General features: G+C 63.2%; 61 protein-coding genes. 32 read left to right on the forward strand and 29 right to left on the reverse strand.

The features are described from left to right. Positions 1 to 102: 102 nt before the first annotated feature. Positions 103 to 552, reverse strand: coding sequence for a YdeI/OmpD-associated family protein (locus CH256_RS19075; protein ID WP_094670315.1), 450 nt, complete (start codon positions 550 to 552; stop codon positions 103 to 105). Between the two features lie 112 nt (positions 553 to 664). Further along, positions 665 to 1,132: an SRPBCC family protein gene (locus tag CH256_RS19080; RefSeq protein WP_094670355.1), complete on the reverse strand. Its 468-nt coding sequence runs from the start codon at positions 1,130 to 1,132 to the stop codon at positions 665 to 667. 99 nt (positions 1,133 to 1,231) lie between these two features. Here CH256_RS19080 and CH256_RS19085 point away from each other — a divergent pair, with 99 nt between their 5' ends. Continuing rightward, the gene (locus CH256_RS19085) at positions 1,232 to 1,840 is read left to right on the forward strand and encodes a ClpP family protease (protein WP_094640730.1); all 609 of its coding nucleotides are present in this window, start codon (positions 1,232 to 1,234) and stop codon (positions 1,838 to 1,840) included. Beyond that, positions 1,837 to 2,463 (forward strand): ClpP family protease, encoded by a 627-nt coding sequence (locus tag CH256_RS19090; protein ID WP_094640729.1) that lies wholly within the window; start codon positions 1,837 to 1,839, stop codon positions 2,461 to 2,463. Before CH256_RS19085 ends, CH256_RS19090 begins: the two co-directional genes overlap by 4 nt. Here the strand turns inward: CH256_RS19090 and CH256_RS19095 are convergent. Further along, positions 2,421 to 2,723, reverse strand: coding sequence for a helix-turn-helix domain-containing protein (locus CH256_RS19095; protein ID WP_255183123.1), 303 nt, complete (start codon positions 2,721 to 2,723; stop codon positions 2,421 to 2,423). The genes CH256_RS19090 and CH256_RS19095 overlap by 43 nt on opposite strands. 45 nt (positions 2,724 to 2,768) lie before the next feature. Continuing rightward, positions 2,769 to 3,206, reverse strand: coding sequence for a protein-tyrosine phosphatase family protein (locus tag CH256_RS19100; RefSeq protein WP_068055161.1), 438 nt, complete (start codon positions 3,204 to 3,206; stop codon positions 2,769 to 2,771). 66 nt (positions 3,207 to 3,272) lie between these two features. On the opposite strand from CH256_RS19100, the gene CH256_RS19105 reads away from it, so the two are divergent. Then, positions 3,273 to 3,545: a hypothetical protein gene (locus CH256_RS19105; protein WP_094640728.1), complete on the forward strand. Its 273-nt coding sequence runs from the start codon at positions 3,273 to 3,275 to the stop codon at positions 3,543 to 3,545. A 234-nt stretch (positions 3,546 to 3,779) separates the two neighbouring features. Here CH256_RS19105 and CH256_RS19110 read toward each other — a convergent pair whose 3' ends face one another. Continuing rightward, a complete protein-coding gene (locus tag CH256_RS19110; RefSeq protein ID WP_256989483.1) occupies positions 3,780 to 4,610 on the reverse strand; it encodes an alpha/beta fold hydrolase in 831 nt (276 codons plus the stop codon). A 115-nt stretch (positions 4,611 to 4,725) separates the two neighbouring features. Here CH256_RS19110 and CH256_RS19115 point away from each other — a divergent pair, with 115 nt between their 5' ends. Continuing rightward, positions 4,726 to 5,121: a MerR family transcriptional regulator gene (locus tag CH256_RS19115; RefSeq protein ID WP_094670317.1), complete on the forward strand. Its 396-nt coding sequence runs from the start codon at positions 4,726 to 4,728 to the stop codon at positions 5,119 to 5,121. Positions 5,122 to 5,148: 27 nt separating this feature from the next. Here CH256_RS19115 and CH256_RS19120 read toward each other — a convergent pair whose 3' ends face one another. Further along, positions 5,149 to 5,997 carry a helix-turn-helix domain-containing protein gene (locus CH256_RS19120; RefSeq protein ID WP_094670318.1) on the reverse strand — a complete coding sequence of 283 codons (849 nt, stop codon included), beginning with the start codon at positions 5,995 to 5,997 and terminating at the stop codon, positions 5,149 to 5,151. Between the two features lie 111 nt (positions 5,998 to 6,108). Here CH256_RS19120 and CH256_RS28170 point away from each other — a divergent pair, with 111 nt between their 5' ends. Then, entirely contained in the window at positions 6,109 to 6,501 is a 393-nt protein-coding gene (locus CH256_RS28170) for a DUF1761 domain-containing protein (protein WP_176460187.1), read from the forward strand. Positions 6,502 to 6,609: 108 nt separating this feature from the next. On the opposite strand, the gene CH256_RS19130 is transcribed toward CH256_RS28170, so the two are convergent. After that, positions 6,610 to 7,020 carry an SRPBCC family protein gene (locus CH256_RS19130; protein WP_255183122.1) on the reverse strand — a complete coding sequence of 137 codons (411 nt, stop codon included), beginning with the start codon at positions 7,018 to 7,020 and terminating at the stop codon, positions 6,610 to 6,612. Then, positions 7,017 to 7,772, reverse strand: a complete 756-nt coding sequence (locus CH256_RS19135) for a helix-turn-helix domain-containing protein (RefSeq protein WP_094670319.1) — start codon at positions 7,770 to 7,772, stop codon at positions 7,017 to 7,019. The genes CH256_RS19130 and CH256_RS19135 overlap by 4 nt, the downstream gene beginning before the upstream one ends. 172 nt (positions 7,773 to 7,944) lie before the next feature. Between CH256_RS19135 and CH256_RS19140 the strand changes: the two genes are divergently transcribed. Both CH256_RS19140 and CH256_RS19145 read left to right on the forward strand, forming a co-directional pair. Then, a complete protein-coding gene (locus CH256_RS19140; protein ID WP_094670320.1) occupies positions 7,945 to 8,616 on the forward strand; it encodes a TetR/AcrR family transcriptional regulator in 672 nt (223 codons plus the stop codon). Then, positions 8,613 to 9,545, forward strand: coding sequence for a TIGR01777 family oxidoreductase (locus CH256_RS19145; protein WP_094640720.1), 933 nt, complete (start codon positions 8,613 to 8,615; stop codon positions 9,543 to 9,545). Before CH256_RS19140 ends, CH256_RS19145 begins: the two co-directional genes overlap by 4 nt. A 16-nt stretch (positions 9,546 to 9,561) precedes the next feature. Here CH256_RS19145 and CH256_RS19150 read toward each other — a convergent pair whose 3' ends face one another. Next, positions 9,562 to 9,957 (reverse strand): SDR family NAD(P)-dependent oxidoreductase, encoded by a 396-nt coding sequence (locus CH256_RS19150; RefSeq protein WP_256989484.1) that lies wholly within the window; start codon positions 9,955 to 9,957, stop codon positions 9,562 to 9,564. 39 nt (positions 9,958 to 9,996) lie between these two features. On the opposite strand from CH256_RS19150, the gene CH256_RS19155 reads away from it, so the two are divergent. Beyond that, positions 9,997 to 10,635: a TetR/AcrR family transcriptional regulator gene (locus CH256_RS19155; protein ID WP_068055190.1), complete on the forward strand. Its 639-nt coding sequence runs from the start codon at positions 9,997 to 9,999 to the stop codon at positions 10,633 to 10,635. Here CH256_RS19155 and CH256_RS19160 read toward each other — a convergent pair. Next, complete coding sequence (locus CH256_RS19160; protein ID WP_094670321.1) at positions 10,629 to 11,837, reverse strand: citrate synthase; 1,209 nt, start codon at positions 11,835 to 11,837, stop codon at positions 10,629 to 10,631. The two genes, CH256_RS19155 and CH256_RS19160, sit on opposite strands and share 7 nt — an antisense overlap. An 89-nt stretch (positions 11,838 to 11,926) precedes the next feature. Between CH256_RS19160 and CH256_RS19165 the strand changes: the two genes are divergently transcribed. The 4 genes from CH256_RS19165 (at position 11,927) to CH256_RS19180 (ending at position 14,642) form a co-directional block, all read left to right on the forward strand. Further along, positions 11,927 to 13,072 carry a citrate/2-methylcitrate synthase gene (locus CH256_RS19165; protein WP_094670322.1) on the forward strand — a complete coding sequence of 382 codons (1,146 nt, stop codon included), beginning with the start codon at positions 11,927 to 11,929 and terminating at the stop codon, positions 13,070 to 13,072. A gap of 157 nt (positions 13,073 to 13,229) precedes the next feature. Continuing rightward, complete coding sequence (gene crcB / locus CH256_RS19170) at positions 13,230 to 13,730, forward strand: fluoride efflux transporter CrcB (RefSeq protein WP_094670323.1); 501 nt, start codon at positions 13,230 to 13,232, stop codon at positions 13,728 to 13,730. After that, positions 13,727 to 14,095, forward strand: coding sequence for a fluoride efflux transporter CrcB (gene crcB, locus CH256_RS19175; RefSeq protein WP_094670324.1), 369 nt, complete (start codon positions 13,727 to 13,729; stop codon positions 14,093 to 14,095). Before crcB (CH256_RS19170) ends, crcB (CH256_RS19175) begins: the two co-directional genes overlap by 4 nt. Before the next feature lie 46 nt (positions 14,096 to 14,141). Then, a complete protein-coding gene (locus CH256_RS19180) occupies positions 14,142 to 14,642 on the forward strand; it encodes a universal stress protein (protein ID WP_179272151.1) in 501 nt (166 codons plus the stop codon). A gap of 202 nt (positions 14,643 to 14,844) precedes the next feature. On the opposite strand, the gene CH256_RS19185 is transcribed toward CH256_RS19180, so the two are convergent. The 5 genes from CH256_RS19185 to CH256_RS19205 all read right to left on the reverse strand — a co-directional run bounded on the left by CH256_RS19185 (position 14,845) and on the right by CH256_RS19205 (position 17,594). Further along, positions 14,845 to 15,180, reverse strand: a complete 336-nt coding sequence (locus tag CH256_RS19185) for a hypothetical protein (RefSeq protein WP_094670326.1) — start codon at positions 15,178 to 15,180, stop codon at positions 14,845 to 14,847. 3 nt (positions 15,181 to 15,183) lie between these two features. Beyond that, positions 15,184 to 15,588 carry a hypothetical protein gene (locus CH256_RS19190; protein ID WP_143536623.1) on the reverse strand — a complete coding sequence of 135 codons (405 nt, stop codon included), beginning with the start codon at positions 15,586 to 15,588 and terminating at the stop codon, positions 15,184 to 15,186. 66 nt (positions 15,589 to 15,654) lie between these two features. Continuing rightward, positions 15,655 to 16,227, reverse strand: coding sequence for a cysteine hydrolase family protein (locus CH256_RS19195; protein WP_094670328.1), 573 nt, complete (start codon positions 16,225 to 16,227; stop codon positions 15,655 to 15,657). Positions 16,228 to 16,483: 256 nt separating this feature from the next. Continuing rightward, positions 16,484 to 16,957 carry a DIP1984 family protein gene (locus tag CH256_RS19200; RefSeq protein ID WP_094670329.1) on the reverse strand — a complete coding sequence of 158 codons (474 nt, stop codon included), beginning with the start codon at positions 16,955 to 16,957 and terminating at the stop codon, positions 16,484 to 16,486. A gap of 139 nt (positions 16,958 to 17,096) precedes the next feature. Further along, positions 17,097 to 17,594, reverse strand: coding sequence for a MarR family winged helix-turn-helix transcriptional regulator (locus CH256_RS19205; protein ID WP_094670330.1), 498 nt, complete (start codon positions 17,592 to 17,594; stop codon positions 17,097 to 17,099). Between the two features lie 143 nt (positions 17,595 to 17,737). Here CH256_RS19205 and CH256_RS19210 point away from each other — a divergent pair, with 143 nt between their 5' ends. Beyond that, positions 17,738 to 18,667, forward strand: a complete 930-nt coding sequence (locus CH256_RS19210; RefSeq protein WP_256989485.1) for a DMT family transporter — start codon at positions 17,738 to 17,740, stop codon at positions 18,665 to 18,667. Between the two features lie 60 nt (positions 18,668 to 18,727). Here CH256_RS19210 and CH256_RS19215 read toward each other — a convergent pair whose 3' ends face one another. Next, positions 18,728 to 19,906: an Nramp family divalent metal transporter gene (locus CH256_RS19215; protein WP_068055234.1), complete on the reverse strand. Its 1,179-nt coding sequence runs from the start codon at positions 19,904 to 19,906 to the stop codon at positions 18,728 to 18,730. 106 nt (positions 19,907 to 20,012) lie between these two features. Here CH256_RS19215 and CH256_RS28175 point away from each other — a divergent pair, with 106 nt between their 5' ends. Next, positions 20,013 to 20,171, forward strand: coding sequence for a hypothetical protein (locus CH256_RS28175; RefSeq protein WP_156517214.1), 159 nt, complete (start codon positions 20,013 to 20,015; stop codon positions 20,169 to 20,171). A 24-nt stretch (positions 20,172 to 20,195) separates the two neighbouring features. Here the strand turns inward: CH256_RS28175 and CH256_RS19220 are convergent, their stop codons facing one another. Continuing rightward, positions 20,196 to 21,137 carry a dihydrodipicolinate synthase family protein gene (locus CH256_RS19220; RefSeq protein WP_068055215.1) on the reverse strand — a complete coding sequence of 314 codons (942 nt, stop codon included), beginning with the start codon at positions 21,135 to 21,137 and terminating at the stop codon, positions 20,196 to 20,198. Between the two features lie 222 nt (positions 21,138 to 21,359). On the opposite strand from CH256_RS19220, the gene CH256_RS19225 reads away from it, so the two are divergent. Genes CH256_RS19225 through CH256_RS19240 form a run of 4 tightly spaced genes read left to right on the forward strand, consistent with a single transcriptional unit; the run spans position 21,360 to position 24,436 of the window. After that, positions 21,360 to 22,394, forward strand: a complete 1,035-nt coding sequence (locus CH256_RS19225; RefSeq protein ID WP_143536624.1) for a LacI family DNA-binding transcriptional regulator — start codon at positions 21,360 to 21,362, stop codon at positions 22,392 to 22,394. Further along, the gene (locus CH256_RS19230) at positions 22,391 to 22,858 is read left to right on the forward strand and encodes a hypothetical protein (protein ID WP_094670332.1); all 468 of its coding nucleotides are present in this window, start codon (positions 22,391 to 22,393) and stop codon (positions 22,856 to 22,858) included. Before CH256_RS19225 ends, CH256_RS19230 begins: the two co-directional genes overlap by 4 nt. A gap of 48 nt (positions 22,859 to 22,906) precedes the next feature. Then, the gene (locus CH256_RS19235) at positions 22,907 to 23,509 is read left to right on the forward strand and encodes a PLD nuclease N-terminal domain-containing protein (protein ID WP_373454849.1); all 603 of its coding nucleotides are present in this window, start codon (positions 22,907 to 22,909) and stop codon (positions 23,507 to 23,509) included. A 45-nt stretch (positions 23,510 to 23,554) separates the two neighbouring features. After that, a complete protein-coding gene (locus CH256_RS19240) occupies positions 23,555 to 24,436 on the forward strand; it encodes a type IV toxin-antitoxin system AbiEi family antitoxin domain-containing protein (RefSeq protein WP_306438724.1) in 882 nt (293 codons plus the stop codon). A gap of 22 nt (positions 24,437 to 24,458) precedes the next feature. Here the strand turns inward: CH256_RS19240 and CH256_RS27760 are convergent, their stop codons facing one another. Next, positions 24,459 to 24,671, reverse strand: a complete 213-nt coding sequence (locus CH256_RS27760; RefSeq protein ID WP_143536625.1) for a hypothetical protein — start codon at positions 24,669 to 24,671, stop codon at positions 24,459 to 24,461. A 92-nt stretch (positions 24,672 to 24,763) separates the two neighbouring features. Between CH256_RS27760 and CH256_RS19245 the strand changes: the two genes are divergently transcribed. After that, positions 24,764 to 25,057, forward strand: a complete 294-nt coding sequence (locus tag CH256_RS19245; RefSeq protein WP_068055229.1) for a hypothetical protein — start codon at positions 24,764 to 24,766, stop codon at positions 25,055 to 25,057. 82 nt (positions 25,058 to 25,139) lie between these two features. On the opposite strand, the gene CH256_RS19250 is transcribed toward CH256_RS19245, so the two are convergent. Beyond that, positions 25,140 to 26,366: a GGDEF domain-containing protein gene (locus CH256_RS19250; protein WP_176460185.1), complete on the reverse strand. Its 1,227-nt coding sequence runs from the start codon at positions 26,364 to 26,366 to the stop codon at positions 25,140 to 25,142. A 126-nt stretch (positions 26,367 to 26,492) separates the two neighbouring features. Here CH256_RS19250 and CH256_RS19255 point away from each other — a divergent pair, with 126 nt between their 5' ends. Genes CH256_RS19255 through CH256_RS19270 form a run of 4 tightly spaced genes read left to right on the forward strand, consistent with a single transcriptional unit; the run spans position 26,493 to position 29,384 of the window. Next, positions 26,493 to 27,698 (forward strand): MFS transporter, encoded by a 1,206-nt coding sequence (locus tag CH256_RS19255; RefSeq protein WP_094670333.1) that lies wholly within the window; start codon positions 26,493 to 26,495, stop codon positions 27,696 to 27,698. A 14-nt stretch (positions 27,699 to 27,712) separates the two neighbouring features. Then, a complete protein-coding gene (locus CH256_RS19260) occupies positions 27,713 to 28,069 on the forward strand; it encodes an ArsR/SmtB family transcription factor (protein WP_032396178.1) in 357 nt (118 codons plus the stop codon). A 20-nt stretch (positions 28,070 to 28,089) separates the two neighbouring features. Next, positions 28,090 to 28,617: a copper resistance CopC family protein gene (locus tag CH256_RS19265; protein WP_094670334.1), complete on the forward strand. Its 528-nt coding sequence runs from the start codon at positions 28,090 to 28,092 to the stop codon at positions 28,615 to 28,617. Between the two features lie 35 nt (positions 28,618 to 28,652). Next, positions 28,653 to 29,384, forward strand: a complete 732-nt coding sequence (locus CH256_RS19270) for a TetR/AcrR family transcriptional regulator (protein WP_143536626.1) — start codon at positions 28,653 to 28,655, stop codon at positions 29,382 to 29,384. Here CH256_RS19270 and CH256_RS19275 read toward each other — a convergent pair. The 3 genes from CH256_RS19275 to CH256_RS19285 all read right to left on the reverse strand — a co-directional run bounded on the left by CH256_RS19275 (position 29,357) and on the right by CH256_RS19285 (position 31,514). After that, positions 29,357 to 30,325: an AurF N-oxygenase family protein gene (locus tag CH256_RS19275; RefSeq protein ID WP_068055249.1), complete on the reverse strand. Its 969-nt coding sequence runs from the start codon at positions 30,323 to 30,325 to the stop codon at positions 29,357 to 29,359. The genes CH256_RS19270 and CH256_RS19275 overlap by 28 nt on opposite strands. 225 nt (positions 30,326 to 30,550) lie before the next feature. Next, entirely contained in the window at positions 30,551 to 30,877 is a 327-nt protein-coding gene (locus tag CH256_RS19280; RefSeq protein ID WP_068055253.1) for a hypothetical protein, read from the reverse strand. 202 nt (positions 30,878 to 31,079) lie between these two features. Beyond that, complete coding sequence (locus CH256_RS19285) at positions 31,080 to 31,514, reverse strand: hypothetical protein (RefSeq protein WP_094670336.1); 435 nt, start codon at positions 31,512 to 31,514, stop codon at positions 31,080 to 31,082. 170 nt (positions 31,515 to 31,684) lie between these two features. On the opposite strand from CH256_RS19285, the gene CH256_RS19290 reads away from it, so the two are divergent. Together CH256_RS19290 and CH256_RS19295 are read left to right on the forward strand one after the other, a co-directional pair. Further along, positions 31,685 to 32,566 (forward strand): GGDEF domain-containing protein, encoded by an 882-nt coding sequence (locus CH256_RS19290; RefSeq protein ID WP_094670337.1) that lies wholly within the window; start codon positions 31,685 to 31,687, stop codon positions 32,564 to 32,566. 106 nt (positions 32,567 to 32,672) lie between these two features. Then, positions 32,673 to 33,290 carry a class I SAM-dependent methyltransferase gene (locus CH256_RS19295; RefSeq protein WP_094670338.1) on the forward strand — a complete coding sequence of 206 codons (618 nt, stop codon included), beginning with the start codon at positions 32,673 to 32,675 and terminating at the stop codon, positions 33,288 to 33,290. A gap of 18 nt (positions 33,291 to 33,308) precedes the next feature. Here CH256_RS19295 and CH256_RS19300 read toward each other — a convergent pair whose 3' ends face one another. After that, positions 33,309 to 33,818 (reverse strand): GNAT family N-acetyltransferase, encoded by a 510-nt coding sequence (locus CH256_RS19300; RefSeq protein WP_218829149.1) that lies wholly within the window; start codon positions 33,816 to 33,818, stop codon positions 33,309 to 33,311. Between CH256_RS19300 and CH256_RS28180 the strand changes: the two genes are divergently transcribed. Beyond that, complete coding sequence (locus tag CH256_RS28180; RefSeq protein WP_179272153.1) at positions 33,811 to 33,951, forward strand: hypothetical protein; 141 nt, start codon at positions 33,811 to 33,813, stop codon at positions 33,949 to 33,951. The two genes, CH256_RS19300 and CH256_RS28180, sit on opposite strands and share 8 nt — an antisense overlap. Beyond that, positions 33,948 to 34,433 carry a DinB family protein gene (locus CH256_RS19305; protein WP_256989486.1) on the forward strand — a complete coding sequence of 162 codons (486 nt, stop codon included), beginning with the start codon at positions 33,948 to 33,950 and terminating at the stop codon, positions 34,431 to 34,433. Before CH256_RS28180 ends, CH256_RS19305 begins: the two co-directional genes overlap by 4 nt. A 6-nt stretch (positions 34,434 to 34,439) precedes the next feature. Here CH256_RS19305 and CH256_RS19310 read toward each other — a convergent pair whose 3' ends face one another. Both CH256_RS19310 and CH256_RS19315 read right to left on the reverse strand, forming a co-directional pair. Next, on the reverse strand, positions 34,440 to 34,730 hold the full coding sequence (locus CH256_RS19310; RefSeq protein ID WP_094670339.1) for a hypothetical protein: 291 nt from the start codon (positions 34,728 to 34,730) through the stop codon (positions 34,440 to 34,442). A gap of 101 nt (positions 34,731 to 34,831) precedes the next feature. Then, on the reverse strand, positions 34,832 to 35,860 hold the full coding sequence (locus CH256_RS19315; RefSeq protein WP_094670340.1) for an ABC transporter substrate-binding protein: 1,029 nt from the start codon (positions 35,858 to 35,860) through the stop codon (positions 34,832 to 34,834). A 180-nt stretch (positions 35,861 to 36,040) separates the two neighbouring features. Here CH256_RS19315 and CH256_RS19320 point away from each other — a divergent pair, with 180 nt between their 5' ends. The 5 genes from CH256_RS19320 to CH256_RS19340 all read left to right on the forward strand — a co-directional run bounded on the left by CH256_RS19320 (position 36,041) and on the right by CH256_RS19340 (position 39,660). Continuing rightward, on the forward strand, positions 36,041 to 37,042 hold the full coding sequence (locus CH256_RS19320) for an intradiol ring-cleavage dioxygenase (RefSeq protein ID WP_094670341.1): 1,002 nt from the start codon (positions 36,041 to 36,043) through the stop codon (positions 37,040 to 37,042). A gap of 33 nt (positions 37,043 to 37,075) precedes the next feature. Then, a complete protein-coding gene (locus tag CH256_RS19325) occupies positions 37,076 to 37,303 on the forward strand; it encodes a twin-arginine translocase TatA/TatE family subunit (RefSeq protein ID WP_094640695.1) in 228 nt (75 codons plus the stop codon). Then, complete coding sequence (gene tatC, locus CH256_RS19330; protein ID WP_255183115.1) at positions 37,300 to 38,076, forward strand: twin-arginine translocase subunit TatC; 777 nt, start codon at positions 37,300 to 37,302, stop codon at positions 38,074 to 38,076. Before CH256_RS19325 ends, tatC begins: the two co-directional genes overlap by 4 nt. Beyond that, on the forward strand, positions 38,064 to 38,546 hold the full coding sequence (locus tag CH256_RS19335; protein WP_256989487.1) for a preprotein translocase: 483 nt from the start codon (positions 38,064 to 38,066) through the stop codon (positions 38,544 to 38,546). Before tatC ends, CH256_RS19335 begins: the two co-directional genes overlap by 13 nt. Before the next feature lie 91 nt (positions 38,547 to 38,637). Next, a complete protein-coding gene (locus CH256_RS19340; protein ID WP_094670342.1) occupies positions 38,638 to 39,660 on the forward strand; it encodes a hypothetical protein in 1,023 nt (340 codons plus the stop codon). Between the two features lie 7 nt (positions 39,661 to 39,667). Here CH256_RS19340 and CH256_RS19345 read toward each other — a convergent pair whose 3' ends face one another. From CH256_RS19345 to CH256_RS19360, 4 genes are all read right to left on the reverse strand, one after another. Beyond that, positions 39,668 to 40,279: a YveK family protein gene (locus CH256_RS19345; protein WP_094670343.1), complete on the reverse strand. Its 612-nt coding sequence runs from the start codon at positions 40,277 to 40,279 to the stop codon at positions 39,668 to 39,670. A 19-nt stretch (positions 40,280 to 40,298) separates the two neighbouring features. Continuing rightward, positions 40,299 to 40,973 (reverse strand): hypothetical protein, encoded by a 675-nt coding sequence (locus CH256_RS19350; protein ID WP_094670361.1) that lies wholly within the window; start codon positions 40,971 to 40,973, stop codon positions 40,299 to 40,301. A gap of 14 nt (positions 40,974 to 40,987) precedes the next feature. Further along, complete coding sequence (locus CH256_RS19355; protein ID WP_094670344.1) at positions 40,988 to 41,866, reverse strand: cyclopropane mycolic acid synthase family methyltransferase; 879 nt, start codon at positions 41,864 to 41,866, stop codon at positions 40,988 to 40,990. Next, the coding region (locus tag CH256_RS19360; RefSeq protein ID WP_143536627.1) for a non-ribosomal peptide synthetase at positions 41,866 to 45,509 on the reverse strand (3,644 nt) is incomplete at its 5' end. The genes CH256_RS19360 and CH256_RS19355, both read right to left, overlap by 1 nt.

Below are 45,509 nucleotides of genomic sequence, written 5' to 3' on the forward strand. Positions count from 1 at the left end.
CGCATTCGTCAGGTGCGCGCGATTCCGCCATTGACCAGGTGACCAATTCGCGAGCGTCTCGCGAACGCGCGCGCGTTTGCAACGTCGCAGGGCCGGCAGCACTCAGGGCCGCAGGGACTGGACGATTGCCGTGACACGCCGCTCGCGAGTGTCGTCGCGTTTCGCGTCGGCGACGGACCTTGCGTGTTCCTTTCGCGTCGACGGTGCCAGCGCATCGAACGCTGCTCGGACAGCCGGATCCGCGTCCAAGGCTGTCGCCAGCGCCGCCGGAACCTCGATCACCTGCGGCTGGTCGTCCAACTCGATCGTCACGTCGACGGTGTCTCCGGCCTCGACTCCGAGTGTGGCGCGAACGCTCTTGTTGAGTCCGAGCAAATTCTCGCCACCCATTCGGCCGATACGACCGCGCACCGTCTGACCACCGATCGTGAACCGAACCGGCGGCGTTTTGGTGGAACCGAGGGACGCGACCTGCTCGTCAGTGAGCACAATGGCCGCTGCCGGGCCTCGTGATTCGAGAACCGTGGACATCCGCAGAACCGTCGCTGCCATGCGGACAGGCTATCGGTCACAGGTGCGCTCAGTGTCCACAATTTGCGTCGAGACGCGGGATTCCGTCATCGGCCTCGAACAGTGGACAGGCAGCGCACCTGGCCGACAGTAATCAGGCTTCGGCTTCCACGATTCGCTTGATTGCCGCCAGGGTGCGGGGGATGCCGTCGAGAGCCGCCTGGCTACGAGTGTCGATTTCCTTCTGCGCGTCGTCGCCGAACTTGCTGTGGAAGAAGGCGATGCCGTCGGGCAGGAAGTTCCAGTTCTCGGTCAGTCGTGTTCCGCCATCGACGGTTTCGAGGGTATAGCCCCAGCGAACGAAGTTGTCGCCCACCACCCACGCGAACTCGCGACCCGGGTCGGCTACGGCGACCGTCGACACGGTCTCCCACGTGCGACCGGGCACCACATTGCGGCCGGTGAAGGTCGATCCGACGCCACCGCCGTCGGCCTCGTTCCACCAGCACTCCTGGCAGATCGGGCTCCATTCGCCTGTTCGGGTGATGTCGGAGACAACGGCGTACACGTCGTCGACAGACGCAGCGACGACGACGGATTCGGAGAACTCGAGTGCAGTCATCTCTCCATTGTCCATCTGGCACCCGCGAAGCTGTGAGCAGACCCGCTGCCTACAGCAGAACTATTGGCATGCAATCGAATTGGGACTCACACTCGAACCATGAGCGAAACGCCACGAATGTTCCCACCCGAACTCCGCAACCAACTCCTGCGTCATCGAGTCCTGGTGCTCGACGGCCCCCTCGACGACGACAACGGCACGGTCCTCACCACCCATTTGTTGACATTGGCCGCCGACAACTCCTCGGCCGACATCGCTCTGTGGATTCACTCCCCCGGCGGATCGGTTCCCGCGATGCTCGCGATCCGCGATGTGATGCGGCTGGTGCCGTGCGACGTGTCGACGCTTGCACTCGGGTTGGCTTGCAGCGCAGGTCAATTCCTGTTGTCCTCCGGTACGCGCGGCAAGCGATATGCCCTGCCGCATTCGCGAATACTGATGCATCAGGGATCCGCCGGCATCGGTGGGTCGGCAGTCGAAGTGGAAGTACAGGCCAACGATCTGCGTCATACCCGAGATACCGTGCTCGGGCTCATTGCCGACGACACCGGACAAACACGCGAGCAGATCTTCGACGACTCTCTGCACGACCGTTGGTTCACCGCGGAAGCAGCCCTCCAGTACGGGTTCGTCGACGCGATCGTGGACTCGTTCGATCAGGTCATGCCTGCGCGACGGGCATCGTTCGGAATGGAGTTGGCCCGATGAGCACGTACACGATTCCCAATGTCATCACCCGAGATTCGCGCGGAGAACGCGTCGTCGACGTCTATTCGCATCTGCTCAGTGAGCGCATCGTCTATCTCGGTACCGGTATCGACGCAGGGGTCGCGAATGCGATGATCGCGCAGCTGCTGCATCTGGAGGCCGACTCCCCCGACCAGGAAATTTCGATGTACATCAACTGCGAGGGCGGCGACACCGCTGCCATGCTCGCAATCTACGACACGATGCAATTCATCGGATCACCCATTGCCACAACATGTGTGGGTCAAGCTGTGGCAGCAGGTGCAGTACTACTCGCTGCCGGCGCACCGGGACGACGCTCTGCGCTCACCCACAGCCGGGTGGTGTTGCACCAGCCTGCGGCGCAGGGACGCGGCACCATCCCGGACCTCATCTTGGCCGCTGACGAAGTCGTCCGAGTGCGAGCGGAGATGGAGGCAATTCTGGCGGCACACACCGGACGCGACGTGGACACGCTTCGACACGACACCGACCGAGATCTGGTGTTGACGGCACCGGCTGCTCTCGAATACGGGGTCGTCGATCAGGTTCTCGAGGGACGTCAGGCGGCCATCAACGTCGCATCGCCACGCGAGAGGTCGTGATGCGCAAGGCGTGAGATTTCGGCCATCGACGTGCCCAATGCGCCGACGACGGCCGCGAGGATTTCGCTCGACGGATCCTTGCGGCCGCGTTCGAGCTCCGACAAGTATTGCGGCGCAATACCTGCGCGTGCGGCGGTGTCGGCGAGGGTATCTCCGCGGGCGTGTCTGCGCTCGCGTAGTCGTCTGCCGACCACCTCGCGCCACAGGGGTTCCACCGCGCGCGCTGCTCGACGCTCATCGATTCGTATGACCTGGCCCATGATCGCAGCCTAGGCCTCCTGTCCGTGATGGGTCGCAGATTCTGCTCAGAGCAGAGAGCTCGGTTTCACGAATGTCCTCGCATAGCGTCTCTGCCAGGGCGTTTCGATAGCGCGGTGCGAGTAATTGCTCCGGACATAGTCGATTGCAGCACTTCCCGGCATACCGTCCAGCGCAACCAGGCAGGCCAGTGCGGTGCCCGTTCGCCCCTCACCGCCGGTACACGCGATCTCGACTCTCTGGGTTGCACAGCGGCGCAATACTTCTCGTAGTCCGACCTCGAGCTCTTTCGAGTCGGACGGCAGCCGGAAGTCGGGCCAACGAACCCATCGACTGTCCCACTCGAACTCGCCCGGATCCTTGCCCTGCAGGTAGATCCCGAAGTCCGGCAACGGACCGTCAGGTGTCGGAACACGCAAGGCACGTCCACGAACGAGACTGCCCGACGGCAACTGCAGCACGCCCGGACTGTGTAAGTCCCACATTCGAGGCGCGTCCTTTCCTTGTCGTTCGCGACACCTGTTTCTGCCCAGCACCGATATTGTGCCCCCATGCGCTCAGTTGTTCTTGCCTTCGCCGCACTGGGGCTCACGGTGGGTCTGCTCGCGTCCGTGTCGGGATGGGCCGGAACCCTGTACGTAGAACCCGGCCAAATGAGCCGGGCCTACGCGACTACCGCTGACATCACCTTGCAGGTCCGAGTCGGCCTCTTCCTCGAGTGGTGGACAAAAGTGCAACCCATAATCGGTGCCGTTGTCGGTGCTGCCGTTGGATTCACGCTCTACTGCAGAGGCTTTCGCCTTCTGCGCGTAGGAGAGACATGACGGCTCTACTCGACACCAGGCTTGGTCCACTCGATTGTGTGCCGAAACCCTATGCGGTGTCGCATCTTTGCACCCGGTAGCAATCGTTGCGACTCCATGGATGTCGCTCGTTCAGCTCACGAAGCCACTGGGCCCCTCGGCCTCCGATGTGGGACGTTCCCATTCGTCTCAGCACCACGGAACTCAGTATCCACGAGACGCACCTCGAACGGCTCGACGAACGATGTCAGCGAGTCAGCTGCACGATCGTGGGCTTCTCGGAAGTTCTCGGACAAGCATTCCTAGCCACGCATCCAACGCTTCAGCGGTGACCGACGGTGCTTCGAGCGGAGTCAGATGACCCACACCAGGAACAGTGATCACAGACGATTCCCCCGGCAGCAATTGCCGCAGTCGAAACGCCTGTTCGACGGGAATCCAGGGGTCCTGTTCGCCCCATCCGATCGAGGTGTTGCAGCGGACTCGGGGAAGGGCATCGACGATGGGCCGCGTGTGTTCGGGACTAAGTTCGGTGATCTGTCGGTAGAACGCGGGCTGACCCTCGTCGGATATCCAGGGTTCGGTCAACATTGCCACGATGTCTGCGTCCAGTCGTTGATGTGCCGCTCCCGCGATGTATTCGGTAACCAGCGCCGAGTGCAGGTGTGCAGGCAACGCGGCAAAGACCTCGGCGTTGTCCGCGACGAGTCTGAAGAACTCGGATCCCCAGGGGTCGAGGGTCACCACGTCCCACAGATAAAGCCCGCCGAAATCGCAGCCGTGAAGTAAATGGACTCCCAGGGCGACTGCACCGCCGATGTCGTGAGCGACGACGAAGGGGCTCTTCAACCTCCAGTGGTCGAGCAACAGCGCGAAGCGCAGCATCTGGGTGGGCAGGTCGGTCCGGACATCGGATCCCTGTGCAGACCGGCCGTATCCGGGCATGTCCCACAGGTAGACACGATGGCCAGCGCTGAGGTGGCGCGCGGCCTGCGCCCACACCTGAGCCGACCAGGGAGTTCCATGGCAGAACACAACGTCCACTGAGGGCACGTCCACCTCGGGAGCCAGCTCGTAAGTCGCCACCCTATCGCCGCCCACGGACACGAAGATTGGCTCTGGTAGATCGAATCTGTCGATCGTCATGGGAACGAACGTAATAGTTCAGGTCGACCTGAAGTCAATGTGAGACCATCGGCAAGTGAAGATCGGAGAGGCTGCGCGCGAACTCGACGTTCCGACCCACGTCCTCAGACATTGGGAGGACGTCGGTGTGGTTGTGCCCGAACGCCTCTCGTCGGGTCACCGCGATTACAGCGAGGAACACCTGCGTCGACTGCGGGTGCTGAGGGCCTGTCAGGACGTGGGAATCAGCTTGTCCGACATCCGCCTGATACTTCATCGAGACGAGCCCGAACGAACCGAAGTCATCGCAGACCATCTGGCCCGAGTCCGACGGCAGCAAGCTCGACTCGCCAGTGCCGAGCGCTTTCTCGCGCACGTCGTCGCGTGCACACACGATCTGCTCACCCGATGCGCGCAGTGCAGCGAGTACTCCGCTACGCAGGCTCGGTCGACTTCCGAAGAAGTGCGCTGAGTTGCAGAGGCTCTCGCCACCCCTCACTCAGGCGCGGCCGAGTGCAGCGAGTTCACGAAGGTAGGCTCCCGGCGTAATTCCGGCGACGCCGCGAAAGTCGTTGATCATGTGAGCTTGATCGACGTAGCCCAGGTCGGCAGCAATACGGGCAGCATCGGCTGCGGGGAGCGACAAACGTTGCACCACTTCTTGTAGTCGAACCCGTCGGGCGACTGCTTTGGGGCCCATCCCGAGTGACGATCGCAGCGCCCTCTGCACGGCACGTTCACTGACCCCGAGCATTCCTGCCACCGATTGCCCGGGTTTTCTGCCGATGCTCTGCGCCAAAGCATCGACAGCGGCGTTCGCGAGAAGATGTTCGGCAGCCGCCGGTCGTTTCCCCAGCATCTCAGTGATCACTGAATCTGCCCGTACAGCATGGTCGGCAGCCGAATCCTGCCCGGAAATGCTACCGAGCATGCCGAAGAGAAGTTGGTCGGTCTCTTCGGTGATCGGTTGCTCCGCAGTAAGTCTCTTGGGATCGAGGTTGGATACCACAGCCAGTCCAGCTGGACGCAGCCGGATGGCGAACACGAAGCCTTGACCTTCTATCGTCCGGGACCACGCCCTGCGTTGAACATTGGTGATCATGAACGGCGCAGGCACTGCACCGGTCTCGATACTGACCGTGACTGCAGGAAATTCGAGGACTCGCTGTTCGACGGTTTCGTCCGCAGACAATTCCCATCGCACGCTCCAGTACGCGTCGACAACATCTCGAACCTCTGCAGCCGGTTCGTGCCAGGTTGCGTCGAAGCGACGGAGAAGCGCAGGAGCCATCACGCCGGAGCGTTCGTGAACGTCGATGGGCTTGGACGCGACCTGCCTTTCTTCCATGTCGCAATTCTGCAATACACCGAGCCTCAGGTCTCGAGACGATCACGCTATGACCACCACTTCTTGGACCGATGTCGACCGAGTGACTCAACCGGGCCGAAGGGGAGTGTCGTGAACTGGTTGGGAGTAGCCGGGGCAGCGGTTGTGTACTACGCACTCGGCGCGCTGTGGTTCGGCCCCTTGTTCGGGCGCACATGGGATCGCTCGATCGGGCGTGATCGGGCGCAGACAGGAGGCCGATTCCCGTTGTCCTACTACGTGGTTCCGCTCTGCTGCTCGGCGGCGACAACCATCGTGATCGCTCTCGTTCTCGACGCCATCAACGCGGATGCCGTGGTATCGGGGGTGCTCGTTGGACTGGGTGTCGGGTTGGCCTCCGCTGCAGCATCATTGACCAACGCGCTGACGCCCCACACTCCACAACCATTCGTGTTCGGAGCTGTCACCGCGAGCTACCACCTCACGGGAGCGACAGTAGCGGGTGCGGTCCTCGGAGTCGTCTAGGACGACGCGCGCGGCCGTCCGTGGCGCGAAGCCGGGCGGATCGACCTGACGTCGGACTTCGTCGAGGCCCGATTGGACGCGTACATCCCTGTTGATGGACGCACGAGGTCACTGACCTTCCAGTAGCTCTGCGAGTCTTTTCAAGTCGTCGGCGACCATGCCGAGATCGCGCTCGAATTCGTCGTCGCTCAGTTCGATTTGTCGGACCGTGAACAGAATTTCCGCGCCATTTGGATGACTCAGCACTCTTACGGGGTTGTTCACGACGGTCCCCGACGGCAGTGTCACGTCATGATCGAGGACGCCGAGGTCGTTGTGCGGCACGAAGCGTACTGTCACCTGTCCCATCGGCGAATCTACGAGAAGCCGATCACCGTCGATGGTCACCGGGCTGTGCGCCAGTCCTGCCGCCCATTTGGGCAAGTTCGCAGGATTCGCGGCGAACTCGTACACCTCGTCGGGTGTACGCCTGATAACTCGAGCCACATGTCTACTTGCCACAAAGGGTTCTCGGTTCATAGCAGCGACCCTACGTAAGACGGGCCGCGACGTTCTTCCAGAAATCGGACCGGTGTCAACGTGGTGAGTGCACGTACCTCGTCACACATGTGCGCCTGACTCGCAAAGCCTGCGGCATACGAGAGCGACGCCAGGTCGGGAACGGTGGCAGCAACGTCGACGAGCCGCCCGACGCGAATGACCCGGGCGAGGGTTTTCGGGCCGTAGCCGACCTCGTCGGCAAACCTCCGATGCAGCTGCCGAACACCGACTCCCAAGCCGACGGCGAGATCACCGACTTTGATACCCGGCGACGCCTCGAGCACCTGCACAGCGGCCAGGACCAGCCCGTCCTCCGCAGGCCTCATGGCCCGAACGGTGAGGTCGGCGAGCATCTTTCGCCGCGCTGGCATCGCACCGTTCGGATCGTGACCCGTAAGGACATGGGCAGCCTCCAACCAGGACGCTCCCAGCGCTGCGACATGCGGTTGCTGATCACACAATTCACCGACTGGAATCGCACTGACCCTTCGAGCTGCGGACGGAGCGAGACGCACACCGACCATCTCCAGCGGACCGAGGGTGACGGCTTGTCGGGCTGCGGTATCCGGGCCCGCCGCCTCGAGTCGTCCATCGGAGAACCAGATCAGATCCACACATCCGTCGGGAACGATCAACGGCCGGTCCCCCGCCTGCGACCGCCGCTCCCAGGTGCACCGAATCCCGTCGACGGGCGAGGGAAATTCGGCGTAGGTCCTTTCCGGCGGCAGCATGGAAGGAATTCTCCTCGATCGGGGCCAGATCCTCCGTCGAACCGGGATCGAACACCGTGGTCACCGCTGAAAATCGGGCAGAGCCCTCCCTGGCATCCACCATCCGATCTTGAACGTGTTCAAAAACAGGTCTATGTTCGAATTTGAACACGTTCAGAATTGAGGTGAATGGATGGCTCGCACGTCCGAGACTCGCGACAAGGTGGTCGAGGTAGCTCTACGCCTCTTTCGTGAGGAAGGGTTCCAGGCGACCACCATGCGTCGCATCGCCGACGAAGCGGGCGTCTCGCTCGGGAATGCCTACTACTACTTCGCCGGCAAGGACGAACTCGTCAACGAGTTGTACATGGTGATTCAGCGCGATCATCGCGAGCGTGCACTCCGCGTCCTAGTCGACGGCGGATCACTGTCCGAAAACCTCGCTGCCGTCTTGCATTCCGGGCTGGACGTGATGGAGCCGTATCACGCCTTCGGTGGATCGTTCCTACAGTTGGCGTTGCCCACCCGGTCCAGTTCCAGTCCGTTCTCGGAAGAATCGTCCGACGCCAGGTCCATGGCCATCGACCTCATGCGAACCACCTTGGACACGTCGAAACAGAAGGTTCCCGGTTCTCTGAAAGACGTTCTTCCGCAGCTGCTCTGGATGATCTACATGGGTGTCACCCTCCATTGGGTCACCGACTCCTCGGACAACCAGGCACGCACCCGCATCCTGGTCGACGGGCTCGTACCGGTGGTGGCCAAAGCCGTACGCCTCGCTCGTCTCCCGGTGGCGCGGGGGTTGGTCACCGACGTGGCCGGCCTGTTGAAACGAATGACCTCTCCAGAAGGGTTGGACCAGTGACTGATTCACCATCGACTGTCGTCGTGTGCGGTGCCTCCGGCTACATCGGCCGGTACCTGCATCGCTCCTACGAAGATCGCGGCATTCGCGTCAGAACCGTCGGGCGCGGAACATCCAGTGATGCCACATGGTCCGACCATCGCGGCCTCGTCGACGTGCTCGACGGTTCCGATCTGGTCGTCAACCTCGCAGGCCGCTCGGTGAGCTGTCGCTACAACAAGGCGAACGCGGACGAGATCATGTCATCGCGCATCCAGACGACGGCCCAGCTCGGGCGTGCCTTGGCTCAGGTCCAGAACCCACCCGAGTTGTGGGTCAACGCCAGTACGGGCACCATTTATCGCGATTCGCGCGACAGGCCGATGGACGAACAATCCGGCGACATCGGGTCGGGATTCTCCGTCGAGGTCGCCCGCGCCTGGGAGCGTGAGCTGTTCGACGCCGATGTGGCCATTCGCAAAGTGGCGCTGCGTATGTCGATAGTGCTGGGTGCAGGCGGCGGTGCGATCAACCCGATCATCGACCTGGCCCGAGTCGGACTCGGCGGCACGATGGGCGACGGCGGCCAGATGTTCAGTTGGGTGCACGTCGCCGATGTCGGACGCATCCTCGATCACCTCTACGACAACACAGGCATCTCCGGCCCGGTGAACTTAGCCACGCCGTTCCCGGTGACCAACGAGGAGCTGATGCAGAAGGTGAGGAGCACTCTGGGCCGAAGCCGCGGGTTGCCGACACCGGCATGGCTGCTTCAGTTCGGGGCACGGGTGATTCGCACGGAGGCAGAATTGGTCTTGAAAAGCCGTTGGGTGGATCCACAGGTGTTGACAGGCAGCGGTTTCGAGTTCCGATACCCCGACCTGCAGGAAGCGCTGACCGACATCGCATCCGAGACGCCCCGAGGGTTGCTCCCCGTCGCCCTCGGGTGACGGGGAGCTCCCGAACCTAGACGAGCGACGCCGACAGTCCTCCGTCCAGGATGTAGTGGCTTCCGGTGATCCACGACGCCCGGTCGGAGGCGAGGAACAACGTCACTTCCGCGATGTCCTCTGGCGTTCCCAGTCGTCCCTGCTTCGCGGCGACCAGGTCACCGAACGGAATCTGGGTCGCGGCTTCGAAGTCCGGGACCAGTCGGTCGACCATCGCAGTGTCGGCAAATCCGGGGCACACCGCATTCACCCGCACTCCCGATGCTCGCATTTCGAATGTGGCGACGCGGGTGACCTGGATGACTGCAGCCTTTGTAGCGCAATAGGATCCGAGCAGCGCGGTGCCGCCCACACCTTTTTCAGCGACCAATATCTGGCCGCCGCCGATATCCCCCGATCGGCCGTCGGGCATACACTGAGGTGACGACCACGCGCGGAAAGGACCCGGCACATGACCCAGACCGTTGATCCTCGCGCGCGTATCGAAGAGCGAGCCCGCAACAAGTTCGAGGCCAAGCGCACCGAACTGGCCGAGGCGACGCTGCACACGCTGGCCGAATTGGGTTACGCGCGCACGTCACTGCGGGAGATCGCGCAGAATTCCGAGTACTCACACGGCGTGCTGCACTACTACTTCACCGACAAACTCGACCTCATCACGCACGCCGTTCGCCAGTACGAGGCCATGTGTGTCACTCGCTACGACGAGGTGGTGGCCAACGCCGTCGACGCCACCGGCTTGTACGCGGACTTCGAGGAGAAGTACTTCGCCACTCTGGCCGAGGACGCCGGCATCCATCGACTCTGGTACGACCTGCGCAATCAAGCCCTGTTCGACGGCTCGTTCCGCAACGACGTGCTCGAGATCGAGGCGCGTCGCGAGGACATGATCTGGCGCGTGGTCGCTCGTTACTGCGAACTTCGCGGCTCCACTCCCGCACTCGACAACGCCTCGGCCTACATCCTTCTCGACGGCATCTTTCAGCGCGCTCTGCTGCATCACCTGGCCGACAACACAGCCGAGATCGCTGCCGCGCGTCGCCAACTGCTTGCTGCGTTCGCATTACTGGACTGCCCGACGCCTCAGTAGGTTCCCGGTCGAGTCCCCGTGTAGATGCCTGGAACCCGAAAGCGAAGGGGCGCTTCGTCGTATTCCTCGAGTGCGTGTGCCGTCCACCCGACAATGCGGGCGAGTGCGAACAGCATCTCCGGTGTGTCGGACTCGAGCCCGTAGGCGAAGGTGAACGTGGCGAGAGCGAAATCCGAGTTCGGAAAGGTATCGAATCTGCTACTCACCTCCTCGATAATCGTGTCCGCTGCAGCGATCACTACGGGGTCCGCACCGTGAGCCGGGTCCCGAAGCAGTCGCAGTAGTTCCTCGGCACGCGGGTCTCGGTCGGTGTAGATGACGTGCCCGAAGCCGGGCACCCGCTCCCCGGACCTCAATTGTGTTGCGAGAGCGCCTATCGGATCGTCGATCGCCATCGTCAGGAACCGATACACGGGATCGGCAGCGGAGCCGTGCAGCGGGCCGTCGATGCATCCCAGACCCGCCGAGACTGCCGAATACAGATTGGCTCGGGTGCTCGCTGCCACCCGAACTCCGAGCGTCGACGCAGCAAGACCGTGGTCTGCCATCAGGACGAGCGCGGCCTGCAGCACCGCCAGACCGTTCGGATTCGAGGAGTCGGACTTGATTGCCGCCCAGACCGATTCGACAACCGAAAGCTCCGAGGAACCACCACCGAGTGCTGCTGCGACCGTCGCCAGCAGCTGCCCTGCCTCGCGGACGACGGATGTGGACCCGGTGTCGAATCGCATCGGTCGGTAGGTGGACGCGATGTCGACGGCGATGCGGATCCGATCGATGGACCGGCAATCCGGCGACACCAGCCTTGTCGCTTCTCTGCATCGTTGCACCACAACGGAGTCCGCGTGGAAGTGGACTTCGTCCAGCAATTCACCCGTCCAGACGAAGTGTGCAACCGACTCGAACGCACGCGAGCTGAGCGCCACCGCATCACGCCCCCGGTAGTACAGATGCCCGTCGTCGATCAGCGTGATCCGAGTTCGAATTCGTTCCACGGCACCGATATCGGTACGCCGAGCGGTGTCGCGTCCGGCGAGAGATTCCACCTCGTCTACGTCGAACACACTCCCCCGCACGCCGGTCAGTCGAGTGCTGGTCAGCAGACCGCGGCTGACGTACGCGTACACCGTTTCCGGCTTGACCCCCAGCCTTGCGGCAGCCTGCGCGGTGGTGAGCATGTTCCGACCGTCGGCGTGCGTCATGTCCGCCTTTCACATTGATTCGATCAACATTGACAATAATCAACGTTAGCGCGGATCGTAGGGGTTGACCAGCGCAAAGGAGTGCAGCCATGACCGTTCTCGATGCCCCACGGGGGCTCCACAACGTCGTTGTCACCACCACATCCATCGGAGATGTTCGCGGCGACGAAGGTTTCTATCACTACCGCCAGTACTCGGCGATCGACATCGCGCTACACCTGACCTTCGAGGACGCGTGGTTCCTCATGGTCGAAGGTCGGCTGCCGGACGATTTCGAGCGCGCCGAATTCCTGAGTACAGTGGCACCGCTGCGAATATTGCCGGAGGCCGTGGCAGCTGCGGTGAGAACGGTGGCGCAATCGGGTCCCGAGCAACCCCTCTTTGCGCTACGGACGGTGTTGTCGGGGCTGGCAGGCGCACTACCCCTCTACGAGTCGTCGGAATCGGACAAGCGTGTGACCGCGCTACGTCTGTGCGCGATGACGCCGACCATTCTGGCTGCCGTACACAGGATTCGGACCGGCAAAGAACCCGTGGAACCGCGCGAGGATCTGACCACCGCGCAGAACTGGTTGTTCATGATCACCGGACAGGTGCCCGACGCCGATCGTGCCCGAGCGATCGATCGATATCTCACCGCCACGATCGATCACGGGTTCAACGCGTCGACGTTCACTGCGCGAGTTGTGGCGTCGACAGGTTCGGACATCGCATCCGCAGTGTGTGCTGCCATCGGTGCCTTCGCTGGTCCGTTGCACGGAGGTGCCCCGGATCGCGCTCTCGACGGGCTGGACGAGATCGCCGACGTCGATTCCGCGGACGCCTGGGCGCGAGCGAAAATCTCTGCAGGCGAACGCATCATGGGCTTCGGGCACCCGGTGTACCGAACCGACGATCCCCGATCGGTGATGCTGCGCGAAACTGCGCAGGAGTTGGGCGGGGAGCTCATCGACAAGGCTGTTCAGGTCGAGAAGGTCATCACCGCTGCGCTCGCCGATCTGAAACCGGATCGAAAGCTGTACGCCAACGTGGAGTACTACGCCGGTGTCGTGATGGAGCTCTGCGGAATTCCTCGGTCGATGTTCACGCCCACCTTCGCCTGCAGTCGGATGGTCGGGTGGTGTGCCAACATCGTCGAGCAGTCACATGACAGCAAGATCATTCGCCCGATCGCTCGCTACGACGGCCCAGTGCCTTCGGCAGTGGTGCGGTCGAGTGCCACCCAGGGCACCTGATCACGCCACTGCGGCGGAGCCGCACCACGGTGTGCCATCATGATCATGCGCCGGTGCGCGCAGCGGCGGTGGGGCTCGCCGTAACCGAACCTCGGTCTTCGGACCGACAACAGTCCCTGTCTCGGCACTCGCATGTCCGCAGATAGGGAGCAGGTTGATGAACAATTTCCACGAGACGCACGGCGCTACCGCCGATGGGTCCCTGCCGGTCGACCCCGACAGCCCGGCCCCTTCCCGCCCAGTGCATGCCCAACCAGCCGCTATTGCGGCCGTAGCCCTCGGCGGCCTGGTAGGTACCGGTGTTCGATACGCGGCCGAGACCGCGTATCCGCCCAATTCGGGTCCGTTCCCTTTTACCACTCTCGTCATCAACCTCACCGGAGCTTTCGTCCTCGGGATGCTGTTGGAGCGTCTTGCGCTCTCCGGCCCTGACGAGGGCTGGCGACGCCGAATCCGATTGTGTATCGGCACCGGGGTACTCGGCTCGTACACCACCTACAGCTCCTTTGCTCTCGAGACCGTGGAACTGCTGCAAGATCATCGGGTGTTGGCGGCCGCGTTGTACATGACCATCAGTGTGGTCGTCGGTACGTTCGCAGCCGGGGCAGGCATAGTTCTCGCGCAACGGTTCGGTGCCCACACGGAGGACAAGCGATGATCGCACTGTGGGTCGTTCTCGCCGGAAGTGCCGGGGCAGTGAGCAGATTCGTGCTCGACGGCGTCATCCGAACGCGACTGAAGACCGAATTCCCCTACGCCACAGTGCTGATCAACGTCACCGGATCGGCCGTACTCGGCATCGTGGCGGGGTTGGTGATGTTTCGGTCTGCACCTGAGCAGGTGCAGGCAATTATCGGTGTCGGGTTCTGCGGTGGTTTCACCACTTTCAGCACCGCAAGTGTGGAGACCATCCGCCTGCTCGAACGCCGCCACTACGGGCTCGCCGCGTCCAACGCCATCGGCACGGCGCTCGCCACCACTGCGGTCGTCGGTGTCGCGATGATCGCGACGGCGTACATCTGATGAGGGCGCATGTTCGTTCTGCAGTGCACGATTCGAGGAGGCAATGATGTCCGGTTCAGACCACCACCGACGCAGCGCGGTAGAGCACATCGACGGACCGGACGGTGGTCCCCATACCCACAAGTGCCCGCTGGTGGTCGGTTACGACGGCGGCGACATCTCGCATCACGCACTGACGTGGTCGCTGCAGTTCGCATCGGGGATCGGAGGATCGGTGCATGTCGTACACGTGATCGACCTAGCCGACACACCCGTCGACCCCGACTCGGAGACGTACGAAGAGGACACCGAGGCCCAGGCAGGGCGCGAACGTGAACGTGCAACCGAGGCACTCGACCGAGCCGACGTTCCATGGACCTACGATGCGGTCTACGGAACTCCCGGCGGCGCACTGGAATCATTCGGACGGAAGTACGACGCGTCGATGATTGTCCTGGGTGCGTCCGGCGGCGGTTTCGGTTCGGTACTACGCAGATTGGGCGGCGAGTCCGCAGCCGACAACCTTGCTCGACACTGCGGTCGGCCGGTTCTGACAGTGCCCGCTTGACTCAGCTGAACCGTTTCGGCCCCTGACTCGACGAGCGCGTCCAGATCGTTGTTCGACCCGTGCTGGACCCGAACGGTGGCCTCGATTCACAGTGCTCTATCCGGACTCGGCACCGGCCTTCACGTAGTCTTGATCGATTTCCGAGAGCGAGACAGTCGAGTCACTGATAGGTCCTGAACCAACCTGAGCGAAGGCCGAATGATCACAGACTCTTGATTTTTGCGAACGGGTAGCTGCCCACGAGTACGACGATGAAGACATAGCCCGCCAGACCGAGTAACTCCCACGTCGTTCTGTCGCGTTGGAAGTCGGTGAAGATCCAAAACAGTGGAGCCAGCAGCAAAGTAGCGGCAGCGACGCCGCAGACCACGAATATCCTGTTCGCCCGTGCACGCAGGTGCGGCGTGGTCTTCACTCGGTCCGGCACGTCGCGGCCGTAGTAGTCGACGTGGAGCGCCTTTCCTCGAAAGCCGACTGCAGCGCCGTATGCGAACGCGCAAACTCCGACCATCAGCAAGAGCGCAAGTACCGTGTTCACGGATCACTGCTCCGTTGCAGCTCGACCCGACTTGGACAGCGATCTGTAGTTGCGAATCGTGTTGACACACAACCATCCGGTAACGATGGGGGCGAAGAAGCCGAGTGCCAGTCCCTCGCCCATCAGCGAGATCACGACGACTGTAAACCCGATGAGAGTGACACCCAGCAAATCGATCTTCCGACCGATGGACAAGCCCGAGGTCGCCACGAACCCCGGAAATCGTGGCGAGTCGACAAGAATCCGTATCGCCACGACGCATGCAACCAGTCCCGCAACGACCATGAATGCGAACACGATCGTTCCACCCCAACCGATCTCGGCCCAGTTCAGCCGCGGCTCGAACAACCCGCGAAAAAAGGCCTCGAGTATCGGGACCGACGCGAAGTAACCCAGGTACAGCAACACGATGGGTCCTGCCAGACCTGCAGTCGTCCGCCGATTCGCCATACCGAACGGTATCAAACGGCTCGGCTAGAAGCTCGAAAGCAAATCCTCCGTCACGACGACAGTCGCGAATTCCCCGTGCAGGTTTGTCGCAGTCATTGCCGACAACGTCGCCGCGGGCACCGTGGTTCCGTCGAGTGCGAGGCGATCGAAGGTGTGTGTGGCGTCGATGACGAAGTAGGTGTCGTAACCGAGATTGCCCGCCATGCGTGCGGTGGTCTCGCAACAGTGGTTGGTGGTGATCCCGCAGATCATCACCTGGTCGATGCCCTCAGCGCGTAGCCAGGCGTCGAGATCCGGCGTGCCGTAGAAGCTCGAATTGACCCGTTTGCTGATCAGCAGATCCGGAGTTCCCTCGATGACGTCTTTGAACGCATGCCCATCACCAGTCGGCGACAATGGAGACTGCGGGTTATCGGAGTCATGTCGAACGAACACGATCGGCCACGCCTTCGACCTCCACACCCGTAGAAGCGCAGCAATATTGCTCTCGCACGACGGATTGTCCCGCGGGCCCCAGAATTCGGAATCGTCGAATCCAGCCTGCACGTCGACGACGATCAGAGCAGGCCGTTCGAGGCGTATCGGCGGTGCGTTCATGCTGTTCAGGCTAACCTCCGAAAGCCGCCGAGACCACAATGCCGGGTGGCCCCTTACCCACCCTCGTCTCGTTCGATCAGCACACGGTAGTGCACTGTGATGTGTGCGCCGTACTCCGTGAATTGTACTGAGCTGCACTGTGAACGGGTGAATACCCGGGACGCTGCTCACCACGCGGGAGAAGGACCGGAAAACCGCCGGCCGCGGCACGTGCTCGCCTCGAACGAAAACTACCTACTACCCGGCAACCGATTCACTACTCGATCAGGTCGAATTCCCAGTTGATGCGTTGGATCTCCAGATCCACCAGCCGGATCTGTCTGGCGATATCGTCTGCAGTAGAGCGCAATTCGGCAACAGGAAGGGCTGCGACATACACCAACTCCGACCGCAGCTGTCGCGGACCGTACCGACGCTCCTGCTCACGTCCCGACGCGGCGTCCGCTGCTGCAGAGATCGCCTTGTGACGCATCCGCAGCACGTCACGGGACGCGAGTGCGTCGGTAATTGTTCCGTCCCGCATCGTCGCGGCGCTGTTCGTCCGGTTGATCCTGCGAATGAGGACCTCGAGACGGTCGAGCACAGTTGTGTACTCCGACAACAGAATCGACGCATCTTCGGCCGGTGATTCACCGTCCTGATGGCGGGCGTTCGCCAGAATTCGAACCTTCAGATGTTCGGTGCGCTTGATCAGTTCCCCTCGTTCAGCGAGGGCCTCGGCAAGCTTCATGTTCTGCACCTCGGCGTTTCGAAACCGACGGTGCTGTGACTACGGGCGCTCATGCGCCTTTCGACGTGTCGAATGAGTTCATGGAACAACAAGTACCACAGTCTGCTTGGATGCGGAAGAGACGGTGTCAGTGGCGCAGCTATCCGAGATCGAGAAGAAGTCGCTTCAACAGGCCTGCAAGTTGGCGTCGCTCATCCGGATTCAACGATCCGAGCAGAGCTTCCTCATTGGCCACGTGAGCGGGTAGCGCGGCATCCACTGCAGCGATTCCGGCCTGCGTCAATTGCACTATGACCACCCGACGATTGGTGGGGTCGATCTCGCGTTCGACCAATCCCTTGTCGGTCAACCGATTCAAACGGTGCGTAACGGCACCTGACGTCACCATCGCGCTGTCCAGCAACTGCCCGACGGTGAGACGATGCGGAGACCCGGCGCGCTGGAGCGTTGCGATGAGATCGAATTCGCCTGGTTGCAAACCGAATTCGGCCAGTACAGCCTGCGTGCGCCTGTCCAGGACGGACGCCGCACGGCTGATACGGCCGATGACCTCCATGGGTCCGACATCCACATCGGGCCGCTCGGCCCGCCACTGCTGGACGATCCGGTCCACTGCGTCGAGTGTCTCGTTCGACATCGAGCCAACCACCCCTCAATACTTCAGTGCTCAATTGTTTGACATTGTGCCACGACCGTCCTACCGTTCAATGCTAGATAGTTCAACGTTAAGATGTTTACGGACCGCGCCCCAGAGATGAGCCACCGATGCGACCACCTCGCATGCAGACACACCCAACCGATCCTCGACGCCTCCGCGCGCCCGACGTCGCCCCCTCGACTCTCGGATTGACGGCCGCTGCCGCACTCGCTCCCATCCTCTGGGGCACGACTTACCTGGTGACCACCGAACTCCTTCCTCCCGACCGGCCGATGACCGCCAGCGTGCTGCGCGCGGTACCCGCGGGGCTCCTTCTGCTGCTCATCGCTCCGGGCATTCCCGCAAAGGGATGGAGACTGAAGACCGCGACCCTCGGTGTACTCAACATCGGGTTGTTCTTTCCGATGCTGTTCGTGGCGGCCTACCGGCTACCCGGTGGAATTGCCGCCGTCGTGGGGTCCTCGCAGCCGCTTGTGATCGTGGCGATATCGGTGATCTTCGGTTGGGGACGAACGCGGCCCGTCCAGGTTGGATGGGCCGCGCTGGCCGTCGTCGGGGTTGCGCTGACGGCTGTGTCCGGAACGATCCGACTCGATGCCATCGGCCTCGCCGCCGCAGTGGTCGGAGCCGTCAGCATGGCAATCGGTGTCGCCCTCACCAAGCGCTGGGGTGTGCCACCCGATACCAGCCCGCTCAATTCCACTGCGTGGCAACTGATTATCGGCGGAGTGGTCATCTCGCCACTGATTCCGATCGTCGACGAAGGGCCGTGGGCACTGGATGCCGAGGCTGCAATCGGCTACACCTGGCTCGCAGTGGTGGGCGGCGCGTTGGCCTACTCACTGTGGTTTCGCGGTGCCCGCGCTCTCCCCAGTGCCAATGTGACACTCCTCGGCGTGCTGAGTCCGCTGACTGCAGCAGTCATCGGATGGATAGTGCTGGGACAGAGCATGACCGGGGTTCAGTGCGTCGGCTTCGGAATCGCGCTCGTGGGTTCGATAGCCGGACAGTTCGTCACGACACACCCACCGCGATCGGTGGCGTTGAGGTAGAGAAAAGTCCCGGGCAGGAGTTCGTGAGAACTTCCGCCCGGGACGATTGCGACGCGTGGTCTAGCGAGTCATAAGTTCGTAGACCAGCACACCGGAGAGCGACAGGATGGAGAGGAATCCGAGGACACCGAGTGCGTTCTTCCACCACGTGTTTCGGAGGTCTCCCATCAGTTGGCGATTGTTGCTCATGACGTAGAGCAAGAAGCCGAGGAATGGGGCCACCAGCACGGTCAGAGCCTGGGCGACGATGATCAGTTGGATCGGCGACGAGGTGAACATGATGGTGATCGCCAAACCGAACGCCAGGATTGCAGCGCAGGTCACCTTCGCCGTAGGGGTACCGGGCGATGCTCCCCGGCCCAACGCGTCGGAGAGCATGGTTCCTCCGGCCGTGGCATTGGCCACCATCGAGGAGAAGGCCGCTCCCGACAGTCCGAGGGCGAAGATGGTCGAACCTATCGGTCCTGCAATGGGTTCGAATATTTTGGCCAGTCCGACCAAGCTGGTCGCTTCGGCATTCTGGCTCTCGAGTACCGCAGCGGCCACGACGATGACGAGCGCTGTCATGATGCCGGGGGCGACGATGCCGGGAATCGTGTCGGCAATGGAGGTTTGACGGTATTCGCCTCTGGTCCGGCCTCGTTCGTGGATACCGTACGAGGTGAAGAACGCTGCGTTGAGTGAGAAGTTGGTGCCGACGAGCGCGACGATGAGCAGCAAGCTTCCCGAAGGGGCGCTGGGCATCACGCCGTCGAGAGCCATGTACCAGTCCGGCTTCGCGATGACCGCGCTGATGATGAAGGCGGCACCGAGGAGTCCGACGATGACGAGCAGCACACGCTCGACTATGCGATAGACGTTGCGAAACAACAGGATCAGCGCCACGAATGCCGTGCAGGCAATCGTCCAGATCAACGGGGATCCGCCGAATACCATCGACAGCCCGAGTCCGGATCCGACGGCATTGCCGACCGAGAAGCACAGGGTGATGATGAAGACCCCGAAGCCGGCTGCGACACCGACGCGGTGCCCGAGGATGTCTTTGACCGAACTGATCAACGACGTCGGCGTCCGTATTCCCAGACGCACGCTCATATCGGCGTACACGAGCATGAACACCGTCGAGAGCACGACGACCCAGATCAACGCGTAGCCGTACTTGCTACCGGCCTCGACCGCACTGGCCAGGTTGCCGGGGCCGAATTGCCAGGCGCCGGCGATGAAGGCGGGACCCGCCATGGCCAGCGTGCTCAGGACTGTCTTCCATCGACTCGACATGGCAGGCGGTCCATCAGCGGTGATGGTGGACGCGGCTGGTGCCACCGGGGTCGTGCGGGGTTGACTCATGACGAGCCTTTCTGGTGACGCTCCGTACTCGCTACTAGAGGCAGTGTGCCCTCGGCTCGACGCGGTGGGGAGCGGATACGAAAAGTACGAGCGAAGGTCGGTGTGCGGCATCGATGGCCGGGCGAAGATGGCCACCGATGCCGACCGAGTGATCTGACGCGGTCTGTCCCTGCGAGGGAACTCAGACCAGCGCGGGTACTACCGAACCGAGGTTCGCGGAATCGAGTGCCGCCGCGATCTCTTCGTGAGCGCCTGCGGCGAGTGGCAGCAGCGGCGAGCGGACGGTGGCGTGCTCGAGGATGCCGCGGTGGACCAGGCCTTCCTTGAGCGCGACGGTGCCCTCCATGTGAGATCCGCGGTGATAGACGTTGGCGGTGACGGGCAGCAGACGGTCGTGGATGGCGCGTGCGGCCGGGTAGTCCTTGGCCTTGCCTGCGGCAATGAGCTCGACGAGGGGTTCGGGAGCCAGGCCGCCGTAGCCGACGAGGAGGCCGTCGACGTCGAACATGGTGTGCAGCAGGTATTCGTCGTGGCAGCTGAGGATCTGCAGGTCCGGGTTCTCCTTGCGCAGAACCGGGATCTCACGGTCCCAACGGCGCATGTTGCGAACGCCGTTCTTGGTTGCGAAAACGCCCTCCTGAGCGGCAATTTCGAGCTGGGTGTCGAGGTTGTACGTCGCCTTGGTGACGTCCGGGTACTGGAACAGGATCAGAGGCAAGCCCGATCCTTCGTACAGTGCGCGGTACCGATCCTGCGGTGCGCCGTCCTGGTAGCCGAAACGCAGCCAACCGTGTGACGGGTACACCAGTCCGGCAGATGCACCGGCGTCGACCGCACGCTTGGCTTCTTCGACGGATACGGCCGTTCCTTCCCCGGTGATGCCGGCGATGATCGGAAGCTTTCCGTCGACCGAATCGCGGAAGGCACCGATCACCTTGGCCTGCTCGGCCTGGGTGAGGAATGTGCCTTCACCCGCGTGACCGAGGACGACGAGACTCTTGACGCCGTCGACGCTGCCGAGCCAGGAACCGAGGCGCTGGATTGCGTCGTAGTCGACCTCACCATCGCGAGTGAACGGCGTGATCGGTGCTGGGCTGAGTCCGCGGAGATCGAGTGAATTCATGTTGTCGTCCTTCTCGAGAATGTGATGGGAACGTTGTCGGGAACGTTTGCAACACGCTAAACCGCTCCCCACCGATGTGTCAACCATCACTTTGAAGTTCAGGGGTGACAGGCATCGCATGGCACGCTTGCAAACGTTCCTGGGACGTTTGCATGCGCCGCAGGCTGGCGATCTGTAAGTTCGGCCGTACCAGGAGATTCAACGAACAGTCAGGAACTGCACATGCGTTCCACCCGAAGTGGGCTCTCGACGGAGCGCACAGACGCGGTCACACTGCGTGACGTCGCCAAGGCTGCCGGGGTCAGCATCTCGACCGTCAGCCGTGTTCTCGACGACCGCGTCGCACCGTCCCGATCCGCGACGGCCGTACGGGTGCGCGAAATTGCCGAGCATCTCGGATACCGGCGCAACACGTTCGCGTCGAATCTACGACGCGGTGCCACCGCCACCATCGGCGTCCTGGTGCCGCGCCTCTCGGACACCGTGATGGCGCTGATGTTCGAGGCCATCGACCGGGCAGCGGGCAGGGAGGGCTACCACGCCGTCGTCGCGACGAGCGGCGACGATCCCACCGACGAATGGAACGCCGCGCAGTCGCTTCTGGAGCGCAATGTCGACGGGGTCGTTCTCGCCACGAGTCGCACCGACGATCCCCTCCCCAGTCACCTGCGCGAGAACGGAATTCCGCACGTACTGGTGCTGAGAACCGACGGAAAGAGCCCGTCCTCGATCGGCGACGACGAGACCGGTGGATATCTGGCGGTTCGTCACCTCATCGATCTCGGCCACACCGACATCGCAGTGCTGACAGGACCTCTGTTCACGTCCAGTGCTGTCGGTCGTCTGGCGGGCGCGCACAGGGCATTTGCCGAAGCCGGCCTGCAACCACGCCCGGAGTGGACGATCGAGACCGGCTACGGAATCGAAGCCGGGGCAAGCGCAGGACACGATCTGCTCGACGGCTCAGGCCGTCCCACCGCCGTGTTCGCAGCCAACGACAACCTCGCCCTCGGAGTGTTGTCGGCAGCGCATCGACACAATCTGGCTGTCGGAGAGGACCTTTCACTGGTCGGCTACAACGACATCCCGCTCGCGCAACTGTTGCCGGTTCCCCTGACCTCGGTCCGCACCGCATTCGACCAAATCGCCCGAACCGCAATGGAAATACTGCTCAACGGCGACGACGGCTCGACTCCGCTGAAAAAGGCACTCCCGACACTGATCCCGCGACAATCATCGAGTCGTGCGGTGAGATGAGTTCATCAGCGGGACTGTGTCGGTTCTGGCTCATCGGTTTGGTCGTCGTTCTCACCGCGTCGTGCAGTTCGTTCGAGCCCGGCGAACGCAGGTCCATGAATGAAGAAGAAGTGTCGCGTGGTCTGCAGGACATAGCTTTCGACGTGCCGAGTGGCTTCGAGTTCGTTCAGGCCTTCACCCACACGGAGTTCGTCGGCCAGCCCGCGTGGCGGGCCCGATTCGACGCGCCCAGCGAGGCCGGCGACGACACAGCGGTATCGGCGGCAAACCCTTCCTATCCGCCCCTGCAACCGGTGACGTGCGCCGCTGCATCGACGAGCAACTGGACTGCACTGGGCTTGACCTGCGAACCCGAGATGCTGTCCACCTCGCGTCCTGCACAAGGGACGGCAGACCCTGTGACCGTCCTGCTGACCAAGAACACACGACAGTCGTCGCTGTTCATCTACTCCCAAGGCCACTGACTGTTGCAACGACGCCATGCGGGCTGAAGCAATTGGAGGTCGAATCGGGTGCAACTGACCGCGCTGAGCGCGGCTAGCTGCACCCGATTTTGCCCAGCAGCGGAGTTCGCCGCCTCGCTGACCACATCCTGCAGATCGATAGACCTGGGCCATATCTGTCGAAATCGCGATAGCCCCGCTACGATGCTCGATACATCAGACCGAACGGTCTTGAAAGTGGAGGATCACATGCCGTATCTCGGTCTGCTGGTGATGTTGCTGTGGGTGTTCTGTCTGATCGACGATGGTGGAGTGCGATTCCTCCCGAAGATCATGTGGTTGCTGTTGGTGGTGTTTCTCCCGCTCGCCGGCTCATTGGCATGGCTGTTCGCGGGACGTCCTGTTGGAGGCGGAATCTGGGGAGGTCCCGGAGGCGGCAACCGGCGCGCGAGCAACTCTGTGTTTCCTGAATACGAGACACGCCCCGGCCGTCAGTCCGCCCAGAATCCCGATGCCGATGCAGAATTTCTCCGGCGTTGTCGAGAACGTGCAGATGAACAACGTCGACTCGAGCGCGAGCGTCGCAAGAGAGATCTCGGGTTCTCATCTGGGGCAGAACTCCCGAACACACAGCTTCTTGTCCATCGAATTCGGTGCATCCAGCCGCGCTGAGCGCGGCTCAGTGCACCCGATTCGCTAGGGAACCGCTTCGGCACCGTGAACGTCCAAGTGGACATGCTCGATGAATGGCTGGCACAGCACGACGGCGTGATCACTCGCGCGCAGGCGGCACTCTGCGGCCTGAGTGGCGACGCTGTGGATCGCTCGGTTCGCGCGGGTGCGTGGCGAACAATTCATCGCGGGGTGTACTTCGTCGTGGACCGCCCATTCACTGCGGACGCACGCATTCGGTGCGCTGTGTGGGGTGCAGGACCGAACGCTGCACTCAGCGGGGAAGCCGCTGCCTTCTGGCACGGGGTGATCCCCGACGTGCCGAGCATCATCGAGGTCACCGCTCCGCGTAGGGGTCGAAGCCGCGCCGAGGGCTGCCGACTACGTCGCCGCGACATTCACAACAAGGACATCGTCGAGCGGCGCGGGCTTCGCGTCACGTCTCTCGAACTCACTGTTCTGGAAGCGTCGATAGGTAAGGCGCACATCATGGATCGGGCACTTCAGCGACACACCGACCTCGAGCGATTGCAGCGGGCAGATGCACGAAACCCAGGTCGCACCGGCGCTCCCGAAGCGAAGCGGCTGCTGAAAGTCGCAGCGAACGGTGCACGCTCGGAGGGAGAGCGTCTCTTGGTTCGAGAGTTCCGGGCCCGCAAGATCGGCGGCTGGGTGGTCAATTATCGATGGGGCGGATACGAACTCGACTTCGCGTTCCTCGCCGAGATGGTGGTTATCGAAATCGACGGCTGGGCATTTCACTCCGATCACGACGCGTTCCATCAGGATCGGATCAGGCAGAACGACATCATTCAGAGCTGGACGATCCTTCGCTACACCTGGGTCGACCTGACCGAACGCATGGACCACGTGATCGCCGAGATAGTCGCTACTCTCGATCGAATCCGGTGCAGCCAGCCGCGCTGAGCGCGGTCAGCTGCACCCGATTTCATCGCCGCGAGGACCTGGGTGGACTGTACGACCCAACGAGTCGACTTCTGATGCGTCGGATCGCCTTCCATCCCGCGGGAGTCACCGCGGTGCTGACTATCGCGCCGATCATGACGCCCTGGAACAGGGCAGACCACTGGCCGGGGCTGCTTCCGAACAGCGGCCATGTGTACACGATCGCAAGGACCGCGAGAAACACCAGAGCACGCATACCTGCACCCTCCCATGACACCGTCAGCGCCGCGAACTATCCGGTACCGTGGAGAAAAGGACAAAGTGGACCGCACAAGGTCGGAGGCCGAGATGCAGAAGCCATTTCGCGAGTGGGTCATGACCGGGGCTCTGAGCAAGAAGTGCGGCGCAACCCGGGCCGATTACATCAATGCGCTTGCCCTCGTGCCCGCAGTCGGTATCGGCTTCCTCCTGATGCACTTGACGATCACCTCGGGGTCCACCGCGCTCGATATCGCTGCAAGCTGCCTGGGTGGTGCCATCACCGGCGTCCTGTATCTCTACATCGCGTATCGAGTCGAGTCACGTAAGCACCGCGGGCCCACCCCCGCGCCGCCACTGGGTGCACGGCCGACACGGCTGTGAAATTCCCCAGCCCGGCCCGATCCACCGGATCAATGCGACTCTCTTGCACTCCGACCGACTGAAACCCACATTGATCCAGATCTCAGGCGCGCTTGGACGAGTACATTCGCTCGTCTGCGATGCGTAGTAATTCGTCCGGGTCGGTGGTCGGTTCCCAACTCCATCCGACGCTCACCGAGACCGGGACGACAGTGCCGTCGATGTCGTAGGGGCCGGCGAGGAGGCCACGAACCCGGTTGGCAAGGCGCTCGACTCCCTCGGCAGATCTGGCGGAGTGCAGCAGGGCTACGAATTCGTCACCGCCGATGCGGCAGGCGATGTCTCGAGCGCGGGTGTTGTCCAGGATGCGACGGCCGATTGCCTGGAGTACCCGGTCCCCCACCGCGTGACCGAACCGATCGTTGATGGATTTGAAGGAATCGATGTCCACGAAGAGCATTCCGACCGGACGTTCGCCGACCGATTCCTTCAGCGCATCCAGCTCGGCCATCAGTCGTCGTCGATTACCCAACGCCGTCAGGTCGTCGATCAGCACCTGGCGTTCGAGCGACGCCTCGGCGGCTTTGCGGGCGGTGATGTCCTGGATCTGCGCGATGATGACGTCGCCGGATTCGTCGTCACGCACCACGGTCGCGTTTCGCTGTACCCAGATGGTGGCACCGTCCTTGCGGATGTATCGCTTCTCCGACGCCACGTTCGTCAGCGTCCCTTCGGCCAGTCCCTTGAGGTGTTCGTCGGCGAGGGGAATGTCGTCGGGATGGGTGATGTCTCGAAACGTTTTCTGCCGCAATTCTTCTGCGGTGTAGCCGAGTAGTTCGCACAGGGCCTTGTTCACCTGGAGCCATCGTCCGTCACGGGTCATCACCGCTTTGCCGATCGGGGCGTTCTCCATGACGTTCTGGAACAGCCGGATCGCGCGATCGCGCTCGCGTTCGACCTCTGCGCGCGCACTGACATCGACGACCAACGCGGTGAACCCGACGACGGCACCGTCGACGATATCGGGCACATAGGTTGCCTGAGTGACGCGCACGGCACCGTTGACGTCGATGAGGGTCCGGTCGAATTGCTGCTGCTCGCCCGCGAGGACGCCGGTGATGTACGGCTCGTTCAACTGAAAGAGAGCCTCGCCGAGCAGTTCGCTGAGGTGCTTACCGACCAAATCCCGAGGTTCGATACCGAAGTAATCCGCATACACCTGGTTGGCGTACACATTCCGCAGCGAGCTGTCCCAGTATCCGATCATCGAGGGCAACTGATCGACGGCGCGACGCATGACCTCGCTCGATGCGTTCCGCATACCGGTCATGGACCACCTCGTTTGTGACGCCGACCGCGCAACGCTACCCAAAGATTCCCTGCCGTGCCTGCGGGAACTCGGAATTAGCAAAACCATATGAGTGCGCAAGTGCGCACGCATGTGTACCTTGAAGCCATGCTTCGCCGAAACATCGCCTTTCGACGCCTCTTCACCGCGCAAGTCGTCGCGTTGCTGGGCACCGGACTGTTGACGGTGGCCCTGGGGCTGCTCGCCTACGACATCGCCGGCAGTGCCGCCGGTGCGGTCCTCGGCACCGCTCTCGCGATCAAGATGATCGCGTATGTGTTTGTCGCTCCGATTGTTTCATCGCTGACCAACACGCTCCCGACCAAGCTCGTGCTCGTCACCGCCGACGCCGTCAGGGCGCTCACCGCGCTGGCGCTACCCTTCGTCGATCAGGTGTGGCAGGTCTACGTCCTGATCTTCGTTCTGCAGGCGGCGTCGGCCACATTCACTCCCACCTTTCAGGCAGTCATTCCGTCCGTGGTGCCCGACGCGCAGCAGTACACCCGCGCGTTGACGCTCTCGCGCCTCGCCTACGACCTCGAGTCACTGGTCAGTCCACTCATCGCCGCAGCACTGTTGACGGTCATCGGCTTTCACACGCTGTTCGTCGGCACGGCGCTGGGGTTCGTCGTCTCCGCGGTGATGGTGGTGGGCACGGTGCTGCCGAAACGCACTGCGCCCGAACACAACACGCCGACAACAGGCATCACGACGTTCATCAGAAATCCCGAACTGCGGGGGCTGCTCGCGTTGAACACGGTGGTCGCCGCAGCAACGGCTCTGGTGGTGGTCAATTCCGTGGTCTACGTTCGCGATCTGTTCGGCGGATCGAGCAGCCAGCTGGCCATCGCACTCGGCTTTTACGGCGGCGGTTCGATGCTCGCTGCACTGTTCGTTCCGCGGGCCCTCAGATCCACGAACGATCACACCCTCATGCTCACCGGGGCCGCAACGGCCGTCGTGGGAATCGCAGCAGCAACAGCAGTTGCAACCCTGAACGGTGGGTCGGCAGCCTGGATCGCGCTGGCCACGACGTGGACGCTGCTGGGCGTCGGAACGTCGATGATCAACACGCCGTCGGCGAGGATTCTGCGTCGTGAATCCGACGAGAGCACCCGAACGTCGATCTTCACCGCGCAATTCTCGCTCTCGCATGCCGCGTTTCTGCTCACCTATCCGGTTGCGGGATGGGTCGGTGCCCAGTTCGGACTGTTCACTGCAGCGATGGTGCTCACGGGCTTGGCTACACTTGCGGCACTGACCGCAGCACGCCTGTGGAGTCGCACCCGAATGTCGGTGGTCGCCTCCGCGTAGGGAGACGACGTTCGATGCCACCGAAGAAGGAACCGCGCATCAGTCTCGACCATGCCGTCGAACCGGACTCCGCGCGCCTGGCCACGGCCAGCGACACCTTCCGGATGCTCTCCGACCCCACCCGACTGCACATCCTCTGGCTACTCGACCGAGGCCCCGCCGACGTCAGCGCACTGACCACGGCCACCGGAACCTCCCGCACCGCCGTCAGTCAGCATTTGGCCAAGCTCCGATTCACCGGACTCGTCGAGACCCGACGCGACGGCCGAAACGTCATCTACCGCCTGGCCGACGGTCACCTCGCCCGTCTCGTGCGTGAGGGCCTCAACTTCGCAGACCACAAGGTCACCGGCGAACCTCCACACGAGTAGCCACAACAAGAAAGCAGTCCATGAAACGCCTGGCCGTGATCGCAGCCGCCATTCTCACCGCGACAACACTGTCGATCGCTCCGGCAGCTGCCCATGCAACTCTGCAGTCCAGCAACCCTGCCGAGAACTCCGTGCTCGACGCCGCGCCGGACGAGGTGACGCTGACGTTCAATCAGTCCGTGCAGTCGAACTTCGCCACCGTGACCGTCGTCGGATCCGACGGAATGGATTGGGCGACTTCGGATCCGACCATCGACGGCAGCACGGTGACAGTGGATCTGGACGGACTCGGCGCGGGAGGGGACTACACCATCGGCTATCGGGTCGTCTCCGCCGACGGGCATCCGATCACCGGCAGCATTCCGTTCCAGCTCACCCAAGCCGCCGCTCCCCCGGCAACGGACCTCGACTTCACCAACGAGGCCCTACCGCCCGCGACCCAGACAGAGGACACCGACGACGGATTCCCACTCTGGCCGATCGGCGCAGCGGTGGCCGTGGTCGGTGCCGCCGGCGTTCTGTTCGCGCTTCGTAAACGCAGCAACTGACAGCCTCACCCAGGGTGGACGTGAGAGCATGCAGCATGAGTGACGGTGGCCCGCGCCCGAAGTCCGATGGCCGTAAGCGGCGTTGGGAACAGCACAACACCGATCGTCGACGCCATATCATCGACGCCGCCATGACGGTGCTGGCGCGCGATATCGCTCCTGGTGAGCGGCTCACCACCGCACAGATTTCCGCCGAGGCCGGGGTACATCGCACCGGCTTGTACCGGCATTTTCGTGATCGCACCGACTTGGATACGGCCATTCAGCGGGCGATCTGCGCGGAGTTGACGGCCACGTTGGTCACGTCGTTCGCGTTGACCGGCACTCCTCGCGATGTGGTCCATCGAGTGGTGAGTACCTACGTGCGGTGGGTGGCCGAGAATCCCGCGTGGACGCGTTTCGTCGAGCAGGACGTCAGTGCCGAGTCGCCCACTCCCCTCGAAGAAACCAACGCCATGCTGGCCGAGCAATTGGAAGTGAGCGTCGCGGCGTTCCTGTCCCTCGTGCATGCAGACCTGACCGCCGACGACTGGTCGCTGGTGCGGCCGTGGGTGGCGGGCCTGGTGTCCGGCTGCATGGGTGCGGTGCGCAGTTGGAGCGGGCAGACCGAAACACGTACCGGGCTCGATCATTTCGCGACATTCTTGGCCGACACCATCTGGCTGCAGGTCAAGGGACTCGGAGCATCCCGCGGCATCGCGATCCCGCAGGTGCCACTCGAAAGCGTCGTCGACGAAACTCAGCCGAACGACGGCTCACTGCGGTAGCGCGAGGGACGTCCGTCGATACCGAGGGCGCGCCAGACGCGTCGGGACACGCGGTTCATCAGTCCGAGCTCGCCCGCGAGCATGCGGACGTCACCGAAGGTGTCGCGCAATGCCTTTCGTGAGGAGTCGCTGTCCCACCAGACGGCGTCGACAACCTCGTCGGGGATGTCGAGGTCGCGTCGCATCTGCTTGCTCGGTTTCATGATCACGTCGCACAGCAGTCGCATGATGACCGGCATGAGTATCGAGATCGATGCCTTCTCGAAGCGTCCGAGCCGCGGGGCCTTGTGCTCGAGGTACTGATGCGCGAAGCCGATGTGACGGGCTTCCTCGGCGATGTGAATCTGCATCACGCGCTGAACCAAGGGGTGTCCGACGCTACCGGCGCGCAGGACGCCCTTCTGCATGTGGTCGATCGGCTCTTCTCCCGCGAGGACGCCGACGAAGAACCCGAACGGTGCCGATCGAGCGGCGAACACCGTGAGCATCGGTACGACTTTGCGGAACCACGCGGGCCCACCCGGCACGTCGATGCCGATGCGGTTCACCAGTTCCTGGAACATTTGGGTGTGGTGGCACTCTTCGGTGGCTTCGTGCGTCGAGTACCGAAATTCGGGTGAATCGTTCGGGAGTGTGAGGGCGTACTGCATGAGTCCGCTGATGAGGATCTGCTCGAACTGCAGGCCGACCTTGACCATGCTGGCCTGGCGGTACATCCCGATGTGAATCTGCCGGTCCAGGGGAAGCGACTTGTACCAGTCGGTGTGGCCGAGCGGGTCCGCGTCCGGGAGCACCCAGCGTGGATCGTTGGGAACGATCGCATATTCGGGCTCATCCCAGGGGATGTCGAGGAAGGCGTCGAAGTGCTGATGCACCGATGCCGTCGACAGTGCGTGCAGCCTGTCTCGGTAGAGCGTTCGTGCGTCGTCGACTGCAGTCATGGTGATCCTTCCGCCCGCGTCCTCAAATCTTTACGCTACACAGCGTCACATATAAATCTGGTTGGTGCAACGCTCCGTCGCAGATACTCGAAGAAATCGATTCGAAACGACGAAACCGGCCGACCGCGTTACGGTCGACCGGCCTCGAAGGCGGGTGCCCGGGGTCGTGAGCAGAAGCTCGTAGCAGGCTACGAAGTTCCAGTCACATGCGACGAAGTCGCTCCATCACCAGTACGGCAACACCATCACGACGAATCCGATGCCGACGACAATTCCGACGATGCCGGTCCCGAGGGCAAGCGCCCTGTCGCTGCGATCGGCGGGCGGCCCGGAGAGGTCGGGGCTGCGATCGGCCCACAATGCCGAGGCGACGGCAATGAGTCCCGCCGCGATACCGAGGCCCGCAGCCCAGAACGAGACGATCGACAGTGCCCCGAACATGACGGCATATTCGGTCACCTGAGCGCGGGTACGAATGCGCCGATTCCACCACTTCGGTGGCATGTCGTCGTCCAATTCACGTGAATCGAAGTGGGGAGAGGTGACGGTCACTGCGGACTCCTTTCGAGTGAGTATGTGCCTCTATTTTGGCACTCGACTGTTGAGAGTGCCAATCTCCTGGACGAGGGTGATCGGCGCGCGCACCCCCGGGTTTCGCAAAGGCGCGCGCGTTTGTCAGACGCGTCCGGATTCGCCCCCGATCCGGGCATAATTCGCTCGCACCTGGCAAAGGCGCGCGCGTTTGCGGGGAAAGTCAGCCCCACAGAAACCGTCGCCCCGCCGAAGCTTTCGTCGGACCCAGATCGAAGGTCGTGGCGTCGGGCATCAGGTACGGGACGAGTATTCGCATCGCGTACTCGCGGTGCTCGAGCAGAACCTCGAGATATGTGCCCGACGCCTCCTCGCCGGTCACGTCGGAGACGATGGCGTACGACCGCAGATCCCCGGCGACGGCTCGCAGATCGTGGACGAGTTGCTCGTGCATCGCGGCGTTCGATGCCCCGCCGACCTCCGGCTGCAGCGGCGCGAGCACCCTCTGCCCGCCGGACAAATCGTTGACGACAGCCACCGGGTGGAGGCCCCAATTCTCGCTGATCCGTTCGGCGGCGATGTCGATACAGACGTCGAGCAGGTCGTCGAAATCCTGTTGGCACTCGATGCTCGTCACTTCTCGCCACTTCGTCGTCATCAAGACCCCATCGTCGGCCGGCCACCCCAAACCCTTGGACGGCGCGGGAGCGCACACGGTTCCCGAAAGTCGTACATTCGTGCCAGTTTGCTGCCTACCGGCGACAATTCCCGCAAGAGTCGGCGGACGCACGTGCCGCTGAGCTCGACCCGCCCTCGACTAGACTTCCGATGCAGGAAGGGGAGAAAGCGGGTCGTCGCGTCGTGGAGGAACACTGGTACAGGCGCATGTTCGCCTCCAGCCCCGTGGCGCAAGCTCTCTCCGACGCCGATGGGCTTTTCGTCGACGTCAATGCCGCCTACTGCGAACTCGTCGGCTTGCCCACCTCGGAATTGATAGGTCGATCCGCAACGGTGCACACTCACCCGGACGACCTCCCGCTCCACGGCAGCGTCGAGGATCTGATGGCCGCCGGTACGGCCGCGGAAGAATCCGTGAAGGTCGAGGTGCGGTTCGTCCGACCCAACGACGAGATTCGCTGGGTTCTCCTGACTCTGGTTCCTTTCACCGGTCCGTCCGATGCCGAGTGGACGCTCGCTGCCGCTCTCGATATCACCGAACGAAAAGAGGTCGAGGACGGCATCCTGCTTGCGTCCCGAACCGATCAACTGACCGGGGCTCTCAACCGTCGCGGCTGGTCGGACTACGCGGTGTCCGTCGTCGACGACCATTCGGTCGACACCGTCGTCGCGGTTCTCGATCTGGACCATTTCAAACAGTTCAACGACCACTTCGGCCACGCAGCCGGCGACGCGTTGCTACGCGACTTCGCGTCGACAGCCCGTGAGTGCATCGGCGTCGATGGACTCATAGCACGTTGGGGCGGAGAGGAATTCGTGATCACTCTGCGCAACTGCGATCGTCGGGGCGCTCTTCGATCACTCGAGGCTCTTGCAGCCGCCACCACGCCGTCGGGTGTGACGTTCTCGGCCGGATACACGCTCCAGCGACCGAACGAAGGTCTTCGCGACACACTCGACAGAGCTGACGCACTGATGTTTCAGGCCAAGCGCGCCGGCCGCAATCGAATGATCACCGACGCACCTCACTGACACAGCGCAGCACCGTCGCCGATTTGCTGATACGGCAACATTGCTTGCCGCATCTGCGCACGGGCTGTCATTCTGATACCGGCACACCACCGGGAGAGGACGATCGATGACGCACGCATTCGACAAGGACTACTGGGAGCACCATTGGGATGACAGAACGTCCCATACCGTCGCAGCGAATCCGTACCTCGTGGAGGAAACAGCAGGGTCGACACCCGGCACCGCGCTCGACGCAGGATGTGGTGCCGGTGCCGAAGCGATCTGGCTCGCCGAGCAGGGCTGGGAGGTCACCGGTGCCGACATCTCCGCAGCCGCCCTCCACACCGCCGCACAGCAGGCGCAGACAGCCGGGGTCGACGTCACCTGGATCGAAGCCGATCTGACCACCTGGAGTCCTGACGAGCGATGGGACTTGGTGATGACCCACTACGCGCATCCGTCGATTCCGCAATTGGACTTCTATCGACACATCGCGCAGTGGGTGGCACCGGGCGGTTCGTTGCTCATCGTCGGGCACCTGCACGACGGCGGGCATCACCATTCACACGGAGACGACGAGCAGCCGCCGCACGAGGCCACCGTCACCACGAAAGACATCACTGCTCTGTTCGACGCCTCCTGGCGCATCGACACGGCGGCCGAACGTTCCAGGATCGTCGTCGGTACCGGTGTGCACTCGAAAACGTTGCGCGACGCGGTGGTTCGTGTCACCCGACAGATCTGACCCCGCGTCAGCAGCATCTCACTGGGTCGCTTCGAGTCGGTAGTGGCGCGAGTGCGCACCGTCGTAGAACTCCTCTGTGTACTGAGTGAAGCCGATGCGTTCGGCTACTCGGCCCGAGCGTTCGTTCGCCACATTCACGCTCGCCACCAACGGAACCCACGGGAGCGTGCGTGCACGCCAGTCCACAATTGCTTTTGCTGCCTCGCCTGCGTAGCCGCGGCCCCACACCTCGGGACTGAAGCGGTACGCAAGGTTCAGCACACGTTCGCCGTGAAAATCACGAACCCGAATCCCTGCCAGCCCAATCACGTCCGGGCTGGAGCGGATGCTCACCGCGCAGTACCCGTACCCATGTTCTGTCCAGTGCGCGAGCCACGAGTCGAACAAGAGGTCGACCTGTGCGGCGTCGGGCGAGTCCGACTGGAACCGGGTCGTGCGGGGATCGGTGTGCAATTCGATCATCGCCAGTCGATCCTCGTCACGCAGCGGACGCAGGATCAGCCGGGTAGTTTCGATGTCGGTGACCACAACACCAAAGCTAGCGTTCCTCCGCGAGATGGCCCACGTGGGACGCCAGCTCACCGCACTGCCCGACGCCGCGAGCAGCTCGACCCGGGTGTACGGTCCGGTGGTGCAAGGCAAAGAGTCGTACCAGTGGTGACGTCGCAGCAGGACGACGCCGAAAGCCGTGTCGCTGACGCCGTTCTGGCGATCACCGGCGGAAGCCTGTCGTCGATGACGGAGATCCTGCGAGAACTGGGAGACGAGCTGGCCAACACGAAACCGGATCTGCCGGGTGCCAACAGTCCGTATGCCATCGTGTTTCACTGCGTCGCCGTGATCGAGTACTGGGCGGGCTCGGTGATCGCCGGCCTGAAGATCCCGCGGGACCGCGCCGCCGAGTTCACTGCCACAGGCCGGGTCGACGATGTGATCACCCGGCTCGATGATGTTCGGGCGCATCTACCCGAGTGGGTGGATGTCGCACTACGCGAAGGGATTCGCGATCGGACCGTCATGGGCACCACGCGCCCTGAGCTGGCAACCGCCACCCCGGAGTGGGTGTTGACCCACCTGGTGCGCGAGCTGGCCCAGCACCTCGGCCAGCTCGAGCTCACACGCGACGTCCTTCGTCAGGCATGAGCTACGTCAACGATCGATGGTGACGTTCGGCCACGGTGGCCGTCTCACGACCGCCGCACATCCCAATGTCGCTGCAATGAGGCCGGTGAGCGCACCGATCAGATGGATGCGGCCCATATCGACAGCCGGAGTCCACGTGGCCGTACCGTCGGTGATGGTGAACAACCCCACGGCCGTCTCTGCTCCCCGAGTCGATCGACGCGATACCGGCAGAATGGTCGTGCGGTCGTCCACTCTGACGGTCTCGCCGTACTGCACGACCGACGGCCTGAACACGTCGGGCAAGCGTGAGGTCATCAGAACTCCCGGAGTCGACGGACGGACATCGCGGCCAGACTACTCGTGGTTGGACTCTTCCGGACGTTCCCGAATGTCGCCGCCCCACTCCTCGGCAGGACTCAGCCAGCGGTGTTCACAGCGGATGCGAGTCCGTCGACCAGGGTCGGCAGGAAATACGGAATCGACAGTGCCGTCGGGCCCACTGCCGCTCCGGCTTCCTGCCCGACGAATCCGGCGACTACACCCGCGGCTACGGCCGGAATCTGCCGCGACACAGGCGAATCGAGGAACTGCTGCAGGGCATCCTCGGTGTCGACCTGAGTGAACACCACGTCGGCGTCGATCTTCGAGATGTTCTCCGCCGAGACGGTCGTCGAGTAGGTGGCATCGTCGGTCGCGAGATCGGTCACCGAGGCCGGTGAGGCGAAGCCGAGGTTCTCGAGCAGCTCCACTCGCGGGTCCGACGGCAACAGCAGGTAGTACACGTCCGCAGCCTCGGACACGTATGCGATTGTGCGGCCGTCGAATTCGGGATGCTGCACGCCTGCGTCCTGCACCTGGCGGTCCAGATCGCCAACGAGATCGCTGGCGCGCTCGGGAACCCCGAGAACGTCGCCGGTGGTGGTGATGACGTCGCGCCACGGCGTCGACCACAGTTCCTCGGGCGGGGCGATGACGGGAACTCCGGCCGCGGTCACCGCGTCGTATTCGGCTCGGGTGAGGCCGGAGTGCGGGGCCAACACCACGTCGGGGTCGGTAGCGAGCAGTTTCTCGACGGACAGTGCGTCCGTGACGTTGTCGAGCAGAACCGGTGCCGGACCGCCCGAGGCCTCGATCGCGTCGGACACCCACGGATAGATCAGGTCGTCACCTCCGCCGTATTCGGCCGACGGCATCGCCACCGGGACGACGCCTAGTGCGAGCACAGCGTCGGTGGTGCCGAATCCCCATGTCGCGACCCGTTCGGGTACGGCGTCCAGCGTGGTGTCGCCGTACATGTGATGCACGGTCAGCGGGAACGCGCCGGTGGACGATGCGGCTGACGGACTGTCGGCCGAATCGGTGGAGTCGCAACCGGCAAGTGCGATGGATGCGGTTGCCACTGCGGCGAACACTGCGGCGAAGCGGAACGTGAGGCGATGAGTCATGACAATCCTGTAGCTCGAAAGGGCATTGCCAATAAGGCTAGCCTTGGCTATCTCCCGTCGGAAATCCGGGCCACACCGCTCACAGGAACCTCGCAGCGGAGGTTCAGCGTCCTCACCGGAACGTCCCAGAGTATTGGCACTACCGAAAACAACCGATGCCATCTCAGAGGAGATCCCACAATGGCCCGAATTCCGGAGCCCACCAACACTTCTGCCGGACCCGCCTACGAGGGCCGGCTGCTCGATCGCCCCGCCGAGGAGGTCGTCGACCAAGGCGCTAGGTTCGACATGACCACCTTGGTCACCCGTCGCCGCGTGCTGAGCATCGTCGGCGCGGGAGCCGGCGCGGTGGCGTTGGCTGCTTGCTCGAGCACGTCGAACTCTGGAAGTGCCACCGTCACAACGGCAACCGCGTCCAGCACAGCTACCGCGGCAACCAGCGAGATTCCCGACGAGACCAACGGCCCTTACCCTGCCGACGGCTCGAACGGCGTCAATGTGCTCGAAGAATCGGGAATCGTTCGCCGCGACATCACCTCCAGCCTCGACGGCGGCACCACGGTCAGCGGAGTGCCCCTGTCGCTGAACCTCACCCTCACCGACATGGCGAACGACAATCGCCCCTTCGAGAACGCCGCCGTGTACCTGTGGCAATGCGATGCGGCAGGGCTGTATTCGATGTATTCCGAGGGGGTCGAGGACGAGACGTACCTGCGCGGCATCCAGGCCGCCGACGCCAACGGCACCGTCACCTTCGACACGATCGTCCCCGGTTGCTACAGCGGCCGCTGGACCCACATTCACTTCGAGGTGTATCCCGACGCCGCCTCGGCGACCACCGCAGACAACGCCATCGCCACTTCGCAGATCGCATTCCCTCAGGACATGCTCGACGCGATCTACCAGCTCGACACCTACCCGTCATCGGCGCAGAACCTCGCCCAGCTCGGCAGCATCGACAACGACAACGTGTTCGGCGACGGCTACGAGTTGCAGATGGGGTCGTTTTCGGGCGACCCCACCGCCGGCTACGTCGGATCGCTGGCCGTCGCCATCGACACCACCACCGAACCCACCGCCGGCGCAGCCCCCTCCGGAGGCGGAGGCGGACAGTCCCCGATGGGCGGCGGCACTCCCCCGGCCGGTGGTCCGCCGAATGCCGGCTCCGCACCCACCAACTGATCACCCCCACCTCACACCCACGAAGGAATCACCATGTTGCACAACCTCACCGGCTGGCATGCCCTCATCGTTCTCGCCATCCTGCTGCTCGTCTTCGGCTCCACCAAGCTCCCGTCCCTCGCGAAGGGCGTCGGCCAGTCGATGCGCATCCTGAAAGACGAAGTGCGCGAGGAGAAGAAGCCCACAGCGCGTGACGACACGACCGCTCCGGTGTTCGCCGACGCTGCGTCCACGCCGGTTCCGTACCGACACACCTCGTGACCACAGCCACCGCCGCGCGGGGAGTGATGCCGCTTGCGGCGCATGCACGCGAGGCACGTCGCCGCGCGATTCGCGCGGCGGTGTCGCTGCTCGTCGGCATCGCGATCGGATTCGCGCTCTCCGATCAGATCCTCGACATCCTGCGCGCACCCGTCGAAGAACTCGCCCTCACCCGCCAGGCCAGCCTCAACTTCGAAACCGTCACCGGCGCTTTCGATCTCGAACTGAAGATCGCCCTGTTCACCGGCGTCATCGTGTCGTCTCCGGTGTGGCTGCGTGAGCTGTTCGCCTACCTCACCCCCGGCATGACGCGTCGGGAAAAGAAATATGTCTACGGATTCTCCGCGGCCGCAGCTCCACTGTTCGTCGCCGGCTGCGTGTTCGGGTTCGCCATCTTCCCGCGCATGGTCAGCGTCCTCGCCGGGTTCTCCTCCGACCAGGACAGCACCATTCTCAACGCCTCGTACTACGTCGACTTCGTCATGAAGATCGTGTTGGCCACCGGCATCGCCTTCGTCCTTCCGGCCCTGCTGGTGATGCTCAACTGCCTCGGCATCCTGTCCGCGCGCAGGCTACGCAGCAGCTGGCGAATCAGCGTCGTCGCCATCGCACTGTTCAGTGCACTCGTCACGCCCGCCGCCGACGTCCTGTCGATGTTCTTGGTCGCGGTTCCCATGGCCACGCTGTTCGGCGCAGCAATCGTGATCACCGAGGTACACGACAGACGCGCCCTCACACCACCGAAACCGGAGCTCTCCTCATGTTCGGCTTGACCTTCGAGAAACTGTTCCTGGTCGCGATCATCGCCGGGTTCGTCCTCGGCCCCCAACGCCTCCCCGGATACGCGCACCAACTCACCCGCGCCGTGCGCAGCATGCGTCACTTCGTCGACACCACCCGCACCGCGGCCGAAGCAGACATGGGCGTTCCGCTCCGACGCTCGGAATGGGAATCGATGAACCTGCGGCAATACGACCCCCGCCGCATCGTCAGCGACGCACTGCGTGACACCAACGAACTGCGTGACACCGAACCCCCATCGGAACAGGTCCTCGCCGAAGCAGCCCGCGTACGACCCGGTCAGAAATACCTCATCACCGGCCCCTCCTCGCATCCCCGACGCATTCTCATCGACTCACTCCCCCAGGACGATCCGCGTCGCATCGCGGCACAACCACAGCCGGAAGCCGCTACTTCGGCGACGGCGACAGAGATCGGTGCAGCCCACACCGCGCTCGGCTGAATCCGAAAGGCGATAGCCGCACCCACAATTACCTGGCAGTTAGAGCGGCGAAAGAAGAACGATATGTAACACATTCGTGCATGATGTGCCCATGACTACCAGCGTCGTAGCTGCTACCGAGTCCGGTGTGACCGCAATTGCGGTGTGGACCTTGATTCTCGTCGTCATCGCTGCGCTGGGTGCCGCGTTGGCTGCGCTGAGTGTGCGACGCGTCGGCGCGAAGGAGGAGGTGATGTCGCGGGAGTTGGCGGCGTTGCACACAGCCGTCGATCGTCAGGTGCGTCAGTCCAGCGACAACGACTCGTGGAACCGCGACCAGGTGACCGCGCGATACCAGGAACTACTTTTTGCGCTGTCCAACGTCGATCGGGTTGTGGCCGAGGAGATTTCGGCGGCGGTGGTCTCGACTCCAGTCGGTGATCTGAAGGCTGCGACGCGTGCATTGGACAAGGCCTACGACCAACTGAATCTGGCGCTCACCGCCGCTTTGGTGGTCGCACGCAGGCGCGTTCATCCATTGGCGCTCGAGTTGTCCACGGGCATCGATCGTCGGGTGTTCGCCCCGCTGGCTCCCGAAACCGGAATCCCCGCTCCGGCACACGAACGTCTGCAGAGCGAGCATGCGTACATCACCAGAATGCACTCGTTGCTGCTCAAGGCGATGCGCGCCGATCTGGGTCTGCTCGATCCCAGCGCCGAGGCGACACTGATCTTCACGACGAAGGAAGTGGAATCCGGTGTACAGGCAGACCGCTCGACGGCAGCCGGCCGTAGTGCCGTGCAGCTGATCGATCTGCTCGAGGACTTCGGAGTGATGCCGCTGCTCGGGGCCGAGGACGACTTCGTCATGTCCGACGCGTTGGTGATCCAGTGCGAGGAGCTCTACAGCGCGGTGAGCCCGAACTTCCAGGCTGTACTGCGCCACATCGGCGACGAAATCCATCTCGCGATCAGGCCCGATCTCACCGACGATCGCCTCGAAGAGATCTACGAAATCGCCGTGCGCCTGGTCGAAGCCGGATTACGCGGAAACATCCACCGCAGAGACGGATTGGACGGCAGCAGCCTGTTCCTCATCGATCCGGCCCACAAGGCGGGAATGGATCGGGTGTAGTTCGGACCTACTGCGCAGTCCCGCGCGAGCGGTGACGGACGAGCACCAACGCAGTTCCGATTAGCACCCCCACTGCAGCACCCCACGCCAGGTACGTCGGGGTGTTCGGCCGGATCGGTGCAGACGGGATTTCGGGCTGGTTGCGTATCCCGACCGCCGCCGCGGGAGTCCCACCGTCTTCCGGAGTCTCCAGCTCTGCGACCACCGCACTCAAGTCGATAGCCATGGTGTTGGCGATGTCGTGTGCAAGCTCCGGAGAACTGTCGGTGGCGACGATGTCGAACACGACGTTGTCTGCGGAATACGACACTGTCACCTTCTGGGCCAGCTCCACCGGACTGAGATCGAGTCCGAGGTCGGCAACAACTGTCGATGCGAGCAGATTGCCCTTCACCAGTTCCGCATACGCCGCGATTCGCTGCTGCGAAAACAGGTCCGTCCTGTACTCATCTTGTCTGAATGTCTGATTCGGTGTGGAGACGAACATCTGAGCCCGCGATTCGTACACCGGGGTCACCAGCAAGCTGATACCGAAGGCCGCGGATACGGATACGACGACGCACACCGCGACGATTCGCCATCCCGCCCTGATGATGTGTCCGAAGCTGTGCTTGTTCACTGTGCGCGGTCAGGCTGCATCAGCTTCCCACCGGTCGGAAGCCCGCACCCGGGGACCCCGATGCACTCAGCAAACGCATCGATTCCGAGGCGGATGCGTAGGCGGTGGGACTGAGCAGCGGAACGCCCAAGGCATGGCTGGCGATTCCGACGAGCGTGGTACCGGCCACCAGCGGGGCTCCGGAGTCGGCCCAGACGGTGACGGCATCGGACATCAGGTCCCCGCCCCGGTTCTCGACGATGGTGCCGCACGTCAGTCCGCTGCCGACGCCGCTCTTGCAGACCGGCTGACCCACCGATCCGGTGCCGATGTCCGTCACGGTGACTCCGCCCAGACTGGACACCGGCGTGACCTTGGTGGGATCGAGGACGATGACGCCGTAATCGGGTCCCCAATGCCCGACGGCCGTAGTGCCGACCGGGGCCGTAGGCGATCCGACGAGGGTGACGGGCAGACCCGTACGCAGAATGCAGTGGCCTGCGGTCAGGGCGACGAGTCGGCCGGCGTCGTCGTATCCGACGGCCGCGATGGAGCAGGCGGTGAGGTCGTCGATGCCTCCGGTGGTGACGAAACCACTACCGGGTCCGACGACCGGAAGAGGTGCAGCAGCAGCGGTTCCGGGAGCCATCGCGCTGACGGCCAGGACCGCGGCAGCGAACAGTCCACTGACACAACCGAGTCGGGCTTTCATCATGGTGGGCATCCTTGTCACTTCTCGGGTATGTCTGCAGCGGCCAGCGTGAATTGCACGACGTCGATGCGTGAACTCTTGAACCTCGCCGACGAGCCGGTGAGGTACTGGACATATTTGTCGTACGTCGCCTCCGAGGACACGGCAATGGCCTCGTCGCGAGATGCGATCAGTTTCTCGGCCCAGGTATCGAGTGTCCTCGCGTAGTGCAACCTCAGAGGATGCTCCCGCAGCAACTCGAAGCCTGCCTCGGCCGCCTTGGACTTGATCACCTTGACGAGCGTCAACTGTCCGCCGGGAAAGATGTCGCGCAGGATGAAGCGGGAGAAGTGCGCATCTTCGCGCGTGAGCCCGCCACCACCGGAAGCCGGATCGGGTGGCGTGATCACGATGGTGTGCAACAACATTCGCCCGTCGACGGGCAGTACCGAGCGGCACTTCGCGAAGAATGCCGAGTATCGGTTGCGCCTGAAATGCTCGAACGCGCCGATGCTGACGATCCGGTCGACGGGCTCGTCGAACTCCTCCCACCCCTGCAACCGGATGTCGACGGTGCGGTCGGTCGACAGGTCGGCCACGACGCTGCGCCCGTGCTCGTACTGATTTCGGCTCAACGTCAGACCGATGACGTTGACGTCGTACTTCTCGACCGCCCGCTTGGCGAGAGCGCCCCAACCGCAGCCGATGTCAAGCAACGTCATCCCCGGCTTCAAGTCGAGCTTGCCGAGGGCGAGGTCGATCTTGGCCGTCTGCGCCTCCTCCAGCGTCACGTCCTCACGCTCGAAGTAGGCGCAGCTGTACGTCATGCTCGGGTCGAGGAACAGTGCGAAGAACTCGTCCGACAGGTCGTAGTGCGCTCGCACGTCATCGACGTACGGCTCCAATTGTTCGCTCATCACGCCACACCTTTCCCCACAGCTGCGGTGCCGATCACTCGGCCTAGTGCACGGGCACCGATCTCGCCCAGCATGTCTTCGTGTTCCACATCGACCCGGTGAACCGACATCCGCCCGTCCACGAACTGCGTCCACTGCTCCGCACCGTGCGATCCGCGAGCGGCGAAGTAGTGCACCGGCCCCGCAAACACAGCAGGCGCGTACGACGCCACCCAGGTGGGAGCCTCCGCGACGGGACGATACATTCGCCGCAGATGATCCACGGTGAGAAACGCCAGTTCACTTATGTTCTCGCGCAATCGATCCACGATGGTCTCGAACGAGTCACCCTCGACCCCGAGCTGACGAGCAAGATCGTCGATGCCGAACTCTGCGGCTCCCTCCGGTGCCGAGAGCTGCGCGTCGACGAGCGCCAGCAGCGCGACGTCCTCACCTTCCGACTGCAGTTGCGTCGCAACAGCATGCGCGATCACACCACCGAGCGACCATCCGAGCAGGTGGTACGGACCGTGCGGCTGAACGCCTCGGATCTCGCGCACGTATCTCTCCGCGAACTCCTCGATCGAGGTCGGCGCAGCGTCGTCGTCGGCGATACCGGGCACCTGAAGCCCGTAGAGCGGACGTTCGGTCTCCCCGAGCAGCGAAAGGTAGCTCCACGCGATTCCGATGGCCGGGTGCACACAGAACAACGGTGCGCCCACCCCCTCGGTTCGCAGCGGAAGCACCACCTCGAAGGCACCGTCAGCACCGTGATCGCCCGCGTCGAGTTGTGCTGCCAGGGCCGAAATAGTCGGATGCACGAGCAACAAACTGATCGGAAGCCGGCGGTCGAGCCGGTCCCCCAGCGCATCCATCACCTGCACCGCCGAGAGGGAGTGTCCACCGAGATCGAAGAAGTCGTCGTCCACCCCGATGTCCTCGGCGGCCACCTGCAGGACGTCGGAGAACACGGCATGTACCAGTACTTCGTTCGCGGAGACCGGGGCACGTCGTTCGGTCGACATGATCGAGGGCTCGGGCAACGTGCTCGCATCTACCTTGCCGGACAACGTCATCGGCAGTGCATCGACGACGGTGACGGTACTGGGCACCATGTACGCCGGGAGTGTCCTGGCCAGGAACTCGCGAGCCTCCCGCGGTTCGACGCCTCCCACCACGTAGGCAGCGAGCAACTGCCCACGACCGATCACGCTGGCCTGACGCACATCTCGGTGACGCAGCAGTGCTGCTTCCACCTCGGACAGCTCGACGCGATGACCGCGAACCTTGACCTGCGAATCGACCCGGCCCAGGTATTCGAGTTCACGATCGCTACCCCGAATGACCCAGCGCACCAGATCGCCGGTCCGGTAGAGCCGCCCGTCACCGCACGGATCGGCAACGAAGCTACTCGCCGTCGTTCCGCTCTGCCCCAGATACCCTTCGGCGAGGCCGGCCCCGCCCAGGTAGAGCTCCCCGACGACGTTGTTGCCCACCGGGCGTAGACGAGCATCGAGGACTATGGCGTCGAAGCCGCGAACCGGTCCGCCGATGGTCACCGGCACCGCCGGGCTCCACTGACGCTGGTCCGTGGTGCAGGTACTCATAACGGTTCCCTCGGTGGGGCCGTAGGCGTTGAATACCGAGCGCCGACGCGACCATCGTTGCAGCAGTGCTGAATTGGCTGCCTCGCCTGCCATGACGATCACTCGAAGCGACGGCACGGCCTCCGCGTCGGTCACCTGTAGGACGGTCGGCGTGAGGCACGCGTGGGTCACCTGGTGTTGCTCGATGAGCGCTTCGAGTTCACGCCCTCCGTGCACCTCGGGCGGAACGATCACCGTGCTGGCTCCCGCACCGACGGCCATCAGTGTCTCGAAGATCGACGCGTCGAAACTGGGCGACGCGAACTGAAGCACCCGCGATCCCGGCTCCACTCCGAAGAGATCTCGTTGGCTCTGCACCAGATTCGCGATGCCGCGGTGCGTCACCCGCACGCCCTTGGGAACCCCGGTCGAACCGGAGGTGTAGACGACGTACGCCACGCTGTCGAGTGGTGCCTCGCGACCATCGACACGATCGAGCTCGTCGCCGGTGACGCTCATCCAATCGGCACCGACCGAATGGAAATCTGCAGCCGAGATTCCCGTGATCGGGGCAGCGCGCTCGAGGATCTCCTGCACTCGGGCCACGGGTTGAGACGGGTCGATGGACAGGAAGCCGGCACCGGTCTTGGCCACGGCCCAGATCGCGACGAGGTAGTCGGCGGAGCGAGGATAGGCAATTGCCACCAGTACACCTGGCCGAGCACCTGCGCGTATCAGCCTGTTGGCCAGCGCATTCGACTGTCGGTCCACCTCGCGGTAGGTCAGCGATCGCGAGCCCTCGATCACCGCGACATTGTCGGGCCAACTCTGCACTGCCTGCTGAAACACTGTCGCCAGTGTGAGTCCGGGGGCGCTGTCGTGGTGCGAGGTAACAGCCGATGGGACGTGCCCGAACTCCGCGCTGCCCAGCCGAATGTTCGGCCGCGTGGAGACCATCGTCAACACCTCGGTCAGGCGCTCGGCGAGTCCGAGAATCACCGATCGCGAGAACCGTGCGGGCAAGTACCCGAGATGGCCGATCAATCCAGCCTCGGACTCGTCGACCAGGACCTCGAGGTCGAACTGCGTGTCCGTGATGTCCACGCGACGCGGGGTGATCGACGTCGACCCCAGTTCGATTGTCGGAGTTGTCGTATCACCGAAGGCCAGCAGCACCTGGAACAGCGGATGGGTATCGACGGCGCGGGTGGGTTGCACCGCGTCCACCACCTGCTCGAACGGGACGTCCGAGTTCGCGAATGCATCGAGATCCCGGTCGCGGACCGCGGTCACGAAGTCCTCGAACGTCGTCGACGGATCGACCTCCGTCCTGAGCACGACGGTACCGACGAACATGCCGACGAGGTGATCGAGCGCCGGATCGAATCGGCCACCCACCGGGGTCCCGATGGCGATGTCCTGGGTACCGCTGGCTTCTGCGAGCACGGCGGCCAACGCTGCGTGGACCACGACGAATACCGTTGCGCCCACACGATGCGCGAGCGAACGCAGCAGCGTGAGGGTGTCCGGACCGACGGAGAACTCCACGGCCGTCCCATCGGCCGAGGGGTCAGGGGTTCCGGTCGGCAGGTCGAGGAACTCCGGCACGCCGGCCAGGGTGCGACGCCAGAACTCGAGCTGATCCGACGCCACGGCGTCGAGCACAGTGCGCTGCCACAATCGGTAATCCGAGTAGTCGACGGTGAGAGAACCGAATTCCGGTGTCGATTCGGCCATTCGGGCAAGCAGAGCGATCTCGACGTCCCGGGCCAGCGGACGGAGTGAGAGGCCGTCGACCGCGATGTGGTGCGCAACAACGGACAGCACCCGCTCGCCGCCTCGATCCAGCAGGCCGAGGCGTAGCGGCGCCTCGAGGGTCAGATCGAAGCCGTGCAGGGCCAGACCATCGTGCCCTGCATGTGCATCGTCCAACGTCGACAGCACGATTTGCGGGTCGAGAACCACGGTGACGGGACCATTCGCGGTCGACGGGTACACCGTGCGGAGCGGTGTATGCCGTTCCAGCACATCGGCTATGGCGGCGCGCAGAACATCGAGGCCCAGATCCGCCGGAAGCG

Source organism: Rhodococcus sp. 05-2254-6 (assembly GCF_002258565.1).
Classification (GTDB): Bacteria; Actinomycetota; Actinomycetes; order Mycobacteriales; family Mycobacteriaceae; genus Rhodococcoides.

What these genes read in the sequence shown, in the direction of transcription:
- CH256_RS19075 (WP_094670315.1), bottom strand. Translation starts at nt 552, where the DNA reads ATGGCAGCGACGGTTCTGCGGATGTCCACGGTTCTCGAATCACGAGGC.
- CH256_RS19080 (WP_094670355.1), bottom strand. Translation starts at nt 1,132, where the DNA reads ATGACTGCACTCGAGTTCTCCGAATCCGTCGTCGTCGCTGCGTCTGTC.
- CH256_RS19085 (WP_094640730.1), top strand. Translation starts at nt 1,232, where the DNA reads ATGAGCGAAACGCCACGAATGTTCCCACCCGAACTCCGCAACCAACTC.
- CH256_RS19090 (WP_094640729.1), top strand. Translation starts at nt 1,837, where the DNA reads ATGAGCACGTACACGATTCCCAATGTCATCACCCGAGATTCGCGCGGA.
- CH256_RS19095 (WP_255183123.1), bottom strand. Translation starts at nt 2,723, where the DNA reads ATGGGCCAGGTCATACGAATCGATGAGCGTCGAGCAGCGCGCGCGGTG.
- CH256_RS19100 (WP_068055161.1), bottom strand. Translation starts at nt 3,206, where the DNA reads ATGTGGGACTTACACAGTCCGGGCGTGCTGCAGTTGCCGTCGGGCAGT.
- CH256_RS19105 (WP_094640728.1), top strand. Translation starts at nt 3,273, where the DNA reads ATGCGCTCAGTTGTTCTTGCCTTCGCCGCACTGGGGCTCACGGTGGGT.
- CH256_RS19120 (WP_094670318.1), bottom strand. Translation starts at nt 5,997, where the DNA reads ATGGAAGAAAGGCAGGTCGCGTCCAAGCCCATCGACGTTCACGAACGC.
- CH256_RS19130 (WP_255183122.1), bottom strand. Translation starts at nt 7,020, where the DNA reads ATGAACCGAGAACCCTTTGTGGCAAGTAGACATGTGGCTCGAGTTATC.
- CH256_RS19135 (WP_094670319.1), bottom strand. Translation starts at nt 7,772, where the DNA reads ATGCTGCCGCCGGAAAGGACCTACGCCGAATTTCCCTCGCCCGTCGAC.
- CH256_RS19140 (WP_094670320.1), top strand. Translation starts at nt 7,945, where the DNA reads ATGGCTCGCACGTCCGAGACTCGCGACAAGGTGGTCGAGGTAGCTCTA.
- CH256_RS19150 (WP_256989484.1), bottom strand. Translation starts at nt 9,957, where the DNA reads ATGCCCGACGGCCGATCGGGGGATATCGGCGGCGGCCAGATATTGGTC.
- CH256_RS19155 (WP_068055190.1), top strand. Translation starts at nt 9,997, where the DNA reads ATGACCCAGACCGTTGATCCTCGCGCGCGTATCGAAGAGCGAGCCCGC.
- CH256_RS19160 (WP_094670321.1), bottom strand. Translation starts at nt 11,837, where the DNA reads ATGACGCACGCCGACGGTCGGAACATGCTCACCACCGCGCAGGCTGCC.
- CH256_RS19165 (WP_094670322.1), top strand. Translation starts at nt 11,927, where the DNA reads ATGACCGTTCTCGATGCCCCACGGGGGCTCCACAACGTCGTTGTCACC.
- crcB (WP_094670323.1), top strand. Translation starts at nt 13,230, where the DNA reads ATGAACAATTTCCACGAGACGCACGGCGCTACCGCCGATGGGTCCCTG.
- crcB (WP_094670324.1), top strand. Translation starts at nt 13,727, where the DNA reads ATGATCGCACTGTGGGTCGTTCTCGCCGGAAGTGCCGGGGCAGTGAGC.
- CH256_RS19180 (WP_179272151.1), top strand. Translation starts at nt 14,142, where the DNA reads ATGTCCGGTTCAGACCACCACCGACGCAGCGCGGTAGAGCACATCGAC.
- CH256_RS19195 (WP_094670328.1), bottom strand. Translation starts at nt 16,227, where the DNA reads ATGAACGCACCGCCGATACGCCTCGAACGGCCTGCTCTGATCGTCGTC.
- CH256_RS19200 (WP_094670329.1), bottom strand. Translation starts at nt 16,957, where the DNA reads ATGAAGCTTGCCGAGGCCCTCGCTGAACGAGGGGAACTGATCAAGCGC.
- CH256_RS19205 (WP_094670330.1), bottom strand. Translation starts at nt 17,594, where the DNA reads ATGTCGAACGAGACACTCGACGCAGTGGACCGGATCGTCCAGCAGTGG.
- CH256_RS19210 (WP_256989485.1), top strand. Translation starts at nt 17,738, where the DNA reads ATGCAGACACACCCAACCGATCCTCGACGCCTCCGCGCGCCCGACGTC.
- CH256_RS19215 (WP_068055234.1), bottom strand. Translation starts at nt 19,906, where the DNA reads ATGGCGGGTCCCGCCTTCATCGCCGGCGCCTGGCAATTCGGCCCCGGC.
- CH256_RS28175 (WP_156517214.1), top strand. Translation starts at nt 20,013, where the DNA reads ATGACGAGCCTTTCTGGTGACGCTCCGTACTCGCTACTAGAGGCAGTG.
- CH256_RS19220 (WP_068055215.1), bottom strand. Translation starts at nt 21,137, where the DNA reads ATGAATTCACTCGATCTCCGCGGACTCAGCCCAGCACCGATCACGCCG.
- CH256_RS19225 (WP_143536624.1), top strand. Translation starts at nt 21,360, where the DNA reads ATGCGTTCCACCCGAAGTGGGCTCTCGACGGAGCGCACAGACGCGGTC.
- CH256_RS19230 (WP_094670332.1), top strand. Translation starts at nt 22,391, where the DNA reads ATGAGTTCATCAGCGGGACTGTGTCGGTTCTGGCTCATCGGTTTGGTC.
- CH256_RS27760 (WP_143536625.1), bottom strand. Translation starts at nt 24,671, where the DNA reads ATGCGTGCTCTGGTGTTTCTCGCGGTCCTTGCGATCGTGTACACATGG.
- CH256_RS19245 (WP_068055229.1), top strand. Translation starts at nt 24,764, where the DNA reads ATGCAGAAGCCATTTCGCGAGTGGGTCATGACCGGGGCTCTGAGCAAG.
- CH256_RS19250 (WP_176460185.1), bottom strand. Translation starts at nt 26,366, where the DNA reads ATGACCGGTATGCGGAACGCATCGAGCGAGGTCATGCGTCGCGCCGTC.
- CH256_RS19255 (WP_094670333.1), top strand. Translation starts at nt 26,493, where the DNA reads ATGCTTCGCCGAAACATCGCCTTTCGACGCCTCTTCACCGCGCAAGTC.
- CH256_RS19260 (WP_032396178.1), top strand. Translation starts at nt 27,713, where the DNA reads ATGCCACCGAAGAAGGAACCGCGCATCAGTCTCGACCATGCCGTCGAA.
- CH256_RS19265 (WP_094670334.1), top strand. Translation starts at nt 28,090, where the DNA reads ATGAAACGCCTGGCCGTGATCGCAGCCGCCATTCTCACCGCGACAACA.
- CH256_RS19270 (WP_143536626.1), top strand. Translation starts at nt 28,653, where the DNA reads ATGAGTGACGGTGGCCCGCGCCCGAAGTCCGATGGCCGTAAGCGGCGT.
- CH256_RS19275 (WP_068055249.1), bottom strand. Translation starts at nt 30,325, where the DNA reads ATGACTGCAGTCGACGACGCACGAACGCTCTACCGAGACAGGCTGCAC.
- CH256_RS19285 (WP_094670336.1), bottom strand. Translation starts at nt 31,514, where the DNA reads ATGACGACGAAGTGGCGAGAAGTGACGAGCATCGAGTGCCAACAGGAT.
- CH256_RS19290 (WP_094670337.1), top strand. Translation starts at nt 31,685, where the DNA reads ATGCAGGAAGGGGAGAAAGCGGGTCGTCGCGTCGTGGAGGAACACTGG.
- CH256_RS19295 (WP_094670338.1), top strand. Translation starts at nt 32,673, where the DNA reads ATGACGCACGCATTCGACAAGGACTACTGGGAGCACCATTGGGATGAC.
- CH256_RS19310 (WP_094670339.1), bottom strand. Translation starts at nt 34,730, where the DNA reads ATGACCTCACGCTTGCCCGACGTGTTCAGGCCGTCGGTCGTGCAGTAC.
- CH256_RS19315 (WP_094670340.1), bottom strand. Translation starts at nt 35,860, where the DNA reads ATGACTCATCGCCTCACGTTCCGCTTCGCCGCAGTGTTCGCCGCAGTG.
- CH256_RS19320 (WP_094670341.1), top strand. Translation starts at nt 36,041, where the DNA reads ATGGCCCGAATTCCGGAGCCCACCAACACTTCTGCCGGACCCGCCTAC.
- CH256_RS19325 (WP_094640695.1), top strand. Translation starts at nt 37,076, where the DNA reads ATGTTGCACAACCTCACCGGCTGGCATGCCCTCATCGTTCTCGCCATC.
- CH256_RS19335 (WP_256989487.1), top strand. Translation starts at nt 38,064, where the DNA reads ATGTTCGGCTTGACCTTCGAGAAACTGTTCCTGGTCGCGATCATCGCC.
- CH256_RS19340 (WP_094670342.1), top strand. Translation starts at nt 38,638, where the DNA reads ATGACTACCAGCGTCGTAGCTGCTACCGAGTCCGGTGTGACCGCAATT.
- CH256_RS19350 (WP_094670361.1), bottom strand. Translation starts at nt 40,973, where the DNA reads ATGATGAAAGCCCGACTCGGTTGTGTCAGTGGACTGTTCGCTGCCGCG.
- CH256_RS19355 (WP_094670344.1), bottom strand. Translation starts at nt 41,866, where the DNA reads ATGAGCGAACAATTGGAGCCGTACGTCGATGACGTGCGAGCGCACTAC.